This window comes from Streptacidiphilus sp. BW17 (assembly GCF_041262485.1).
Taxonomy (GTDB): domain Bacteria; phylum Actinomycetota; class Actinomycetes; order Streptomycetales; family Streptomycetaceae; genus Streptacidiphilus.
This window is the reverse complement of the sequence record NZ_JBGCCR010000006.1, coordinates 1-57,231: the sequence shown is the minus strand read 5'-3', so window position 1 is coordinate 57,231 and position 57,231 is coordinate 1. Positions and strand designations below refer to the sequence as shown.

Below are 57,231 nucleotides of genomic sequence, written 5' to 3'. Positions count from 1 at the left end.
CGCTGGTCGCTGTCGGTGCCGGAGCTGCAGACCCCCTACGTCCGCCCGCAGGAGAACGGCAACCGCTCCGCCGCCCGCTGGGCGGAGTTGACCGGCTCCGACGGCCACGGGCTGCGCCTCGAAGGCCTGCCGACCTTCGACTTCGCCGCCCGCCCCTGGAGCGACGCGGCGTTGGCCGCCGCACCCCACCCGCACGAACTCACCCCGGACGGCATCCTCCACCTGCACCTCGACCTCGCCCACGACGGCCTCGGCACCGCCTCCTGCGGCCCCGGCGCGCTGCCGGAGCACCGACTCCGGCCCAGCAAGGCGGAGTTCAGCCTGCTGTTCCGCCCTGTGGTCGTGACGGCTACGCCACAGGAGTGAGGAACGGCGGTCAGGAACGGCGGTCAGAACAGCCCCAGCTGCCGGGCCGCCGCCTGAACCGTCTGCTCCAGCAGGACCGCGATGGTCATCGGACCGACACCGCCTGGCACCGGAGTGATCAGACTCGCCCGGTGCCGGGCGCCGTCGAAGTCCACGTCCCCGACGTTGCCGGGGTTGTACCCGGCGTCCACCACCACGGCGCCGGGCTTGACGTCCTGCCCCCGGATGAACCGGGGCCTGCCGACGGCGGCGACCAGCACGTCCGCCTGCCGAACGATCGACGCCAGGCCGACCGTCCGCGAGTGGCAGTACGTCACCGTGGCGTCGCGGCCGAGGAGGAGCATGCCGACGGGCTTGCCGAGGATGGCGCTGCGGCCGACGACCACGGCGTGCTTGCCGGTGAGGTCGACCTCGTACGAGTCCAGCAGCCGCATGATCCCGCCCGGGGTGCAGGAGGCGAATCCGGCCAAGCCGAAGCCCATGGCGGCGAAGGAGTGCATGGTCACCCCGTCCACGTCCTTCTCCGGGGCGATCGCCTCGAACGCGGCGCGCTCGTCGATGTGCGGCCCCACGGGATGCTGGAGCAGGATCCCGTGCACAGCCGGGTCCTGGGACAGCCCGGTGATCGTCTCCACCACCGCGGAGGTGCTGGTGGACGCCGGCAGGGTCACGTGCCGCGACACGATCCCGGCCTTCGCGCACCTGGCCTGCTTCATCCGCACGTACGTCACCGACGCCGGGTCCTCGCCGACCAGCACCGTCGCCAGACAGGGCGAGGTCCCGGAACGGTGCAGGATGTCGGCCGCGGCGGCCGAGGTCTCACGGCTGATGCGCTCGGCGAGGGCGGTGCCGTCCATCAGCCGAGCGGTCTGCGTTTCCGACTGAGCCTGGGTCTCCACCATGCTGCACTCCTGAGCTCCACGAAGGTTCGCCCAGGCGCACGGCATTGACACATCGTCAGGCCGCTCCCCGGTGGTATGCCACCTCAGCGCCAGTCACGGCCCGCCTCCACCATAGTCAAGGGAGCCGGGTGGGCGCACCCCACCGCGCTCCTGCCGCGCTCCGCCCGCTCGCACCGCGCCGCACCCCTGCTCGCGCCGCGCCGCGCGTCTCACGCCCGCGGCGGAGCCGCCGTGCTGCCGCGCAGGATCAGCTCCGCGTCGAGCGGGATCCGGCGCGGGGCGTCCGCCGCAGGGTCGAGGAGCAACCGGAGGGCCGCCTCCCCCGCGGATTCCAGCGGCAGCCGGACCGTGCTCAGCGACGGACGGAGGTCGGCCGCGAACGGGACGTCGTCGAAGCCGACAACGGAGACCCGGTCCGGGACGGAGAGGCCGAGGTCGTCGCGGAGTCCGGCGAGCGCGCCCGCCGCCATCACGTCGTTGAGCACCAACACGCCAGTCAGGTCCGGCCGTTCGGTGAGCAGGCGGACAGCTGTCGCCCGGCCGCCCTCGCGGGTGAAGTCGCCGGTGCGCACGTCCGCCGGATCGAGCCCGGCGCCGAGAGAGTGCAGTGCATCCCGCGCACCGTCCAGACGTTGACGGACCGTCAGCAGTTCCTCCGGGCCGGAGACGACGCCGATGCGGCGGTGACCCAGCTCCCACAGTCCGCGCGCGGCAAGGCCACCGCCCGCATGGTTGGCCATTGCCACCGTGTCGACCTCGGGTCCGCGTTCGCCGATGCAGACGACCCGGCCGCCGTCGGCCTCGAACCCGGCGATCTCCTCCGCCAGGCGCGCGGTCGCCGCCGCGTCCGTGGTGCCGCTGCCCGCCAGGATCACGGCACGGGCGCGCTGGGCGCGCAGACCGCGCAGGTACTCCAGCTCCAGGCCGGGTTCGCGGAAGGTCGCGGCGATCATCACCATCAGCCGGTGCTCGCGGGCGGCCCGCATCGCGCCGGCCGCGATCGCGCCGAAGTACGGGTCGGCGACGTCGTGGACGATCAGGCCGACGACCGCGCTGGTCGAGCGGGCCAGCGCCTGGGCCGGGGCGTTGGAGATGTAGCGGAGCTCCTCGGCCGCGGACTCGACGCGGCGGCGCAGCTCCTCACCGACGGTCCGGGTGCCGCTGCCGTGCAGCACGCGGGAGGCCGTGGCCAGGGACACTCCCGCGTGCTCGGCCACCTGCTGCAGGGTCACACCGCTGCCGGTCCGTGCGGGTCGGGTCCTTGACCGTGGATTCGCCATGCTCGTAACGTACCTCTTGGAAAGCGCTTTCCCACGGCTCCTGGCATCCCGCGACGCCGAAGTCGGCCGGGGACCGCGCACGTCAACGCGCCGGGTCCGGTCCCGCACCGACCCGACTGCCCTGCACCCCCGTCTGCGCTCCGCCCAAGAGGCTCCCCACCAAGCGACTCACCACCAAGAGACTCCCCGCCAAGAGAAGCGAGACCTCCATGCCTCAGAGGACCATCGGCATCGTCATGAACGGCGTCACCGGCCGTATGGGATACCGCCAGCACCTCGTCCGCTCCGTCCTCGCGCTGCGCGAGCAGGGCGGGCTCGAACTGGCCGACGGCACCAGGGTGCTGCCCGAGCCCGTGCTGGTCGGCCGCAACGAGGAGAAGCTGCGGGCCATCGCCGACCGCCACGGCCTCACCCGCTGGACCACCGACCTCGACGCCGCGCTCGCCGATCCGGCGAACGAGATCTACTTCGACGCCCAGCTCACCCAGGTCCGCGAGAAGGCGCTGCGCGCCGCGATCGCCGCGGGCAAGCACATCTACACCGAGAAGCCGAGCGCCGACTCGGTCGACGCCGCGCTCTCGCTGGCCCGCGCGGCGCGCGACGCCGGGGTCAAGAACGGCGTGGTGCAGGACAAGCTGTTCCTGCCGGGCCTGCTCAAGCTTAAGCGCCTGGTCGACGGCGGCTTCTTCGGCCAGATCCTGTCCGTCCGGGGCGAGTTCGGCTACTGGGTGTTCGAGGGCGACTGGCAGTCGGCGCAGCGGCCGTCGTGGAACTACCGGGCCGAGGACGGCGGCGGAGTGGTGCTGGACATGTTCCCGCACTGGCACTACGTGCTGGAGCGGATCTTCGCGCCGGTCCGCTCCGTCTACGCGCAGGCCTGGACGCACATCCCGGAGCGCCGCGACGAACGCGGTCTCGCCTACCGGGCGACGGCCGACGACGCGGCCTACGGCGTCTTCGAGCTGGACGGCGGGGTGATCGCGCAGATCAACTCCTCCTGGGCCACCCGCGTGGACCGGGACGAGCTGGTCGAGTTCCACGTCGACGGGACCGAGGGCAGCGCGGTCGCCGGACTGCGCAACTGCCGGATCCAGCACCGGGGAGCGACGCCCAAGCCGGTGTGGAACCCGGACCTGCCGGCCACCGAGCCGTTCCGCGCGCAGTGGCAGCCGGTGCCGGACAACCAGGAGTTCGACAACGGCTTCAAGGTGCAGTGGGAGCAGTTCCTGACGCACGTCGTCGCGGACGAGCCCTTCCCCTACGACCTGCTCTCCGGCGCCAAGGGCGTGCAGTTGGCGGAGCTCGGGCTGCGCTCCTCGCGCGAGGGCCGTCGCCTGGACATCCCGGAACTAGCCCTCTGACGGCCACGACCAGCGTCCCCCTCGCCCCCCAGGAGCCCTGCCGTGCCCTCCTTGCCAGCCTCCCAAGCCTCCCCTGCCTCCTCGGCCGCCTCGGCCTCCCCCGCCTCCTCGACGTCCGGCTCGATCCTGCTTCCGCTCGACGGGATCGCCACCCGCTACCGGCTGCCCGACACCGCCGACCTACTGGCGCAACTCCCCTCGCGCAGCGAGCCCGCCCGCAGCCGGACGGTGTTCGCGGCGGCGCATGTCGTCGCCGACCCCCGGCAGCCCAACGGTCCCGGGCTGCCCGCCGGCGTGGACTGGGAGGCGACGCTCGCCTTTCGGCACCACCTGTGGTCCCTCGGCCTCGGCATCGCCGACGCGATGGACACGGCCCAGCGCGGGATGGGCCTGGACTGGCCCGCGACGCGCGAGTTGATCCGCCGCAGCGGCGCGGAGGCGCGTGCCGTCGGTGGCCGGCTCGCCTGCGGGGTCGGCACCGATCAGTTGGGCGCGACGTCGGTCGGAGACGGTCATTCGCTCACATCGATCACCGCTGCTTACGAAGAACAGTGGCAGGTGGTCGAGGAGGCGGGGGCGCAGGTGGTCCTGATGGCCAGTCGCGCGCTGGCCCGTACCGCGTCCGGACCGGACGACTACGCGGAGGTCTACGGCAGGCTGCTGGCCCAGTCCGCCGAGCCGGTGATCCTGCACTGGCTCGGCACGCCCTTCGACCCGGCGCTGGCCGGGTACTGGGGCGCAGGCGACCTCGACACCGCCGCCGAGCACGTGCTGGCGCTGATCCGCGACCACGCCGACAAGGTCGACGGCATCAAGGTCTCGCTGCTCGACGCCGACCGGGAGATCGCGCTGCGTCGGGCGCTGCCGGACGGGGTCCGCCTCTACACCGGTGACGACTTCCACTACCCCGAGCTCATTCTTGGAGACCAGCACAGCAGCGGCGGCGCGCAGGGCTTCAGCCACGCGCTGCTGGGCGTCTTCGACCCGCTCGCCCGGCACGCCGCAGCGGCGTTGGCCGCGCTGGACCGGGGTGACACCGACCGGTACCGCGCGGTCCTGGAGCCGACCGTGCCGCTGGCCAGGCACATCTTCGCCACGCCGACCCGCCACTACAAGACCGGTGTGGTCTTCCTGGCCCACCTGGCCGGTCATCAGGACCACTTCACCATGGTCGGCGGCGCGCAGGAGAACCGTGAGGTGGCGCATCTGGCCCGGCTCTTCGTCCTCGCCGCCGAGGCGGGTGCGTTGCCCGACCCGGAGCTGGCCGCCGCCCGCATGCGGACCTTCCTCGCCACGAAGGGATTCGACCAATGACACCCGAAGCGATGCGGTCAAGGACCCGGTCAAGGATGCAGTCAAGGGCCAACCCTGCCCCCGGGCTGGAGCGGCTCTCGCTCAACACCGCGACGACGAAGCAGTGGACACTGGCCGAGGCCGTCGCCGGCTGCACGGCGGCAGGCATCGCCGGGATCGGACTGTGGCGGGACCGGGTCGCCGAAGCGGGCCTGGACCAGGCCGCCCGGTTGGTCCGCGAGGCCGGACTGACCGTCACCAGTCTCTGCCGGGGCGGTTTCTTCACCGGCCCGGACTCCGCCGAGGACATCGCCGCAGACAATCGGCGCGCGGTCGACGAGGCCGCCGCGCTCGGCACCGACACCCTGGTCCTGGTCTGCGGCGGGCTGCCGTCCGGCAGCAAGGACCTGCCCGCCGCCCGACGTTCGGTCGCCGACGGCATCGCGGCGCTGGCTCCCTACGCCGAGGCGCACGGGGTGCGGCTGGCGATCGAGCCGCTGCACCCGATGTTCTGCGCGGACCGTGCGGTCGTCTCGACGCTCGGCCAGGCGGTCGACCTTGCCGAACAGGCCGGTCACGGCACCGGCGTGGTCGTCGACACCTACCACGTGTGGTGGGACCCGGAGGTCGAGCGGCAGATCGCGCGCGCCGGGACGGCCGGGATGATCCACGCGTTCCAGGTCTGCGACTGGCTGCTGCCGCTGCCCGCCGACGCACTGCTCGGACGCGGGCACGTCGGCGACGGTTCGATCGACATCCCGCGCCTCGCCCGGCTGGTGGCGGAGGCGGGCTACCAGGGGTGGACCGAGGTCGAGATCTTCAACCAGGAGGTCTGGGACACACCCGGCGAGGAGACACTCCGCACACTGACGGAGCGTCACCATACCTACCTCACCGGCACGCAGGAGCTGGAGCCGTCGCCGTGACACTGACCCTGACCGACTCGCGAACCGGCTTCCTGCGCAACGGCGTTCCGCACCAGATCGTCTCGGCTGCGGTGCACTACTTCCGGATCCGCCCGGAGCAGTGGCGCGACCGGCTGCTGCGGCTGCGCGCGATGGGTGTCAACACCGTTGAGACCTACGTCGCCTGGAACGTCCACGAACGCGAGCGCGGCCGCTTCGACTTCGACGGTGCGCAGGACGTGGTCGGGTTCGTCCGGCTGGCCGGGGAGCTCGGGCTGGACGTGATCGTCCGCCCCGGCCCCTACGTCTGCGCGGAATGGGAGTTCGGCGGGCTGCCCGCCTGGCTGCTCGCCGACCGGTCCCTGCGGCTGCGGCGCACCGACACCGCCTTCCTGGCCGCCGTCGACGCGTGGTTCGACGAGCTGCTGCCCCGGCTGACGCCGCTTCAGGACGACTGCAGCGGGCCGATCGTGGCCATGGGCGTCGAGAACGAGTACGGCAGCTACGGCAACGACACCGCGTACCTGACCCATCTGCACGAAGGCCTGCTCGCACGTGGGGTGACCTGTCTGCTGTTCACCGCCGACGGAGCGGAGGACGGATTCCAGCTCGGCGGCAGGCTGCCCGGCGTGCTGACCACGGGCACCTTCGGCTCCCGGCCGGAGCAGGCGTTGGCCTGCCTGCGTCGGCACCAGCCCCAAGGGCCGCTGGTCTGTGCGGAGTTCTGGATCGGCTGGTTCGACCACTGGGGCGAACGGCACCGGGTCCGCGACGCCGAGGACGCTGCGCAGGCGTTGGACGCGCTGCTGGCCGCAGGCGCGTCCGTCAACATCTACATGGGCCACGGCGGCACCAACTTCGGCTGGTGGAACGGCGCCAACCACGACGGAGCCGCCTACCTGCCGACGTCGACCAGCTACGACTACGACGCGCCGGTCGGCGAGGCGGGCGAGCTGACGGCCAAGTTCCACGCCTTCCGCGCGGTGATCGAGCGCCGGATCGGGCCCGTCCCGCACCCGCTGCCGGAGCTGCCGCCGCGTCTCGCACCGCAGTCGGTGCGCCCGCTGGGACGCGTCGCCCTGCGCGACTGTCTGGACATGCTCGCAGAGTCGAGCCACGGCAAGCCCAGCCAATGGCTGGAGCCGGAGCCGATGGAGACGGTCGGCCAGTCACTCGGCCTGATCCACTACCGCACTCGGCTGCGCGGCCCGCTGGCCCGGACCGAGCTGCGGATCGACGGACTGGCCGATCGTGCGCAGGTCTTCCTGGACGGTGAAGCGATCGGCGTGCTCGAACGCAACCACCCCGATCGTTCGATCACGTTGAGCGTTCCGGACGGCGGCGCGGAGCTGGAGCTGCTGGTGGAGAACCAGGGCCGGATCAACTACGGTCCGCGCTTTGCCGACCGCAAAGGCATCACCGGCGGTGTCCGGCTGGACGGCCAGTACCAGTTCGGCTGGGAGATCCGGCCGTTGCCGCTCGATCCGCTGCCGGATCTGCTGGAGCTGCCGTTCGCCGACGCCGACGCCGACGCCGACGCCGACGCCGACGCCGACAGGATGGTCGGACACCCGGCGTTCCACCGCTTCGAGTTGGACATCCACGAGGCTGCGGACGGGTTCCTCGCCCTACCCGGCTGGACCAAGGGCGTCGTCTGGCTCAACGGCTTCTGCCTCGGCCGCTACTGGGAGATCGGCCCGCAACGCACCCTCTACGCCCCGGCCCCGCTGTGGCGCACGGGCCGCAACGAGGTCGTGGTGCTGGAGCTGCACCAGCCGGGTGCCAAGCTGGAGCTGCGCGACGCGCCGGACCTCGGCCCTGCCGAGGCAGCCCGCTGCGATTTCTGACGTCACGCCAGAAGCCCAGTAGCCCTCAGGAATCGGCGCTCAGCGCCCCGACGTGCCCTCGAAAGGGAGCACGTCCGGGGAGAGCGCGCCCGCGCGGGCGGTCGCGGCGGTCATCCGCTTGCGGTGGTGGCGACGGCAGAGGACCTCGTAGCCGACCTGGTCCTCGGTGACGGCGACATCGCCGACGACCACCTGGGCGCCCTCGACGACCATCACGCCGCCGACGGTCCGGGCGTTGTGCGTGGCCCGCGAGCCGCACCAGCACAGCGCCTCGACCTGGAGCACCTCGACCCGGTCCGCCAGCTCGATCAGCCGGGCCGAGCCCGGGAAGAGCCGGGTGCGGAAGTCCGTGGTGATGCCGAAGGTGAAGACGTCGATGGCGAGGTCGTCCGCGATCCGGGCCAACTGGTCCACCTGCTCGGCGCGGAAGAACTGGGCCTCGTCGCAGATCAGGTAGTCGATCCGGGCGCCGGCGGAGAGCAGCCTCACCACGTGGGCGTGGAAGTCGAGCGCGTCGTCGACCTCGACGGCCTCGGTACTGAGGCCCAGTCGGCTGGAGAGGATCGCCGCGCCGGCGCGGTCGTTGCGGGTGAAGATTATCCCGCGACGGCCGCGCGCCTGGTGGTTGTGGTCCATCTGCAGCGCCAGCGTCGACTTGCCGCAGTCCATGGTCCCGCTGAAGAAGACCAGTTCAGCCACGACGCACCTCCAGCAGCGGCACCAACTGCTCCGCCGGGTGCATCGACCCGTGCAGACCGACCATCGCCGACTCGCCCGGCTCGCGGCGGGTCGCGATCACCGCGGTGTCGTCGGCCGCGACCGCGACCACGTCGCCGATCCGGCCCAGCACGCGCTCCTCGACCACCGGCCCGAACCAGCCCGCCGCCACGGCCTCCTCGCGGGTGGCGATCCAGAAGCGGTCGCCGAGCCGCTCCCGCCAGGCGGCGTGGACGTCGGCCTCCGCGCCCGGCTTGGCGTAGACGTGACGGGCCCGGCCCTCGCCGCCGAGCAGCAGCACGCCCGCGCGCAGGTCCTCCTGCTCGGGCGCGTCGAAGTCGATGCGCGCCTCGGGGGCGATGTCGACCATGCCGTGGTCGGCGGTGATGTAGAGCGCCGAGCGCGGCGGCAACTGCTCGGCGAGCCGCTGGGCGAGGCGGTCGACGGCCATCAGCTGTCCACGCCAGGCGTCGGAGTGGACACCGTGCCGGTGACCCATGCCGTCGAGCTCGCTGTAGTACGTGTAGACCAGAGCCCGGTCGGCGGCGGCGAGCCGCTCTGCGGCCAGGTCCATCCGCTCCTCGCCGGTCAGCCGCCCGAGGAACTGGCCGCCCGACAACGCCACCTCGGTCAGCGGGGTGAACTCGAACAACGGCGAGGAGACTTGGCAGGTCGAGACGCCCATGGCATGGGTGCGCCCGAAGACGGTGGGATACGGCTGCCAGGTGCGCGGCGTCTGATGCGGCATCCAGCGCAGCTGGTTCATCAGCCGCCGCTCACCCGGGATCCGCACCAGGTACCCGGCCAGTCCGTGCTCGCCCGGGGGGCGGCCGGTCCCGAAGGACGCCAGGCTGGTCGCGGTCGTCGAGGGGAACCCGGCGGTGAGCGGGCGTCCGCTGCCCGCCAGCGAGGTCGACAGCAGCGAGGTCAGGAACGGCGCATCGTCGGGGTGGCTGCGGATCAGCTCCCAGCCGAGGCCGTCGACCAGGAACACGCAGACCCGGTCGGCGGGCGGCAGCACCAGCCCGGTCGCGGGGACGCCGTCGGCGGCGGTCAGGCCGAGGCCCGCGGCGACGGCCGGGAGCACGTCGGAGAGCGACGCCGTGCCGTAGGCGGGGACGGGGGCGGCGGTGTGAGGGAGAGTCATCAGTCTTTTCTGTGCGTGCGCCGAGTGTTGCGTAGTGACCCTAACCGAGGCAGGCCGAAGGGAGACGCAGGCCTGCGCTCATCGCGCACCGGTCACGCACCGTCGGCCGTACGCACTCGGTCTCTGCCGCCGCATCCGCGCGCTGCCTGGTCGCATGGTGCCGCCGCGCGCCTGCCTCCGGGCGCTGCCTGCGGGCGCTGCCTGCGGGCGCTGCCTGCGCGCTGCGGAAACGCTTCCCGATCGCGATCCGGGGCCGGGCGTGGCCGGCGGCTACTCCGGCGTCCGGGCCGTCGTCTCGGACAGGGCCTGGGCGAAGGCCAGCGCCTGGGCCACCGTCTCCGGGCCGTCGCCCGCCTCGCTGACCCGGAGCGAGAGGTCGTCGGCGGTGGTGGAGCCGGTGTAGCCGTGGTCGGCGTCACAGTTCGGGTCGCCGCAGGCGGCGGGCTCCAGGTCGATCCGGGAGACGGCGCCCCATCCGATGGTCAGCACCACCTCGCGCGGCAGCTGCCCGCGCGTGTACTTCTCGGGGTTGGCCACGACCCGGCTGACCACGACCGACGAGATCCGGCCGATCTTCACGCTCTCCGTCGAGGTCGTCGCGTACGGCACGGGCGAGGTGTCGTCGGCGCCCTGCTCGTCGGTGTGGCTGACGATGAACCGGGTCCCGGTCAGCACCAGCACGGTGACGTGGCGGCGCACCTCGTTGGCGTCGAAGGTGGTCTCCTGGTGGACCAGGAAGGCGTCGACACTCTCGCTGCCCACCGCCGCCTCGACGGCCTCGGACACGAGGGTCGGGTAGTAGCCGCTGCGCTCGATCGCGGAGCGCAGCCCCTGGGTGGTGGTCGTTCCCGTCTTCGCCATAGCTACCATCCTGGCACGATCCGGGGCACTCTCACGCCAGCGCGCGCGGTCCCAGATCGGTCCGTGCGGGCAGCCGGGCCAGCCGGACCTCCGCCCCCAGCACCCGCAGGCCACGCGACGCGACGCTCACCGGGGCGAGGGTGAGGGAGGCCACCTCGGGCAGGTCGTCCACCAGCTGCGAGATCCTGAGCAGCAGTTCCTCCAGGGCGCCCGTGTCGACCGGCTCGGACCCGCGCCAGCCGAACAGCAACGGGGCCGCCTTGATCCCCCTGACCAGGGAGGCGACCTCGGCGTCGGTGGCCGGAATCAGGCGGTGGGCCACGTCGCCCAGCAGTTCGGAGGCGACCCCGGCCAGGCCGAAGGAGAGGATCGCGCCGACGGCCGGGTCGACGCTGGCGGAGATCGTCGTCTCGACCGCACCGTCCTCGGTGACGGGGTACTCCGGCCGATCGGCGGGGTGCGGGGCGGCCGGTGCGTCCAGGCGCACGCCGTAGCAGGCGAGCAGTTCGGCGGTGGTCGCGGCGTCGAGTCGGGCCTCGTGACGGTCGGCGAGTGCGCCGGCGACGATCTCCTCGGCGCGCTGCTCGGCCAGGTCCTCGAAGTCGGGGAAAGTCCGCGGGGCGGTGGCCTCGACGCGCCAGGCCGCGTAGAAGGTGGCGTGCGCGAAGGCGCGCACCGCCCGCTCCGGGCGCGCATAGCCGGGCACGCGCTGCAGATGCGGGAGCACGCCGGTCGCCGCGCCGCTCGCCTCGGCGTCGGCCGTCGGCGACGCCGTCGCCGACTCTTCCGCACCCGCACTTGCACCCGCCTGCGCGTGCGCCTGTGCCCGAACCTCCGCCTGTGCCTGTGCCTGTGCGCGGGCCTGTGCCTGAACCTCCGCCTCCGCCTCCCCTTGCGCCCGTGCCACGGTCAGCGCGTTGACCTCGTCGATCAGTTCCGGCATCGCCAGGTGGACGATCACCATCGGCTTGCCCGCCGCGCGGGCCAGCACGGCGGCGTCGGCGAGGGCGGCCGCGAAGGGGGCCGTGTCGAGCTCCAGGGCGGAACCGTCGCGGTGGCCGTTGGCGAGCAGGCCCGAGCCGGGGAAGCGGGGGAAGCCGCCCACGCCGATAGGCGGGATCACGACGGCGACCACCGCGTCGCTGTCCGGTCGGTCGACCGCCGCGCGCAGGCCGCGGCGGAAGTCGTCCGGCGTGGCGCTGGTGGTGAGGTCGTGCGGCAGCAGCGGTCGCAGCCCGGCGCTGAGCGCGGCGTCGTGGGTGAGCAGGCCGACGGAGTCCGAGTTGCCGACGATGGCGATCCGGTTGCCGGGCGGGATCGGCTGATGGGCCAGCAGATCGGCGGTGTCGTAGAGCTCGGTGATGGTGTCGACCCGGATCACGCCCGCCTGCTGGAAGAGCGTGTCGACGGTGCTGTCGGCCATGCGCGTGACCGCGCCCGCGTGTCCGGCAGGGATGCTGCGGGTGTCCCGGCCGCCCTTGACCACGACCAGCGGCTTGCGGGCGGCGACCCGCCGCGCCAGTCGGCTGAACTTGCGCGGATTGCCGAAGGACTCCAGGTAGAGCAGGGCCACGCCGGTCGCGTCGTCCTCCTCGAAGTACTGGAGCAGGTCGTTGCCCGAGATGTCCGCGCGGTTGCCGACGGAGGCGAAGGAGGAGATGCCGATTCCGCGCCGGTGAGCGGCCTCCAGCAGGGCCGCGCCGATCGCGCCGGACTGGGTGAAGATCCCCAGCGGACCGTGGTCGGGAAGCGCCGGGGCCAGCGAGGCGTCCAGCCGCACCGACGGATCCGTGTTGATCAGCCCGAACGCGTTGGGGCCGAGGACCCGCATACCGGCTGCGCGTGCCTGGCGCACCAGTTCGCGCTGCCGGGCGCGGCCGTCGACGCCGGTCTCCGCGTATCCCGCGGTGATCACCACCAGCCCGCGCACCCCGGCCGCGCCGCAGTCCGCGACGACGTCAGGCACCTGCTCGGCCGGGACCGCGATGACGGCGAGGTCGACGGGCTCGGGCACGTCGGCGATCGAGGCGTGCACGGGCACGCCGTCGAGTTCGATCACGCCGGGCGATCGATTGATCGCATCCAGCCGACCGGTGAAACCGGCGTCGATCAGGTTGCGAAGAACCGTGCGTCCGACGCCGACCGGGTTGCGTCCGGCGCCGATCACGGCGACCGATCGCGGCCTGAGCAGCCGCTGCATCGATCGTGCCTCGGCACGGTGCTCACGAGCGCGCATGACGGCGAGGGAGTCCTCCGTCGGCTCCAGGTCCAGCTTGTAGTGGAGCACTCCGTCGGTGAAGCTGCGGTGCTGGACGTACCCGGCCTCGGTGAAGACCTTCGCCATCTTCCGGTTCTCCGGCAGCACCTCCGCGATGAAGCGCCGGATGCCGCGTTCGCGTGCGGACGCGGCGATGTGCTCCAGCAGCGCGGACGCCACGCCGCGTCCCTGGTGGGCGTCCTGGACCAGGAAGGCGACCTCGGCGTCGGTACCGGAGCCGGAGGGCCGGCCCTGGGCGTCGATCCGGTCGTAGCGGACGGTGGCGATGAACTCGTCGCGCACCAGCGCGGCCAGGCCGACCCGGTCGACGAAGTCGTGGTGGGTGAAGTGCCGCACGTCCCGCGCGGAGAGGCGCGGATACGGGGCGAAGAAGCGGTAGTACTTCGACCGGTCGGAGACGTGCTGGTAGAAGGCGACCAGCCGGTCGGCGTCGGCGGGGACGATAGGCCTGATGCGCGCGGTGCCGCCGTCCCGCAGCACGATGTCGGCCTCCCAGTGGGCCGGGTAACCGGGTCGGTCCTCGGCCAGGGCCTGGTCGGCGTGGATGTCGTGGCCCGGTCCCGCAGCGGCGGGCGCGCTCTCGCTCACCAGGCCAGATTAGCCGTCCGCCGGGCACCCGGCCGGGCGTGCGTCGCACGGATTTCCGAACGTCGGCCCGGCGACGCACGTGGGAGCGTCCCGATGCCGTCGGAGGCCGTGCGAGAATGGTCTAGACAACGCAGGATCAACCCCGCTGAATATCCTGAATTGTCCAGAAAGATCCGCGCACTTCGCGAAAGGCACGCACCATGGCTGAGCGCCGCGTCCCCATCGGCTGGCCCGAGGGCCTGCACGCCCGTCCCGCCTCCGTCTTCGTCCGCGCCGCGGGCTCGGTCGGCGTGCCCGTCACCATCGCCAAGAACGGCGGCGACCCTGTCAACGCCGCGTCCATGCTGGCGCTGCTCGGTCTGGGCGCCCAGGCCGGCGAGGAGGTCGTGCTCGCCTCGGACGCCGACGGCGCCGACGCCGCGCTGGACCGCCTGGCGAAGCTGGTCTCCGAGGGACTGGACGAGCTTCCCCCCGCCTGATCGAACCGCAGTACTTCTCCCCCGGGGCCGCGCCGCTTCCTTCCCCCGAAGCGGCGCGGCCCCCGTGCGTCAGCCGGGCCCCTCCCCCGGCCGGATCCCGGGCCGCACGACCTCTCCGTCCCGGGCCGCGCCACCTCTCCGATCCCGGGCCGCGTCGCCTCTCTCCTCCCGGGCCGCGTCGCCTCCTTGACCAGCTTCAGGACGGCTGGAACGGTGTGGTCCGGACGGGGCACGACCCGTGGAACGTGGAACAACGTGGGGCCCCGGCGAACTGCGGTCCCACCCCGCGCCTTCGTCGTCGGCTGCACCGGATTCACCTTGGATCCCCTTGGAGGAGACCGCGATGGACCAGACAGGCACGCCCGAGAGCCCCGAGCGGGCCTACGCGGAGTTCCGCGCGGCGCGCGACCATCTGCTGCGGCACCGGGGCGACCTTGACGGCGCACGCCGCTTCCCGCGTCCGCAGGCCGAGTACTTCAACTGGGCGCTCGACTGGTTCGACCGTGAGGCCAGGCCCGAGGGCGGCGAGAACCGGTCCGTCGCGCTGCGCGTGGTCGACCTCGCCCCGGACGGCTCGACGGTCGCCGAGACTGCCCTGACGTTCGCTCAACTCAGCGACCGCTCCGACCAGGTGGCCGACTGGCTGCGGGGCCTGGGCGTCCGGCGCGGCGACCGGATCCTGCTGCTGCTCGGCAACCAGGTGGCGCTGTGGGAGGTGATGCTGGCGGCGATCAAGCTCGGCGCGGTCGTCATCCCGGCCAGCACGCTGCTCGCGCCCGAGGACCTCGCGGACCGCGTGGCGCGCGGCGACGTCCGCCATGTCATCGCCGAGTCCGGCCTCACCGGTGGCTTTGCGGGCATCGATGGCGACTGGACCCGGATCGCGGTGGGCGCGCAGGTGCCCGGCTGGCTCCGCTACGCCGAGTCGGCCGACCACCGGCTGCCCACCGAGGGTTTCGTCCCCGACGGCCCCACCCGGGCCGACGACCCGCTGCTGCTCTACTTCACCTCGGGCACCACCAGCCGCCCCAAGCTGGTCCAACACACCCACCGCTCCTACCCCGTGGGCCACCTGTCGACGATGTACTGGATCGGTCTGCGGCCCGGCGACGTCCACCTCAACGTCTCCTCGCCGGGTTGGGCCAAGCACGCCTGGAGCAACTTCTTCGCGCCCTGGAACGCCGGAGCGGAGATCCTGATTGTCAATCAGCCACGCTTCTCCGCGCGGCCGTTGCTGGACACCTTGGTCCGCTGCGAGGTGACCTCGTTCTGCGCCCCGCCGACGGTCTGGCGGATGCTGGTGCTGGAGAAGCTCTCCGACTGGCAGCCGTCACTGCGTGAACTCGTCGGCGCGGGCGAGCCGTTGAACCCGGAGATCATCGAACGGGTGCAGGAGGCCTGGGGGGTGACCCTGCGCGACGGCTTCGGGCAGACCGAGACCACGGCCCAGGTGGGCAACCCGCCGCAGTTCCCGGTCAAGCCCGGCTCGATGGGCGTGCCGCTCCCCGGCTACGAGGTGGCCCTGGTCGACGCCGTCAGCGGCGCGGTGGTCACCGAGCCCGGCGCGGAGGGAGAGCTCTGTCTGCCTCTGGACAGCTCCCCGCTGGGCCTGATGACGGGGTATCAGCAGGACCCCGAGCGCCAGGCGGAGGCGACCGCCGGCGGCTTCTACCACACCGGCGATGTGGCATTCCGGGACGCGGACGGCTACTTGACCTATGTGGGTCGCACGGACGACGTCTTCAAGTCTTCGGACTACCGGATCTCGCCGTTCGAGCTGGAGAGCGTGCTGATCGAGCACCCCAGCGTCGCGGAGGCGGCCGTGGTCCCCTCGCCGGACCCGGTCCGGCTGTCGGTTCCCAAGGCGTTCGTCGTGCTGGTTCCGGGCGCGACCGCGGACCGGGAGACGGCCGGCTCGGTGCTCGCCTTCGCGCGGGAGCGGCTCGCGCCCTACAAGCGGGTCCGCCGCCTGGAGTTCGCCGAACTGCCGAAGACCGTCTCGGGCAAGATCCGCCGCGTCGAACTGCGCGGCCGTGAGGCCGACCTGCACGGCGGCCCGGAGGCACCGGCGCGTGGCGAGCTGGAGTTCTGGGAGGAGGACTTCACGGGCTGAGCCTGCACCCCGACCACACCGCGTGTGCATGGACGCGCGGCTGCGACGGACGGCGCCCGAGCCGCTCCGCCTCAGTCGCGCGCACCTGCGAGCCGGCGCGTGATCGCCTCACGGTTGGCCGTCACATAAGCGGTGTTGAGGACGGCCACGACGGTGTAGACAACCGCGAAAGCGTGCGCCCCGACCGCGTAGGCCGCGACGGCCGACGCCACGAAGACCGTCAGCTTGGCGGCCGACGTCACGCCCACCGGCAAGGGGTGGCTCGCCCGGGGCGCCAGGAACATCCCCCACAGCCAGCCCGTGAGCACCGGCGCGCCGAGCCCGAGCAGCAGGTGCAGCGCCAGCCCGGTGCCGGTGTGGAAACCCCACCAGAGCAACGCCCCGAGCGCGACCAGCTCGACGGCGAAGGCCAGTGCCGCGTTCACCAGGTACAGAGGCTTGGCAAGCATCACGTGCTCCTCACGGACGGAATGTGCGACCTTCGCTCTCTTTCGAGAGCAGCGCTCTCTAACAAGAACAGTGTGCGCAGGCCTCAGGTGCGCCGTCAAGGGCAAGGGTTGTACGGCCGCTCCTCCGAACGCTTCCGGTAAGCGTGTAATGGTGTAATCCTGGATCCATGACAGGCTTCGGCAAGACCGGGGAGTCGGTCGCGGAGTGGTTCGCGGCCCATCTGCCCGAGGGACTGTTCGAGGAGACGCCGGTCGTGGTGGTCGACCGTGAGGAGATCACGGTCGTCGGCCCGATCCCGGCCGATGGCGGTGCCGTTGGAGACGGTGAGGACGGCGGGGACAGTGGGGACGACCTGTCCGACCCGATCAGCGACTACCGCGAGCGCACGCGCGGCGAGCGGATGCGGGTGGCCCGCGCGGCGGAGGAGCGCTTCGGCAAGAAGGTGTCCTGGGGCGCGCTGCACGAGGGCCGGCGGGTGATGTTCACCCACCTCGCCGTCCCCGCGATGACCCGGCTGCGGCAGCCGGAACGGCAGGTGCTGGACACGCTCGTGGCCGGCGGCGTCGCCCGCAGCCGCAGCGAGGCGCTGGCCTGGTGCGTCCGCCAGGTCGGCGAGAACACCGAGACCTGGTTGACGGACCTGCGCGACGCGCTGCGCCACGTCCAGGAGGTCCGCCGCCAGGGACCCGACGAGAAGAAGTAGCGCCAGGCGGACGGGCGTTCAGCCGAGCAGCGCGTAGACGGCGGTGGCCTGGGCTGCCGGACTGTCTGAGGGGGCCCCGTCTGCGGCCATCACGATGTCCGCAAAGGCAAGGGAGCGGCCGAGCTTGGTGATCCGAGCGTGCACGAGCACGTCCGCGCCGACGACCGCGCGCTGGAACGAGGTCGACAACTGGACGGTCGTCATCGGCACGAAGCCGCCGCGCGCCGCCGCGACGGCGACGACCGTGGCGGTGTCGGCGGCAGCCATCAAGGCCTGCCCCGACATCCCACCGCCTTCCCGCGCGAGCCGGTCCGACCACGGCAGTCGCAGCACCGCCTCGCGCCCACCGACGCTCTCCACGCGCAGGCCCAGATCCAGCACCCACGGCGCGAAGTTGTCGGCGAGCAGTTTCTCGGCGAGGTCGAGGGAGAGCGATGCGGACGGCTGAGGCTCGGACGGATGCTGCTTGGACAGCTGAGGCTCGGACGACTGCTGCTCAGACGACTGTGACGTGATCGACATGGCATCAGGATGCCGTCGACGCACCCCTGCCGGAAGGACTCGAGGCCGCCAGCGCCAGTGCGTCGGCTGTGGCCAGGCCCGCGGCGAAGGCGTGCCCCTCCTGGACCGGGCGGCATCGGCCCAACTCCGGGACGAACTCGGTCATCACCACACCCGCGTGGTCGGTCTCGGTCTCGGCGTAGGCGACCGGCCAGGCGTGCCGCTCCAACGCGGCATGGAACGCACGTGCGTTGCGAACGCCCACGACGGGGTCCGCGCGTCCGTGGACGAGGTGGACCGGTAGTGCGGGCTGCGTGGTGGTCTCCAGATCCTCGACGGCGGGCGGGCCCATCCGGGGGTCGTGCGAGGTCAGGTAGTTGCCGGCGATCCCGACGACGGCGGCGGGACGCCACCCGTCAAAGGCGTCGGCGGGCCGAAGGACGGTCGCCATCGCGGCGCGGGCGCCCAGCGACCAACCCGCCAGTACCGCGTGCTCCGGATCGCCGCCCCACTCGCCCGCCCGCTGCCGCAGGAAAGCGGCCGACGCGCGCAGGTCGGACCAGCCCGCGTCCTCCGCGTCCGGACGCCAGTCCGGTACCAGGACCAGCAGCCCGCGCGCGGCGGCCTGCTGGGCCAACGCTCCGAGCACGTCGCGCTCCTGTGCACCGCTCCCGTGCCAGAGCAGCACGGTCCCGGTCGGCGCCGCGTTCGGCCGGTGGACGTCGAGCAGCAGATCCCCAGCCCCGTACGGCAGAGCCTTCAGTACCTCTGGCATCACTTACCTGCTCATCTCAGTCGCTCAGTCGATCCCACTGATCAGCATGCTAACGACGGCTCACGCCAGCGGCGGGCGTTCCCCTGAGCCGCGGGGGATGAGGCGGGTGAGCAGGACGACCGAGCGTGGTGCGGAGCGGTCCCCCTCGATGCGGGCGAAGAGCAGGGCCGCGCCCGTGCCGCCGATCGCGGCGGGGTCCTGGTTGACCACGGTGAGCGGTTGATCGAGTCGATCAGCAAACGGAAGGTCGTCGAAGCCGACGATCGCCGGGTCGTCACCTGCGCCCGGAGCGCCGTCGCCTGCGCTCCCGCCTGCGCCTGCGCCCGCTCCAGCTCCCGCGCGGACGGCGTCCAGCGCGCCCGCGCTGATCAGACCGTTTGTTGCGAAGATCGCCGTCGGCGGACCGTCCGCCGCGAGCATCGCCGCCACCGCCGACGCCGCCTCCGTGCGGGAGCGCAGGCCGTGGCGGAGGAGTTCGGGGACGGCCGCGACGCCGCGTGCGGCCAGCGCCTCGCGGTAGCCGAGATGGCGCTCCCGCTGGGTCCAGATGTCAAGGCGGTCGCCGAGGTAGGCGATCCGGCGGTGACCGTGGTCGAGCAGGTGCTCCACCGCGCCGCGGGCGCCCGCGCGGTTGTCCACCGTCACGGTGTCCACGTCGAGCCCGCGCGCGGGCCGGTCGAGGCAGACCACCCGGGTGCCGGTCTCGGTCCAGGGCCGGAGGAAGCCGTGGCTGCCGCAGGTGGGGACCAGGATCAGGCCGTCCACCTGGCGGGAGCAGAAGGCGGCGATCACCTCGCGCTCCCGCCTGCGGTCGTCGTTGGTGCTGCCGACCAGCACCACATAACCCTGCCGGTAGGCCGCGTCCTCGACCGAACGGGCCATCAACGCGTAGAAGGGGTTGGCCAGATCGTCGACGACCAGCCCGATGGTGCGGCTGCCCGCGCCCTTGCGGCGCAGCATCCGGGCGAGGTCGTTACGGCGGTAACCGAGCCGCCGCACCGCCCGCTCCACGCTTGCCGCCTTCTCGGCCGAGACGCCCGGCTCGGCCGAGAGGACCCGGGAGACGGTCATCGGGCTGACGCCCGCCTCCCGGGCGACGTCCCGCATCGTCGGGCGCCGCCCGGGTGCCTGCGTCATGGATGTCCCTCTCCTTCAGGGCCGACGACATCCGGTGAGCGAACGAGCAAGTGAGCGGGAAAAGCGAGCGGGAAGCGCCCGTCAGCATGCCGACTTGTAGAAGTACTTGCTGGACGAAGGATCGTTCATGGTGGCTCGGGTGATCGCCACCATGGTCGTGGCGATCGACGACTGGACCGGCTTTCCTTCGATCGCCGCCAGCGCCTGGTCGACGCCCTGGGTGCCGATCTGTGCCGGGTTCTGCGCGACCAGTACGTCGAGTGTGCCGTTCTTCAGCGCGGTGACCTCGTCCGGCTCGGCGTCGAAGGCGGCGACCTTGACCTTCCCCTGCTTGCCCGCGGCCTGGAGACCAGTGGAGATCCCCTGCGCGGTGTTGGTGTTCCCGGCGAAGACGCCGCCGAGGTCCGGGTGGGCCGCGAGCGTCGACTGGATCTGCGAGGCCGCGGTGGCCGGCAGGTCGTTGTCGTAGAGCACCGGAAGCAGCGTGATCTGCGGGTGCTTGGCCTGCATCTCCTCGGTGAAGCCCTTGATCCGGGCATCGGTGGTGGAGACGCCCGGCTTGACGCTGATCACGATCGCCGATCCCTTGTTCCCCATCAACTGGGCCAGCGCGTCGGCGGCCTGACGCCCGCCCGCCTCGTTGTCGGAGGAGATCCGGGAGACGCCGACGGACGGGTCGGTCACCGAGGTGTCGACCAGCACCACCTTGGTGCCCGAGCCCTGGATCTGCTGCAGGGACGGGGTCAGCGCGGTGCTGTCGACCGGCGAGATCAGCAGGCCGTCGGGGTGGGTCGCGGCGACGGAGTCCAGGATCGGCCGCTGGACCGAGACGTCCCACTGGGCGGAGCCGTCCACGGTCAGCTTCACGCCGAGCCTGGTGGCCTCCTGCTGGGCGGCACAGGACATGGTGATGTAGAAGGGGTCGCTCTTGACCCCGGTGATCAGCTCCATGGTCTTTCCCGCGCCGGAGTTGGCACCGGTGCCACCCGAACTCCCTCCGGACGACGAGCCGGACGACGACCCGGAGCTGCTGCAGGCGGCGGTCGCGGTGACCAGAGCCAGCACGGCACCACAGCCGATCAGTTTCGCGGACGGTCTGCGCATGAGGAACCTCCCGTGGGCGTTTCTCTTTCACTCGCCGGTGTTGAGGGTGATGGTGGTTGTGGTCGAGCGTCCGATCAGTCGAGTGGCCGAGTGATCAAGTGATCGATCAGGTGTGTTCGCGTCGACGACGGCGCAGCTGGTCCAGATAGACGGCCAGGACCAGCACCGCGCCGATGGTGACGTCCTGCCAGTACTGCTGCACGCCGATGATGATCAGCCCGGTGGTGAGCACCGCCGGGATGAAGACGCCGATCACCGTGCCCAGCACGGAGCCGCGCCCGCCGAAGAGGCTGGCGCCGCCCAGCACGACCGCCGTGATCACGGTGAGGTTGTCGGTCGCGTGCCCGGCGATGCTGGTGGTGCCGAAGTAGGCCAGCCACATCACCGCGCCCAGACCGCAGAGCAGACCTGTGAGCGCGTAGACCGTGATCAGCTGCCGGTCGACGGCGACACCGGCCCGCCGCGCCGCTTCAGGGTTCGAGCCGATGGCGTAGGTGTGCAGCCCGAACCGGGTCCGGGCCAGGATCAGGGCGAACACCAGCGTGGTGACGAAGGCGATCACGACCAGCCAGGGGATCTGCCCGAAGAGCTTGCCGAAGCCGATCGACTCCTGGAGCTTGGACGAGACCGCGCCGGTCGGGTCCTCCCCCTTGGTGACGATCTCGGCGATGCCGAGCGCCGCACCGAACCCGCCGAGCGTGACGATGAGCGGCGGCACCTTCGCCTTGGCGACCAGCCAGCCTTGGAGCGCTCCCCAGAGCAGTCCGGTCACCAGCGCGATCAGCGAGCTGATCGCGACCGCGCCCCAACCGGAGTTCGCTCCGCCGTGGTGGACCGTGTACTCGGCGGAGAGCACTGCGGAGAGCACGAGTATCGAGCCGACGGAGAGGTCGATGCCCGCCGTGATGATGACGAAGGTCATGCCGACGCCGAGGACCAGGTAGATGGCGGCGTTGGTGGCGATCTGGGTCAGGTCGTAGGTGGTGAGGAACTTACCCGGTGCCGCCAGGGTGAAGTAGAGGACCAGGACGGCCAGGATCAGGAAGGTCCAGGTCTCGTTGAAGGCCCCGAGCCGGGACAGGCCGGTCCTACGGGCCACCGTCGTCAACGGCTCCCGTAACCGCCGCAGTTGCAGCCAGAGGTTCACGATCCGTCCTCCCCCGTCTCCCCCGGCGTCGGCCTCATGGGCTTCCTCAGGTCGGTCGGCCCTGTCGGCCCCACGTCCGTCGACCCCACCGCCGTCGACCCCACGTCCGTGGAGTCCGGTCTGAGTTCCAACGCGCCGGTCATCGCGCCGACGAGTTCCTCGACGGACGTGCCCGCGGCGTCGAAACGTGCCACGCGCCTGCCGAGGCGCAGCACCTCGATCCGGTCGGAGACGCTGAGCACCTCCGGCATGTTGTGGCTGATCAGCACGACGGTGATGCCCCGGTCCCTGACCCGGCGGATGGTGTCCAGCACGCGCCCGCGCTGCACCACGCCGAGCGCTGCGGTCGGCTCGTCCATGAAGATGATCCGGTGGGCGAACGCCACCGCCCGCGCCACCGCGACGGACTGCCGTTGGCCGCCGGAGAGCGTGGCGACGGACACCGACACGTCCGGCAGCTCCACGCCCAGCTCGGCGAAGGCGGTGACGGCCGCCCGCCGCATCGCGGCCCGGTCGAGCACGCCGAGCCGACCCAGCAGACCGCCGCGTCGCAGTTCCCGGCCGAGGTGCAGGTTGACCGACGCGTCCAGGTCCGGGGCGAGGGCCAGGTCCTGATAGACCGTCTCGATGCCGACACGGCGCGCGTCCTGGGGCGAGTGGAGCTGCACCTCCCGGCCGTCGACCACGATCGACCCGCCGTCCGGGCGCATTGCGCCGGACAGGGTCTTCACCAGGCTGCTCTTGCCGGCGCCGTTGTCGCCGATCAAGGCGACGACCTCACCGGGGTACGCGGTGAAGTCCGCTCCGTCCAGGGCCTGCACCTGCCCGAAGCGCTTGGTCACACCGCGCGCCTCCAGCAGCGGCACGGTTTCCGTCATGACTGACCTCCCGGGATGGGGGGGGTTGTCGAGCCTGTCGGTTGCTGATCACTGATCTGATCGTTGAGCACGGATGGCTGATCGACTGATCACTTGTCGATGATCACTGGTGGCGCTTGGTAACGTTCCCAGCGACTGTGCGAGTGTGGATCTGTCCCTGACATGTCGTCAAGACCTGCTGCGGAAACAATCGGACCGCCCACCCATGCCGGGTCGGCGGCACGCGTTTTGGTACCGATCCCGTGAAGTCGCGGTTCCACGACAACGGGTTGTTTCCGGACCGTTGGCCGGAAACACCTCCGCCCGTGACGCAGGACACGACACCGGGCTCAACGTGCCGTGTCTGAACGTTCCGTGAACGCAGTGTCACCCGCCGCGTCATGTGATGGGGTGTGAGGCGAAGATACGTTGGGCAGTCAATTCGGGTGAGAGTTCGACGACGTCCGGCATTTGTCCGTGCCCCTGGGGAGGAACGTTGAGCGTGTGCGTGATAGGCGCGGGTCTGTCAGGACTGGCAGCCGCACACGCGCTCAGACGGAGGGGCGTCGACTTCGTCTGCGTGGAGAAGGCGGCGGACGTCGGCGGCATCTGGCGCATGCCGGGAGCCGGTGAGCCGGGTCCGGGGTACCAGGCGCTGCACCTCAACACCGCCAAGCAGCTCACCTGCTACGCCGACTTCCCGATGGCGGACGAGCTGCCGCACTATCCCCGGCACCACGAAGTCGCCGCCTACCTGCGGTCCTTCGCCGACTGGGCCGGTCTGACGCCCCATGTCGAGCTGCGCACCGAGGTGGTCGCCGTCGAGCAGGAGCCCGACGGGCGATGGACGGTCACGAGTCGGAACGCCGAAGGGGTGGAAACACGGCGGAGCTTCGACCATGTGGTCGTCGCCTCCGGACACCACTCGCTGCCCGCGCTGCCGAACCCGTTACCCCCGGGCGCCGAGTCGTTTGCAGGAACAATTCTCCACTCCATGGACTACATGGACGGCCAGGACTTCGCCGGAAAGCGGGTCGTGGTGGTGGGCCTGGGCGCGTCCGCGGTGGACATCGCCGCCGACCTCTCCCGACACACCGAGCAGACGGTGCTCTCCGTGCGCCGGGCCCTGCACATCGTGCCCAAACAGCTCTACGGCACACCCGTGGACCTCATCGCCGACGCGCCCCTGTTCACCGACATGTCCCTCGCCGAGCAGGTCCACTTCATCGAGCAGTCGCTGCTGGTGGCGCGCGGCAAACTGTCCGACTACGGGCTGCCCGAGCCCGACCACCCGATCTTCTCCTCGGCCATCACGATCTCGGACGAGATCCTCAGCCGGATCCGCCACGGCGCGGTGACGCCGAAGCCCGCCATCGCGTCGCTGGACGGCGACCGGGTCGTCTTCACCGACGGCACCTCGGTGGCGGCGGACGCGATCGTCTACTGCACCGGCTTCCGCATGGACTTCCCGTTCCTGCCCGACAACTGCCCGTTGAGCCCGGAGGGGCCGGTCCGGCTCTACCGCCGGATCGCCTCGCCGGACCTGCCCGGGCTGCTCTTCGTGGGCCTGATCCGCCCCGTGGGCTCGATCACCCGCCTCGTGGAGGCCCAGGCCGAGTGGGTGGCCGGAATCGTCGAGGGCGAGTTCGAGCTTCCTCCGGCGGAGGAGATGCGCCGGGAGATCGACGCGTACCTGGGCAGCATCGCGGAGCGCTACGGGCTCTCCGAAGGCAGCTCGGTCCAGGTCGACTTCGGTGGGTACCTGGCCCAACTCGGCGCAGCGGCCAGGACCAGTCCGACGAGCGAACTGAGCGCCCTGCGTGCGCTGAGCGAACTGGTCGAACTGACGCAGCTGCAGAACGTCTGAGCCCAGGACGGGCGCAGCCCACCCGGCGGCCCGGAGAAGCACCGAGCCCCCGCGGATCACCAGGATCCGCGGGGGTTTCTCTACTCTCGGCTTTCTGCCCTCGACTCACTGCCCTCGACTCGCTGCTCGCTGCTTTCTGCCCTCCGCAGATCAGCAGCGCCGGAGGCGGGTCACCCCTTCAGCCAGCCGAGGAACTGGCTCCAACGACCGCCCTTTTCGCCCTTGCCGGCCTCCGGCACGCTCCGCCCGACCCGGGCCGACGGCTCCGAACGCTGCGTCTGCGCGCCGGGCCGATGAGTGATCTCGGCTGGGGTGAACCGTGCAGGCAGGGAGTTCAGCCCGCGACTGAAGCTGCCGGGACGCCATGTCAGGCCCCGCTCAGGGACGGCGAGTTCGAGGTCCGGGAGCTGGTTGAGCAGGTTCTCGACGGCCGTCACCGTGATCTGACGGGCCGGTTCCTTGGACGGGCAGGCGTGCGGGCCTGCGCTCCAGGCCAGGTGGGCCCGGCTGTTGGCCGCGCGCGCCGCGGAGAGCTCCGGGCTGGTGTTGGCGGCGGCGAGGCTGACCAGCATCAGCTCCCCGGCCCGCACCAGCTGGCCGGCGAACTCCATGTCGGTCACCGGATAGTGCGCCGCGAAGTTCGCCATGGGCGGGTTCTCCCACAGCGTGTCGTCCAGCGCGTCGTCGATCGGCCCGCCCTTGTGCGCGTAGCCGTCGTCGGTGAGCACCCGGTGCAGCACGTTTCCGACGAGGTTGCGCAGCGGCTCCACGCCGGCGCCCAGCAGCAGCGCCAGCTGGTGGAGCAGCTCCTCGTCGTTCAGCTGCGAGTGATGCTGCATCAGCCACGAGGCGACGTCGTCGCCGGGCCGACTGCGCTTGAGCGCGACCAGTTCCCCGACTGCGCCGAAGAGCACACCGGCCGCCTGCTCGGCGTTGATGCCGTCGAATATCCCGGTGATGCCGAACATCACGCGGTCGCCGATGTCGGCGGGGCAACCGAAGAGCTCGTTGAAGACGAAGAGCGGCAGCTGCTTGGCGTAGTCGCCGAGCAGGTCGACCGAACCCCGGTTGCTGAACTGGGAGATGAGGTAGTTGGAGGCCTGCTCGGTGATGCGGGTCACGCGTCGCTGCTCGACCCGGGCCATGCTGTCGGTCACCGCCTGACGGAGCCTCAAATGCTCGGCGCCGTCGGTGAACATGCAGTTGGACCGGTACGCGAGCAGCGGCAGCACCGGGCTGTCTGCCGGAACCGTGCCCTCGTTCAACTCCCGCCAGCGGCGTGAGTCCTTGCGGAAGGACGCCGAGTCCTGCAGCAGACGCAACGCGGCCTGGTAGTCGGTGACCAGGGTGGCCTCGACACCCGGGGCGAGCTCGACCGGGGCGGTCGGCCCGTAACCGCGCAGGTAGGAGTAGTACGCCTGCGGGTCGGCCGCGAACTCCGGCCCGTACAGCGGCACTCGGCCGCCCACGGCGTGCGCCGGGCACCCGGGCGGGGGAACCGGGGTGGAAGAGCGAGCGTCCATGTCTGCGTGTGGCTCCTAGCCCGCGCGGGCCAGCAAATAGCTGACGAGGGTGGTCAGTGCGGCGGCCGACGACTGCTCGTCGCGCGCGTCGCAGGTGACGACGGGGGTGTCGTCGAGGAGGTCCAGCGCCTCCCGCAGCGAGGCTTCGGCGCGCTCCGGATTGCCGTCGAAGTGGTTGACGGCGATCGCGTAGTCGAGTCCGTACTGCTCGATCAGGTCGATCACGGCGAACGAGTCGGCGAGCCGCTCCGGGTCGACGAGGACCAGCGCGCCGAGAGCGCCCCGGGCCATGTCCTCCCACATCTGCACGAACCGCATCTGGCCGGGCGTGCCGAAGAGGTAGAGCACCACGCGTTCGCTGATGGTGAGTCGGCCGAAGTCCATGGCGACCGTGGTGGTCGTCTTCCCCCGGACTCCCTTGAGGTCGTCGATGGCCTCGGCTGCCCGGGTCATCGTCTCCTCGGTGGACAAAGGCTCGATCTCGGAGATCGACCCGATGAACGTGGTCTTGCCCACCGCGAAGTGCCCGACGACGAGGATCTTCACCGCCGTCTGGGTGGCCCCGGCGGAGACGTAGTCGCCCTCGCCCAGGTTCCGGCGTGCGTCAAGACGCGGGCGTTCATCCAAACTTGGCTCGGAGGCCATTGAGCACCTCCTCCAGGAGCTCCTTGTCGGCAAGACGGGCGCGGGCCACCGGCGGGCGGGTGAGCACGTAGCCACCGTCCTTGAGGGCCGCCAGCACGATCCGGACCACGCCCAACGGCAGCCGGGTGTGCCCCGCTATCTCGGCCACCGAGAGGTAGCCGGCGGAGCAGAGGTCCAGCAGCCGCAGCTCCTCCGGCGACAGCCGGGTGGGCCGCTGCCCCTGGTCGGGAGCCGCCGTGACCAGCGTGATCAGGGAGAGATCGCCGTCGTCCGGCAGACCGCGTCCCTTGGTGATGACGTACGGCCGAACTAAGGCGGCGGACTCCGGCTCCCACTCCTCGGGGCGGGTCATGAATGCGCCCCGAGGTTCTCGCGCGGCGGAGCGGCGAGGAACTTGCCCAGCTGGCCGACGAGTTGCTGCATGCGGAAGGTGATGTCCTGCATGTCGACCTCCGGCGTGGCGGAGACGGCGAGGTAGGCGCCCTCACCGGCGGAGATCAGGAACACCCAGCCGCCGTCGAACTCGACCAGGGTCTGCCGCCACTGCTGACTCGAGTCCTCACAGAAGAACCCGAGCGATCGACTGAGCGACTGCACACCGCTCATGGCGGCGGCGACCCGGTCCGCGTTGTCCTTGTGGAAGTCCTGCGTCCGGGCCATCAGCAGACCGTCGGCGGAGATCAGGACCGCGTGCAGGGCCCCGGGAATCTCCAGGGCGCTGTCGAGCATCCAAGACAGATCGTTGTTCACGAGAAGTCATGCCCTTCACTGCTTGCACCACGCAGGGTGCTCGTCTGGTCCGCACCGTCCGGTTGCACAGCCCGGCCCGACCGGGTGCCCCGCTGGAAGGCGCCCATGATCGCGGCGGTCTGCGCGCCGGAACGCGGCGCGGAAGCCGGGCCCTGCTCGCCCGTGGGCACGATCGCCATCGGCCGCTTGCGCCGACGCATCGGCAGGCCGTCCGCGGTCGCACCGACCGGCAGACCGGGCTCGGGGAGCATGGCAGGCGGCGGGACCGGGGCCGCGGCGGGCGCGGCCGGGGCGGGTGTCTTCTTCTCGGGCATGCTGGTCAGCAGTTCGTGCGGCAGCAGGACCACCGCCCGCACGCCTCCGTAGGGGGACGAGGAGTCGACCGACACCTCGAAGCCGAAGCGCTCGCAGAGCACTCCGATGACCGCCAGGCCGAACTGCGGCGGATTGCCGAGACCCGCGACACCCGAGACCCGATCGGTGTTGAGCAGTCGGTCGGCGCGGGCCCGCTCCTCGTCGTTCATGCCGACACCGGCGTCGTCCACGACGATGACCACGCCCTTGGGCACGGTGCGGATGTTGATCTCGACGACGGTGTCCGGGCTGGAGTAGCTGGTCGAGTTGTCGAGCAGCTCGGCCAGGGCGAGCGCCACCGGCTCGACGGCCCGGCTGGAGATGCCGAAGTCCACCTGGGAGAGGATCTCCACCCGGCGGAAGTGACGCACCCGGCCCTGGGCGCTGCGGACCACGTCGTAGACCGAGGCCACGTCGCGGTGACGCCCCAACCAGCCGTCGCAGAGCACCGCGATGGACTGCGCGCGCCGGGCGAACTGGGAGTTGGTGTGGTCGATCTCCATCAGGTCCTGGAGGATGACCGACTCGCCGTACTTGCTCTGCAGCCGGGAGAGGATCAACTGCTGCTCGGCGGCGAGGCCCTGCAGGGTCCGCATGGCGGACTTGAGTACGGTCTTCGTCGCTTCCTCGGCCTGCTCCTGGGCCGCGGCGACGGACTGCGCGTAGTGGTGCTCCAGATCGGAGTAGTGCTCTCTGAGCCCGTGGATCTGCTGCCGCAACGCGTCGGCCGACGTGCGTTGGCGGACGACGAGCACGACCGCGACGAGCAGGGCGACGACGAGAGCCCAGAGCACCGGGTTCTCCAAGTAATCCGTCATAAGACTCTCTTCAGGCAACTGACGGCCGGCTGCCGAATCCCCCGCACCCGCAGGGTGGACCCGTCCGCTCCGCAAAGCGAGGTGATCGTATCATCGGCTCGGCATGCACCCGACGAAACGTCCCGCGCCCTTGAGGATCCGTCTCATTCAGTTCACACAGCCGTAATTGACGGTCCGACGGACTGCGGATGTGTGCGGCGGAAACCCTTGGCAGCGCGGCCCTGGCCACTGCGGCGCGGCGCCTCCGTCGACGCATCCGGACCACCTGGCTCCAGCTGTATGTGTCCGGGGAAGTCGTGCCCCCCCACACACGGGATCTGCACATGCGGACGGTCCTGGTTCACCCGTCCCCCTGTCGACGGATGAACCAGGACCGCTGGCGAGCGATCAGCGGAGCCCACCTCGTCGCCCCGGTCCGTTCCGGCGCGAGGTTCGAGAACGGCATCCGGGGTGAGCGCGGCAAAGTGACGGCATGACTTGTACTCATCCCGACTCCGCATTCGCCCACCGCCTGGCCGATGCCGCCGACGCGATCGCACTGCGGAGCTTCCGCTCTGGCGGCACCGCGTGGCGCGCCAAGAGCGATGGGAGCCCCGTCAGCGTCGCCGACGAGCAGATCGAACACACCCTGCGCAACTTGATCCAGCGAGAACGCCCCGGCGATGCCGTGCTCGGCGAGGAATTCGGCGCCGCAGGGTGCGGGCAACGTCGCTGGGTCATCGACGCCATCGACGGCACCGCCAGCTTCCTGGCCGGCGAGCCGGAATGGAGCACCCTGATCGCACTCGAAGAAGACGGCACCGTTGTGCTGGGGTTGGTCACCGCACCGGCCCTGCGCCGCCGCTGGTGGGCAGCTCGAGGAACCGGCGCATGGACACAAGCCACGGATCCCGCCGCCTCCGCACCCGTTGAGCGTGTGACCATCACCGGCGCGAGCAACCTCGGCGACGCTGCCATCGGCATCTGGCCCCCGCCCGCGCGCTTGAGTCCAGCCGATCTGACCGTCGCCGCCCGCATCGCCGCCGCCGTCCGTAGCACCAGACCAGAGGCGGACTGGACCGACCCCACACGTTCATCCGGCCCGATCCGCAAGCCCTCCACCGGAACCGGAACCTGCCACGGCGCCCTGCTGGTCGCCACGGGACAACTCGACGCGTTCCTCCTGCTCGGAGCCGGCCCCTGGGACATCGCAGCGCTCGTCCCCATCGTCGAGGAAGCGGGCGGCACCTACGCCGGACTCACCGACGCCCCGTCCACCGACACCACTGCATCCGCTCTGTTCACCAACCCCAGCCTCCGCCAGGAGATCATCAACATTGCAAACCACACGTTTTGACAATTGCTCAGCCCAGCCCCACAGCCAAGATGCCGTTCCCGGCCGCCCTCGGGTTCGTCATCTTGCTCAGACGGCGCCCTCACAGCTTGAGGAATTGCCATCCCTCAAGGCGTGGATGACATATCAGCGGCTACGCCTCCGAGTGAGAGCGGATCTGGCGGTGTTCCGGACCCGTCGGGTGCGGCCGGTCTCAGCCAGGACGGCGAGAGCATCGGAGGAGTCCAGGCTCTCGGCGATCTTGCGCTGCAGCCAGTCCGACGAGTCGGTCAGCGCACTAGGAATCCACGGCTGCGCCAGCGCAACAGCCCTGAACAGCGACCACTCGTGAAGCCGCTGGACCAGGAAGGGGCGCGGTTCGACGATCCCGGCCATGGCCTGTGCCCAGGATGCGTACTCCGGGCTTTCCAGCAGGGCGCTTGCCCGCCTGTCGAGGTGCCGGACGATCGCGGACTGCGCCATCACCAGGTCCGGGTCCGTGAGAACCGTGGTCACCAGGCCGGGCTCGTCCTCGTCCCGCACCTCTGCAAGTGCTCGCAGGTGGTCGGCGAAATCGGAGGTGCTCGGGCGGCTCCTCCTCGCCGATGACCCGGGTGCCCATGCCTCCTGGTCCTGACGCCGACCAGGAGGATGCGGACGCGAACCTTCACGGCTCGCGCCCGCACCCGTACTCGTGCCACCCATCAGCCCTTGACGCAGACGACCTGCTTCAACTCGGCCACGACCTCGACCAGGTCGGTCTGTTGGGCCATGACCTTCTCGATCGACTTGTACGCGCCCGGGATCTCGTCGACCACGCCGGAGTCCTTGCGGCACTCCACCCCCCGGGTCTGCTCCTCCAGGTCGCGGACGCCGAAGCGCTTCTTCGCCGCCGTCCGGGACATCTTCCGACCCGCGCCGTGCGAGGCCGAGTTGAACGCGTCCGCGTTTCCCAGGCCACGCACGATGTAGGAGCCGGTGCCCATCGAGCCCGGGATGATGCCGTGGTCTCCCGCGCCCGCGCGGATCGCGCCCTTGCGGGTGACGAGCAGGTCCTCGCCGTCATAGCGCTCCTCCGCCACGTAGTTGTGGTGGCAGCTGATCACTTCTTCGAATCCGACCCTGGCCTTGGGGAACTCGCTCCGGACGGCGTCCTGGAACAGCGCCATCATCACTGCGCGGTTGCGCTGCGCGTACTCCTGCGCCCAGAACAGGTCGGACCGGTAGGCCTCCATCTGCGGCGTGGCCGCGATGAAGACCGCCAGGTCGCGGTCGACCAGGCCCTGGTTGTGCGAGAGCGAGCGGGCGACGCCCATGTGGTGCTCGGCGAGCTCCTTGCCGATGTTGCGGGAACCGGAGTGCAGCATCAGCCACACCGAGCCGGACTTGTCGAGGCAGACCTCGACGAAGTGGTTGCCCGAGCCGAGTGACCCCATCTGCTGCAGGGCACGCTCACGCCGCGCCTTGACCGCCGGGGTCAACTCGTCGAACCGGGACCAGAAGTCGTCCCAGCCGCCCGAGGTGAAGCCGTGGATCCGGGTCGGGTCGACCGGGTCGGAGTGCAGACCACGACCGACCGGGATGACCCGCTCGATGCGCGAACGCAGCCGGGAGAGGTTGTCGGGCAGGTCGCGGGCGGTGAGCGTGGTCTTCACCGCGCTCATCCCGCAGCCGATGTCGACGCCGACCGCGGCTGGGCAGACGGCGCCCTTCATGGCGATCACGGAACCGACCGTGGCGCCCTTGCCCAGATGGACGTCGGGCATGACCGCGAGACCGTGGATCCACGGCAGCGAGGAGATGTTGCGCAGCTGCTGCAGCGCCTGACCCTCGACCGTCGCGGGGTCGGTCCACATGCGGATGGGCACGTTGATGCCCGGGAACTCGGTGTACGACATGGAAGTGTTCTCCTGGGAACAGGCTACAAGTCTGAGGACGGCAGGGCCCGTTCCCGCAGATCCCGTTCGTGGGGTGCGGTAGGAACGGCCGGTGCCGTGGAACCGGGCGCGTCAGCCCGGCAAGCCGCAGGCGGTGGAGGAGGGGCGTCGCCGCAGGGAGGCGGCGGCGCTGATGTGGCGCCTGCGTCGCAACTCGACCCGCATCGGGACTGCCTCCTCTCCACCACCTCGGGGACCGGCCTGTCACGTCCGGTCGCTGTGCCTATCAAGCCATGTTCCGACCATGGTCCGCAACGGAAATACGCGGGCGGCGGAGGAGATCCGGGGCGCACAACGGCCCCTGCACGCCACCGAAGTGGTGTGCAGGGGCCGTGGTCGTCCGTACGCCGCCGGGGACGGGGTCGGGTCAGTGCATGACCACCGGGACCGCGTCGGCGCCCTCCTCGGCACCCGCGCCGCCGCCGGCGACCGCGTGGGTGGCCGGGCGACCGGCGTTGACCAGGACGAAGACCAGGGCCGAGGCGACGAGCATGAGGCCCACCGCCCACCAGATCGCCACCGTGTAGCCGTGCACCTGCGCGAGCGGGTTGCGCGGGTCGGCGACATGGTGGGCGACCAGCCAGCTGGTGGTGGCGCTGGCGGCGATGGTGTTCAGCAGCGCGGTGCCGATCGAACCGCCGACCTGCTGCGAGGTGTTGATCATCGCCGAGGCCACGCCCGCGTCCTGCGGCCGGATGCCGAGGGTCGACAGGCTCATGGCCGGCATGAACGAGGTACCCATGCCCAGTCCGAGCAGGAACTCGGCGGGGAGGATCAGCGTCCAGTAGTTGCTGTCCACCTTCATCTGAGTGAGCATCAGCATGCCCAGCGAGGCGACCAGCAGACCCGGACCCATCAGCCAGCGGGCGGGGATGCGGGTCATCAGCCGGGTGCCGATCTGGGTCGAGCCGGTGATCATGCCGACCACCATCGGCAGGAACGCCACGCCGGTCATGACCGGCGAGTACTGCTTGATGCCCTGCAGGTAGTAGGTCATGAAGAGGAACAGACCGAACATCCCGATGATCGCCAGGCCCAGGCCCAGGTAGGCGCCACCGCGGTTGCGGTCGAGCACCACGCGCAGCGGCAGCAGCGGTGCCTTGGTCCGCGACTCGACCAGGACGAACAGGGCCAGCAGCACCACGGAGGCCACGAAGAGACCGATGGTGGTGGCCGAACCCCAGCCGGACTCCTCCGCCTTGGTGAAGCCGTAGACCAGGGCGACCAGGCCGGACGTGGCCAGCAGCACGCCGGGGATGTCCAGACGGCTGCGGTTGCGCTGGTCGTCGCGCTCCTCGATGAAGACCGTCGCGCCGATCACGGCGATGATGGCGAAGATGATGTTGACGTAGAGCGCCCAGCGCCAGTTGAAGTACTCGGTCAGCGCACCGCCGAGCAGCAGGCCGACGGCGCCGCCGGCACCGGCGATCGCGCCGAAGATGCCGAAGGCGGTGGCTCGCTCCTTGGCCTCGGTGAAGGTCACCGCCAGCAGCGAGAGCGCGGCGGGCGCGAGCAGGGCGCCGAAGACACCCTGGAGGGCGCGAGCGCCGAGCAGCATGGTGGCGTTGACCGCGGCGCCGCCGAGGGCGGAGGCGAGCGCGAAGCCGATCAGGCCGACGATGAAGGCCTTCCTACGCCCCCAGAGGTCCGCCACGCGACCGCCGAAGAGCAGCAGACCGCCGAAGGCCAGGCTGTAGGCGGTGATCACCCATTGCCGGTTGGCGTCGGAGATGTGCAGACTCTGCTGCGCGTGCGGCAGCGCGATGTTCACGACAGTGGCGTCCAGCACCACCATCAGCTGGGCGATGGCGATGAAGACCAGGGCCTTCCATCGCTTTGGGTCGAGGTGTGGCGTCGCCTGAGCGGCTGACGTGGATACTGCGGATTCAGACATGAGGGTATCCCCGGAGAAGGTGCGGCGGACGGTGCCGCCCTCGTCGCATTGCGGGCGCATGCGGGCATAAGAGGGCGTGCAAAGGTTGGGTGCTGACGGACCATGACGGTCGGTCAAGTGAAATGTCGCGAGATTTCGCGGTATCAGATCGTTCGGTCGATCAGCCGATCACTCGGTCATTCAGTCGGTCGATTCGAGGCGGAGAAGCCGCCGCGCAGGTCTGGCGTCATTGCCGACCACCGCGCTGCGAGGCCGAGAGAATGCACTCCCGACGCACGTCCTCCAAGGTCAGGGGGCTGCCTGGCAGCGGCGTGTGCGCCGGGGCGCGCAGGCCGTCGAGCAGCAACTGCAGGTGGCGGTGGACGAAGGGCTGCAGGCTGTTGTAGCCCGCGCCCGGGAACGGCCGGGCCAGCTGGGCCACGGCCATCATCACGTCCGGACTTGTCACGTCGTCACGCAGGGTGCCGGCCGCCTGAGCCGCGTCGAGGATGCGCTGGACTGCCGCGTCCAGCCGCTCCTTCGTCGCGAAGATCGCGGCCTCCTCCAGGTCCGTCCACTCGGAGAGCATCGGACACAGGGCGCCGATCTTCCAGTTGACGGAGTCGTGGACGAGGCGGCTCAACGCGTCGAACGCGTCCGCCTCCTCGGCGAAGGCCTGTTCCGCGACGGCGATCGCCCGTTCCATCACTTCCAGCACCACGCCGTGCACGAGGCTGCGGCGGTCCGGGAAGTGGCGGTAGATGGTGGCGTTGCCGACGCCCGCCCGACGGGCGATCTCGTCGAGCGGCACGTCCGCGCCGAACTCGACGAAGGCGTCCTGCGCCGCGTCCAGGATCCGGGCCCGGTTCCGCGCCGCGTCAGCGCGGCGCCGGAGGCCCACGGCAGGCTTGACGCCACTCGACGGGCCACCGATGGGCGGGTCGCTGAGCTTGACCATGAGCGCTCCTTCCAGGTCTCGAGAAACGGGGACGCGTTCCCCGGTTCCAATGTCACCCAGCTAAACGGGGACTCGCTCCCCGGAAATCCCGTATTCGAGTGTGACCTGGGTCACAATTCTCTGCGTGAGGAAGACGCACGCGGAGTAGGCGCGGCGTAAGCGTGCAGGCGCGCGGGGTGCAGCGGGGTGCAGCGGGGTGCAGCGGGGTGCAGCGGGCGGCACAACTCCGCAGCCCCCGCCGGGCCGGAGCTCGACGGGGGCTGGAGGAGCCGCGAAGGAGCGGCTGTACCGCAGAACCGCGAAGGGGGCCTCAGGCCGGAATGACGGTGACCTCGCCGATCCCCAGGTCCTTCAGCGGGCCGGCGATCGTCGCAGCGTCGCCCACCAGCACGGTGACCAGCCGCTCCGGCGGGAAGCCGGCGACGACCGCGGCCGTCGCCGCCGCCGTCGTCGTCTCCGCGAGGCGGCGGTAGACCTCGGCCTGGTAGGCGTCGGGCAGCTCCTGCTCCACCTGGTCGGCCAGGGTGGCGCAGACCGCCGACGCGGTCTCGTAGCGGAGCGGTGCGACCCCGACCAGGTTCTGCACGGCGATGTCGCGCTCCTCGTCGGTCAGCCCCTCCGCGACCAGGGTGCGCAGGATCTGCCAGGTGTCGGCGAGCGCAGGGGCCGTGGACTCGGTGTCGACCGAGCCGGAGATGGCCAGCAGCGCCCGGCCCTCCCCGTCCGCGCCGGAGCGCAGCGGCTGGGCGAAGGCCCGCACGCCGTAGGTGTAGCCCTTCTCCTCGCGCAGCACCTTGTCCAGACGGGAGGTCAGCGTGCCGCCCAGGCAGTAGGTGCCGAGGATCTGCGCCGCCCAGCTGTCGTCGTGGCGGTCGGGGCCGATCCGCCCGATCAGCAGCTGCGTCTGCACCGAGCCGGGACGGTCGACCACGACCACGCGGCCCGCGTCGTCGCCGCGCACCGGCGCGGGGCGACGACGCTCACCGGGCTCCCCGGTCCACTGCCCGACGGTCTCGGCCAGCACCGCGTCCAGGTCCACGCCGGAGAAGTCGCCTACGACGACGAGCGTGGCGGTCGACGGGCGAACATGCTCGGCGTAGAACGAAGAAACGGCCGATCGATCGATCGTCTTGACCGTTTCCGCCGTGCCCGAGCGCGGACGCGACAGTCGGTCGCTCGCGTCGAACATCTCGCCGTAGAAGGCGATCGCGGCGCGGCGGGCCGGGTTGGCCAGCTCGTGGACGATCTCGTCGAGGCGGTTGGCGACCAGCCGCTCGATCTCGTGCTCGGGGAAGGCCGGCACCCGGACCGCGTCCGCGAGCAGGCCGAGCCCGCGGTCCAGCCGGGAGGCCGGGACCTCGAGCGAGACCCGCAGCACCGTGTGGTCGGCGTGGGCGTCCAACGTCGCACCCGCGCGCTCCAGTTCGGCGGCGAACTGCTCCGCGGTGAGGGACTCGGTGCCCTCGGAGAAGGCGCGCGCCAGGATGGTCGACACGCCCTCCTGCGTCTTCGGCTCGGCGTCCAGCGGCACGTCGAGGACCAGTTCGGCCGCGACCAGCGCCTGGCCGGGACGGTCGCAGCGCAGCACGGTCAGGCCGTTGGGCAGCGTGAACCGGGTCGGGGCCGGGAAGTTCCACGGCGTCGGCTGCCCCGGCTCGGGACGCGGGTGGAACGTCATGGTGGAGGCGATGGTCATGCCTGCACCTCCTCGTCATCGGCGGAGTCGGCGTCGGCCTCGTCGGTCCCGGAGACCGGCTCGTAGGTCAGCACCGCGCGGTTGTCGGGCGTCAGGTACTTCTGCGCGACGGCCTGGACCTCGGCCGCGGTCACGTCCAACACCCGTGCCAGCGCGGTGTCCAGCAACTTCGGATCGCCGAACAGGACGGAGTAGCGGCACAGTTCGTCGGCACGCCCGCTGACCGTGTCCAGCCGATCCAGCCACTCGCGCTCGATCTGCGCCTGCGCGCGCTCCAGCTCCTCCGCCGTCGGGCCCTCGGCCGCGAAACGGGCCAACTCGTCGTCGATCGCGGCCTCGACGGCCTCGACCGTCGCCTCGCCGGAGGTCTTGGCGTCCAGCCAGCCCAGCGAGGGCGCGCCGGAGAGCCGCAGCAGGCCGAAGCCCGCGGTCACGGCCGACCGGTCGTGCCGGACCAGCCGGTTGTAGAGGCGGCTGGACTCGCCCGAGCCCAGCACCGTCAGCGCGAGGTCGGCCACGTCGGCCTCACGGGTGCCGTCGAGCGGCAGCAGGTACGCCTGCATGACCGCGCGTGAGGGGACTTCGGCGACGACGTGGTCGCGCAGCGGCACGGAGCCGTCGCGGACCACGGTGGTGCCGTCCCGCGGCGGGCGCTTGCCGTCGTGCGCCGGGATGGAGCCGAAGTACTTCTCCACCCAGGCCAGCGTCTGCTCCAGGTCGATGTCGCCGACCACCGACAGCACCGCGTTGTTGGGCGCGTAGTAGGTGCGGAAGAAGTCCTGGGCGTCCGTCAGGGTGGCGGCGTCCAGGTCCTCCATCGAACCGATGGGGGTGTGGTGGTACGGGTGGCCGTCCGGGAACGCCATCGCGGTCAGCCGCTCGAAGGCGGTGCCGTAGGGGACGTTGTCGTAGCGCTGACGGCGCTCGTTCTTGACCACGGCACGCTGGTTGTCCAGGCTCTCCTGGTCGAGCGCGGCGAGCAGGCTGCCCATCCGGTCGGCCTCCAGCCAGAGTGCCAGCTCCAACTGGTGGGCGGGCATGGTCTCGAAGTAGTTGGTGCGCTCGAAGCTGGTGGTGCCGTTGAGCGAACCGCCCGCGCCCTGGACCAGCTCGAAGTGGCCGTTGCCGGGGACCTGCGCCGAGCCCTGGAACATCAGGTGCTCGAAGAGGTGTGCCAGACCCGTACGTCCGGGCACCTCGTGACGAGAACCCACGTCGTACCAGAGGCACACGGCGGCGACCGGTGTCAGGTGGTCCTCGGAGAGCACCACCCGCAGGCCGTTGGCCAACGTGTGCTCGCTGATGGTGAATCCTTGGGCCATCCGCGTCGTTCCTTCCGGTTGCTGCGCTGTTGCGGAACTGGTTGCGGCACTGCTGCCGCACAGTCGGTCTGCTGCACTACTGTCCGTCGGGCCGGGGCCTGCCGTCCGTGCGGAAAACACCGCACCAAAACACCGCACAGGTCCCGGGAAACCCCATTGTGCTGCACCGGCAGGGGACGCGGTGGCCGGGTTTGTCAGCAGCCTGGTCCAGAATGGTCCCGACCGTGCCAGCCCCATGCCACCCCCGGGAACCTCCAGGGGGCCCGCATGCCGTCCGAGGGAGCGCCGCCGCGATGGCCCGCCGCAGTTCGCCGACCCCACCACCCGAGGATTTCGAGGAGCGCATCCTCGACATCGACGTGGTGGACGAGATGCAGAGCTCCTACCTGGAGTACGCCTACTCGGTCATCTACTCCCGGGCGATCCCCGACGCGCGGGACGGCCTCAAGCCGGTGCACCGGCGCGTCCTCTACCAGGCCAACGAAATGGGCCTGCGTCCCGAACGCGCCCACGTCAAGAGCGCCCGCATCGTCGGCGAGGTGATGGGCCGGCTGCACCCGCACGGTGACAGCGCCATCTACGACACGCTGGTGCGCATGGCGCAGCCGTTCTCCATGCGGCTGCCGCTGATCGACGGCCACGGCAACTTCGGTTCGCTCGGCAACGACGACCCGCCGGCCGCCATGCGTTACACCGAGGCCCGGCTCACCAGCGCCGCGATGTCGATGGTCGAGTCCATCGACGAGGACACCGTCGACTTCGCGCCCAACTACGACGGCAGCGAGCAGGAGCCGCAGGTCCTGCCGGCGGCCTTCCCGAACCTGCTGGTCAACGGCGTCTCCGGGATCGCGGTCGGCATGGCCACCAACATGCCGCCGCACAACCTGGGCGAGGTCGTGGCCGCCGCGCGCCACCTGATCCGGCATCCGGGCGCCGATCTCGACGCGCTGATGCGCTTCATCCCCGGCCCCGACCTGCCGACCGGCGGCCTGGTGGTCGGCCTCGGCGGCATCCGCGACGCCTACGAGACGGGACGCGGCACCTTCAAGATCCGCGCCAGGGTCTCGGTCGAGGACGTCACCCCGCGCCGCAAGGGCCTGGTCGTCACCGAGCTGCCGTTCACGGTCGGCCCGGAGAAGGTCATCGCCAAGATCAAGGACCTGGTCAACGCCAAGAAGATCCAGGGCATCGCCGACGTCAAGGACCTGACGGACCGCAACCACGGCCTGCGCCTGGTCATCGAGGTCAAGAACGGCTTCGTGCCGGAGGCGCTGCTGGAGCAGCTCTACAAGCTGACGCCGATGGAGGAGACCTTCGGCATCAACAACGTCGCCCTGGTCGACGGCCAGCCGCTGACGCTGGGTCTGAAGGAGCTGCTCGAGGTCTACGTCGACCACCGCTTCGAGGTGGTCCGGCGACGCTCCGACTTCCGTCGCCGCAAGCGGCAGGACCGGCTGCACCTGGTCGAGGGTCTGCTGATCGCGCTGATCGACATCGACGAGGTCATCGCGATCATTCGATCGAGCGACAACGCCACACAGGCGAAGGATCGACTGATCGAGCGTTTCGGTCTGAGCGACACGCAGACCGCGTACATCCTCGACACCCCGCTGCGCCGCCTCACCCGCTTCGACCGCGTCGAGCTGGAGGCCGAGCAGGACAAGCTGCACGCCGAGATCGCCGAGCTGACCGAGATCCTGGAGTCGGACTCGGTGCTGCGCAAGCTCGTCTCCGACGAACTGGCCGCAGTGGCCAAGAAGTTCGGCACCGAGCGCCGGACGGTGCTGCTGGAGGCCGGGTCGGTCGCCTCCGTCGCCGTCCCGCTGGAGGTCGCGGACGACCCGTGCCGGGTGCTGCTCTCCTCGACGGGCCTGCTGGCCCGCACGGCCGACACCGGCGCGGACGCAGCCTCACCCGAACCCGAACCGGCCGCGGACGACGGCGGCAAGCGCGCCCGTCACGACGTGATCGTCTCCGCCGTCCCGGCCACGGCGCGTGGCCACATCGGCGTGGTCACCAGCGCGGGCCGGGTGCTGCGGCTGCCCGTCATCGACCTGCCGCAACTGCCGCCGAGCGCCCACGCGCCGGTCCTGGCGGGCGGCGCCAAGGCCGGCGAGTTCCTCAAGCTCGACGCGGGCGAGCTCGTCCTGGCGCTGACCACGCTGGACGAGTCCTCCCCCGGCATCGCCCTCGGCACCGAGCAGGGCGTGGTCAAGCGCGTCGTGCCGGACTGGCCGGAGAACAAGGACGAGTTCGAGGTCGTCGCGCTCAAGGACGGCGACCGCGTCGTCGGAGCCGTCGAGCTGCGCACCGGCGAGGAGGACCTGGTCTTCATCACCACCGACGCGCAACTGCTCCGCTACCCGGCCTCCCAGGTCCGTCCGCAGGGCCGCCCGGCGGGCGGCATGGCCGGCGTCAAGCTCGCCGACGGCGTGAAGGTCCTCTCCTTCACGGCGGTCGACCCGGCCGCCGACGCCCTCGTGGTCACGGTCTCGGGCGCGTCGGACGCGCTCGACGGCCTGGGCCAGGGCACCGCCAAGGCCACGCCGTTCGAGCAGTACCCGCGCAAGGGACGCGCCACCGGCGGCGTGCGCTGCCAGCGCTTCCTCAAGGGCGAGGACCGCCTCGTCTTCGCCTGGGCCGGTCCGACGCCCGCGCGCGCCGCGACCGCCAACGGCTCCCCGGCCGAACTCCCGGGCCGCGACCCGCGGCGCGACGGTTCGGGCGTGCCGCTGGCCAAGGAGATCGCCGCGGTGGCCGGTCCAGTGTGACCGGCTGAGGAGTGACCCGGCTGAGGAATGACCCGGTGGGGTGTCGACGGCGGACTGCCGACGGCACCCCCACCGGCGTCCCATGCCTCAGCGCAGGTCAGCTCAGCAGCACAGCTCAGCTCAGCTCAGCGCAGGTCATGGGCTTCGGTCGGCAGCGACAGGTAGAGGCGGGTCCCCTGCGGCCGGAACCCCACCCGCTCGTAGACGCGCCGGGAGCCCTCGCCGGAGAACTCCAGCCAGGCCGACGCGGCGCCCCGCGCGAAGGCGGCCCGCGCCAAGGCTTCGGTCACGGCCTGCGCGATCCCCCGACCCCGGAAAGCGGGTCGCGTACCCACACCCGCCAGTTCGGCGGTCCCCACGGCCGGGGCGGAGCAGAGCGCGCCACCGGCGCAACTGCCGTCCGGGGCACGGACGAAGCGGACCGCACCGCCGTTCTCCTGGGTGCGGCGGAGCCGGGCCGCGCCTTCCGGCGACGGCTCGAACTCCCTGCCGAACGCCTCGGCGAGGGCGGAGTCGAGGGCGGCGAAGTCCGTGTCCGAGACGGGCGTCTCGACCGCCGGTCGGGGGCTCTCCGACGCCAGCAGGGTCCCCGGCGTGCAGACCAGGTAGACGTGTTCCTGCTCGGTGGTGAACCCGACAGCGCGCAGCGCAGGCTCGACGGCGGGCGCCGCATCCGGGGCGAACTCCAGGCGCGGCAGCAGCCCGCGCTCGCGGAACGCGGCGACCAGCTGTCGCACATCCGCGCCCGTCGGATCGGAACCGGGCAGCGGGGTGGCGTAGTTGACGTAGGGACTGGTGGTGGCCGGGTCGATCCCGATCACGAACCCGCCCGTCTCCACGACTTCGGGACGGCGGCGGAGATGGGCGACGGCAAAGCTCTGGACATCGATGTCCATGGGTGATGACGACCTCACGTGAATACGCGCACGACCGCGCGACACAGGGCATGGTGTGGTGTCGTGGAACCGCAGGACGGGGCAGGTCGCACGGGCGCGCGGAAGGTGCACGGGTGCTCAGCCCCGACGGCGGCCGCTGCGGGTCGCCGGGATCATTGGCGTCAGTCCTCTGTCGTCGCTCTGCTGTGCCCTGCACAGGCGGCGTCACTCTGGCATCCACCTGCACCGTCGTGCAAGGCATTTCGGTTCCGGTGCTACCGCCCGGGCCGGGCAAGCGGGTTGGGCAGCGGGATGTAGGTGGAGTCGCCGCCGTCCGCGTCGAGCCAGCGCAGCAGCAGGTTGGTCTTGGCCGGGATGTGCGGGACCGCGACGAGGTCTTCGTACTCGGACAGGAGCTGACGGGCCGTCGGCCACAGCTCGGGGGCGAGCTGCGGGTGGCGCGAGGCGATCGCTCCGGCCATCTCCGTCAGGTTGTTGACGACCAGGCAGTACAGCAGCCGGTCCCTGCCGTACTCGGGGCTCACCCCCGGGTCGGGGACCTCGGGACCGAAGCGGGTCAGCCGGGAGGCGTGGCGGTCGGTGGTGAGCTTGACGCCTTCATGGTCCCGGAACAGCACCTGTCCAGGGAGCCCGGCCGCGTCGACGGCGACCAGGACGTTCTGCAGATGGCACTCCAGCACGACGCCATGGTCACGCAGCGCGTCCAGCGCGGGCGGGGCCAGGAGTTCGACGTAGCGGCACCACCAGGCGAGCGCCTGGTCGGCGGGGAGCCGGTCGAGCGGGTTGCCGTCGAAGCCCTCGCTCACGCCCGCCGCGAGCAGCGGCGTCAGTCCGGGTGCGACGCGGCGCGCGAAGCCCTCTCGTTGCAGGACCGCGTAGGCCTCCCAGCCCTCCTCGCCGTGCCCGGCGAGGGTGCGGTAGCCCTGGTCGGCGAAGACCAGCGAGGAGAGAGCGGGCGGCAGCGCCGCCAACACCTCCTCCACAGGCTGCAACCAGCGCAGGTCGCGCAGCCAGAGGCGGCGGATGTCGTTGGTGATCCGCACCTCCAGGCTGAACTTCAGCGACAGGTCGGCGTCGGGCAGGTAGACCGTGCGGAGCGAGGAGGTCGCCCAGGCCTTCTCCTCGGTCCGGCCAAGGTCGCGGATTCGGCCGTCGGCAAGGGCGGTGAGCGTCTCCGGGGCCAGCGTCGGGTGGCTGCACAGGAGTTCGAGCTGCCACGGATGGGCGGGCAGCACCCGGTAGCCGGGGGGTGCGGCGTCGCCCCAGAGCGCGTCGATCGCGCCGGTCGCGCCCTCTCCGCCGAGAAGGTCCTCGCGCACCCCGAGCAGGGTCAGCGGGTACCGGGCGCCCGCCTCGGCCGCGTACGGCAGCCAGCTCTCCGGCACCGCGCCGCCGCGCGTCTTGGGCGCGGGGTGGTAGCGGTGCCCGGCCAACAGCGCCTGCTCGGAGCGGAGGTAGAGATCGGCGACGACCTTCTCGTCCCTGGCGGCGGCCTCCGCGCGGGCAGCGAGCAGCGCCGCGACGACGTCCCGGCTGTCGCGCATCTCCGCGCCGAGGGTGGCGTTGTCCACGCCGGTCCGGGCGCGCGCCTCCTCCTCGGCCAGCTCGACCAGGGCGTCGAACCCGTCGAGGGTCAGTCCGTCCACGGCGAGCGGCGGCTGCGGCCAACGTCCGGCGCCCGTGGTGAGGGTGCGACCGGTCCCGGTCAGGCGGTAGCCGGACGCGGCACCGGGGCGGGGCTCGGTCAGCTCCCTGACGAGGCAGTTGAGCAGCGCCGTGGCCGCCGTCGCCTCCTCCGGGCGCCAACCCGCCCAGCCGTCGCCGCCGTGGTCACCGGCGTCGACACTCTGGCCGGCCGCGTCGCGTCGGTGCTGCACGACCGCTTCCGTCCCGGAGATCCCGTCCATGCCCGCCTCCGCACCCGTACCCCGCCCGTTGGGACGGTTTGTCCCATCGGTGACGGCAGAGAATGATCTGTCCAGACGCATCCTCTCCCAGTCCGGGGTACCTCAACGTCATGCGCGCAACAGACAGTCCGGGGCCGCGTCCCGCGGAGGCCGCGTTCGCGGCCGAGCTGCACCGGGTCCGCCCGGAGTTGGACGCGGGCTTCGCCGCCGAGCTCCCGGGTGCCCGCGCGGCCGTGCTCGCCCGGCTGTGGCGGGCGCTGCATCTGGAACCGCTGCCGCTCTCCCCCGTCGACCGGCCACGGCTGTCCGGTCCCGACCGCCGCGCGTACGACATCGGCGCGCCGGATCCCGGCTACGCGGTCCGTCTGGGCACCACCGCGTACACGCACCCGGCTGCCCTGCTGGAGGCAGTACGGCTGCCCGGGGCGGACGCGCTTCTCGGCGAGATCGAGCACAGCGTGGTCTCGCTGGCGCTCTCCCGCGCAGGCGCGCGGGCGCACAGCGAACGAAAGCCGATCAGTTCGACCAATTCGATCGGACCGATCGGACCGATCGGACCGATCGATTCCGCGGGCGCCGGACTGATCGCTGCCGAGCGTTCGATCGTCGACGGTCATCCGTACCATCCGTGCTGCCGCAGCAGGCCCGGCTTCTCCGTCGCGGACCAGCTCGCCTACGCGCCGGAGCACGGTGCCGACGTCGAGTTGGAGCTGATCGCTGTGCCGGAGCAGGACGCTCTGCTGGTCGGGGCCTGGCCCGAAGCCCTGCGCGATCGCCCCTCCGGCACGCTGCTGCTTCCGGCCCACCCGTGGCAGGCCAGGACGGTGCTGCACCCGCTCGGCTTCGCCCCGAGCGGTCGCCGCCTGACCGCCGCGCCGCTGATGTCGGTGCGCACCCTCGCGCCGCTCGCCGCAGGCCCGCACCTCAAGACCTCGCTGTCACTGCGCATGACCTCCTCGATCCGCGACATCTCCGGCGGGTCGGTACGCAACGCGCTCGCCGTGTCCGGTCTGCTCGACGCCGTGGTCGGCCGACTCGGCGGCAGCCTGCGGATCACCCGCAACCTGGCGTCCTGCGCCGCTCTGCTGGACGCCGAGCCCGCCCCCGAGCTGGCGGTGATCGTCCGTCAGTCCCCGGCTGAAGGCCTGCGCGACGGCGAGCGGGTGCTGCCGCTGGCCGCGTTGGCGGAGCGTCCGCCGGCGGACGTCGATCCGGCCGAGTGGCTGGCCGCCTTCGCCCGGCTCACCTGGCCCGCGCTGCTCCGCCTGCTGGACTGGGGCGTCGCCCTTGAGGCGCACGGCCAGAACCTGCTCGTGGTGCTGGACCGGTCCGACCGGCCACGGCGTCTGGTCTACCGGGACCTCGCCGACATCCGGGTCAGCCCGGCCCGCCTCGCCCGCGCCGGGATCGACCACCCGCCCGTCACCGGGCACGTGGTCAGCGACGATCCGGTGGAGCTGCGGCGCAAGCTGTTCGGCTCACTGGTCGGCGGGGCCTTCGGCGGCCTGGTGTCCGGCTTCGGGGGCGGAGACCGGTCGGTGGAGGCCCGGCTCTGGCACACGGTCGCCGCCGAGGCACGGGCAGCCGCGACGCAGGTACTGCACGACCCCGCCGACCGCCGCGCCCTGCTGCACGAGCCACTGCCGCTCAAGGCACTCACGCTGATGCGGCTCGACGGGGCGACCCCGGGCGACCGATGGACCACCGCGGACAACCCGCTCGCCCCCTCCGGTGGACAGCCGCAGAGCTGGTAAGGCTACCCTTGCCTCCGTGAGCATGTGTACGACCGCGTCCAGGGAGCTGACTGAGCCCCTCGCCGGCACCGCGCCCCGGGCCACCACCTGGCTGCTGATCGAGCAGTCGGGCCCGTGGGGACCCCGCGCGCTCACCGAGAGCCACTTCCACCCGGAGCTCGGCCACGAGCTGCTGCAGTTGACGAAGGGCACCGGCGTCGAGATCGCCCTGATCCGCCGCCCGGGACGCCACGCGGACTGCCCGCCGTCCAAGGCCCACACGGTTTTCCTCGCCCACACCGCCCCCGGTGGCTCCTGGGTCCGCGAGGCGAACCTGGACGACCCGCACGTGCTGCGCGCGCTCGACTTCGCCGCGGTGGGCGCGGGCGAGCACGGCGGTTTCGGCACCGCGTACGAGGGCGACCCGCTCGCTCTCGTCTGCACCAACGGCCGCCGTGACCGCTGCTGCGCCCTCCTCGGCCGCCCGCTCGCGGCGGAGCTGGCCGCCTCCGGCCACGCGCAGGTCTGGGAGGTCACCCACCTGGGCGGCCACCGCTTCTCCCCCACCATGCTGGTGCTGCCCTACGGCTACACCTACGGCCGCCTCTCCACTCACACCGCCAAGGAGGTGCTGGAGGCGACCCGCTCCGGCTCGGTCGTCGCGGAGTGGTGCCGCGGCCGTTCCTTCTGGGAACGCCCGGGCCAGGCAGCGGAGCTGACTGTTCGTCAGAACTACGGCGTGGAGGACGCGGACGCGCTGACGGTCGTTCAGCAGCCGGTCTCCGACGGCACGACGAAGGACGCAGACCTGGACGCCTGGACCGTCCGCGTCAGCCACACCGACGGCCGCGCCTGGGACGCTCTCGTCCACCGCGTGGCCTCCGAGCCGGCCCGGCCGGAGAGCTGCCTGAAGGCCCCGACGAACCCCGACCGCTACGACGTGGTCAACCTCACACCTGTGCGCTGACCGGTAGTTGCACCTTCAGGGGCGCGAGGCTCTGCTTGATCAACTGCGCGCGCGAACAACCATCGTGCGCGAATGGCCCTGGACGCTCGGTGCTCTACCTGCGTGGGTGGCTCGGCGCGCCCAGGCGGCGGAGCCGCGCATCAGCAGAGCCCCGCGCCCCCCAGGTAGTGCAACCGACTCCCTCGTGGAACAGCCTCACGCCGTCGCGCGGTAGCGGTGTTCCGGGCGGCCCGTCGTGCCGTAGCGCAGCTCCAGGCGGGCCTGGCCCTCCTTGACCAGGTACGACAGGTACCGCTGCGCCGTCGCCCGGGACACCCCGGTCAGCTCCGCGACCTCCGCCGCGGAAAGGTCGCGGCGCGCGGTCCGCATCGCGTCGCGGACCAGCGCGAGGGTCGGCGCGGAATGGCCCTTGGCCGGGACCGAAGGGAGCGGTGCCGAACGGCCGACGCTGAAGAGGGCGTCCACGTCCGCCTGGTCCGTCTCACCGGCGTCGCCCAGCGCGGCCATCCGCTGCCGCAGCTCGGCATACGCCCCCAGCCGCTGCTCGAGCGCGGCGAAGCCGAACGGCTTGACCAGGTAGCCGACCGCGCCGAGCTGCATTGCCTCACGCACCGAGCTGACGTCGCGAGCCGCCGTGATCATGATCGCGTCCGGACGCCCGTACCCCGCGTCCGCCTCAGCCCCCTCCGCCCCGAGGTCCCCGAGGTCCCCCGTGCGCGCCATGCCCGCGGCGCCCCCGACGCCCGCCACGCCCGCGACACCCGCCGCCGCAGCAGGAGCCGCCGTCGCCGCCAGGCGGCGCAGCACGTCGAGACCGGTGCCGTCCGGCAGGTAGACGTCGAGCAGCAGCAGGTCCGGGCGCAGGCCGCGGACCGCGTCCAGCGCCGCCGCGACCGTGGCGACCTGGCCGACCACCTCGAAGCCCGGCACCTTGGCGACATATGCGGCGTGGATGCCGCTCACCCGGAAGTCGTCGTCAACGACGAGGGTTCTGATCACCAGCGCTTCCCTCCTCCGTCGAGCGGGTCGAACGCGAGCACCGGCGGTGCCGCGGTGAAGACGGCCCCGAGTGGGGCCGGGTCGTTGTCGGGCAACGGCAGCACGACGGTGAAGACCGCGCCCGGACCGTGGCTCACGTCGATCGTCCCACCATGCCGGGTGACCAGGCGATGCACCATCGCCAGGCCGAGGCCGCGTCGGGCGGTGCCCCGGTCGGGGCGGGTCGAGAAGCCGTCCTCGAAGATGTGCGCCACGGCCTCCTCCGGCACACCGGGACCGGAGTCGGCGACCCGGACCTTGATCGCCTTCTCCGTCTCCGCGATCAGCAGCCGGACCTCTGCCGGGTGGCTGGCAGCCGTCGCGTCGACCGCGTTGTCGAGCAGGTTGCCGACGACCGTCAGCAGTCGGCGCAGATGGCCGGGCTCGGCGCCCAGCTTGGAGGCCGGGTCGAGGACGATCTCGACGCCGCGTTCGGCGGCGACCGTGCACTTGGCCACGAGCAGGCCGACCATCAGCGAGTTGCCGATCCGCTCGCGCACCTCCTCGGCCCGGGAGCGGTCGGCCGAGGCCAGCTCGACGGCGTAGTCGAGCGCCTCCTGCTGCTCGCCGAGCTCCAGCAGCCCGGCGAGGGTGTGCATCCGGTTGGCGAACTCGTGCTGCTGGGCGCGGAGCGCGTCGGTCAGGCCGCGGACCGAGTCGAGCTCGCGCAGCATGCCGACTAGCTCCGTGCGGTCCCGGACCGTCACCACCGCGCCGAGCGCGCGGCCGTGCAGCACCACCGGCATCCGATTGACGGCCAGGCAGTGGCTGTCGGTGAGGACGTGGATCTCGTCCGGCCCGAGGTCCCCGGCCAGCGCCCGGCGCAGTCTGCCGTCGGGCAGCAGGTCCTCCAGCCGCGAACCCAGGGCGGTGCCGAGGCCCAGCAGCCGTCGGGCCTCGTCGTTGACGACGCTGACCCGCCCGCTCGGGTCGAAGGCGAGCACGCCCTCGCGGATGCCGTGCAGCATCGCCTCCCGGTCCTGGAGCAGCCCGGCGATCTCCTCCAGCTCCAGCCCGAAGGTGCTGCGCTTGAGTCGCCAGGCCAGGACGTAGGAGGCCAGCACGCCGACGCCCAGCGCGGCACCGATGTAGAGGGCGAAGATCGAGAGCTCACCGATCAGCTGCTTGACGACCTGGTTGTCGGCGATGCCGACGGAGACCTCGCCGATGATGTGGCGGCCGGTGCTGTCCTTGAGGGGCACGCGCGCGTTGGCGGACCGGCCGGTGGAACCGGGGTCGATCCGGAAGTGGGTCTGCCCGTCCAGAGCGACGATGGGCTCGGTGACCCGCTGCCCGATCAGCGACGGGAACGGGTGCGAGTGGCGCACGCCCCTGCTGTCGATCACGACGACGAAGCTGGCGCCGGAGGCGAGCGCGATCCGCTGGGCGACCTGCTGGACCACACCGCCCGGTCCCCCGTGCGGGTCGCCCGCGGTCATCGCCGCCACGATCTGCGGATCCGTGGCTGCGATGTCGGCGATCGACGCGGCCCGATGCTCGCTCAGTGAGTCGATCTCGTCACGCTGCGCGAAGCCCAGCAGCACGAAACCGATCACGCTGGTCACGGCCAGGATCAGCAACGAGCCCACCAGGATGCGGGTGGAGAGCCTGCGTCGTGAGAACAAGTCGGCCTCCACCGGGTGATCCAGGGGCGAAAGCCCCGTTGCCACGCCCGCGTCCCGGCGATTGTGCCTGGTGAGGACGGCTTTGCCTACCCCTGTCTCGCTGCGCAGAATGAGCAGAACGCCAAGAAATGCGGGAAATGGCGAAGAACCCTCCCACGCCCCGCCCGAGGACTACGCTGGTAATCAGCCCCCGGGCGCGCCTCCCCCGTCGCGCCCGGGGGTCCTGTGTTTTCTCACCCGGGCCACCCCCGCTACGCCGCTCCCGCGCCGGTGAGCGCGCGCACCTCCAGCTCGGCGTAGGCGTCGGGGTCGGCATGCCTCCGCGAGGTGACCGTGCCGAGCCAGCCGAAGAGGAAGCCGCACGGCACCGAGACCAGGCCGGGGTTCTGCAGCGGGAACCAGTCGAAGTGCGCGGTGGGGAAGATCGCCGCCGCGTTACCCGAGACCACCGGCGAGATGACCACCAGCGCCAGGCACGGGATCAGCCCGCCGTAGATCGCCCAGGTCGCGCCGCGCGTGGTGAACCGGTGCCAGAAGAGGTTGAAGATCAGCGCCGGCAGGTTGGCCGAGGCGGCGACCGCGAAGGCGATGCCGACCAGCACCGCCACGTTCAGCTTCTGTGCGTACAGGCTGAGGACGATGGCGAGCGCGCCGATCACGACGGCGGCGATCCGGGCGACGACGACCTCCTGGTGCTCGCTCGGCTGTGGCTCCCCGGGGTGACGGAAGGCGCGCGCCCACAGGTCATGGGCGAAGGACGTCGAGGACGCCAGGGTCAGCCCGGCGACCACCGCGAGGATCGTCGCGAAGGCGACGGCCGAGGTCAGCGCGAGGAGAACCGTTCCTCCCATGGCGCCGGCCAGCTGCGGCACCGCCGTGTTCCCGGCGGCGTTCGCGGCGCGCAGCGCGGGACCACCGATCACCGCGGCAGCGCCGAGGCCGAGCACGATGGTCATCAGGTAGAAGCTGCCGACCAGGCCGATCGCCCAGATCGCCGAGCGCCTGGCGGCGCGTGCCGTCGGGACCGTGTAGAACCGGGCCAGGATGTGCGGCAGCCCGCCCGTGCCCAGGACCAGGGCCAGGCCGAGACTGATGAAGTCGAGCTGGTCGGTGAGGCTGTGCCCGAAGTGCAGCCCCGGCAGGAGGTACGCGCTGCCCTGGCCGCTGTCGTGCGCGGCGGAGCGCATCAGCGTACCGAGGTCGCCGTGGAAGCGGACCAGCACCAGCACCGTCAGCAGAAGCGTTCCGCCAAGCAGCAGCACACACTTGACGATCTGGATCCAGGTGGTGGCCTTCATCCCGCCGACGGTCACGTAGACCACCATCAGGACCCCGATCCCGACGATCGACCAGTCCCGGGACGCCGCGGAGTGCAGGTGCAGCAGCAGCGCGACCAGGCTGCCCGCCCCGACCATCTGTCCGAGCAGGTAGAAGAGCGAGACCACGATCGACGAGATCCCCGCCGCCGCCCGGACCGGCCGCTGCCGCATCCGCAGCGAGAGCACGTCCGCCAGCGTGTACCGGCCGCAGTTCCGGACCAGCTCGGCCACCAGCATCAGCACCAGGAGCCAGCCGACCAGGAACCCGATCGTGTAGAGCAGGCCGTCGTAGCCGTAGAGCGCGATCAGGCCGGTCACGCCGAGGAAGGAGGCCGCCGACATGTAGTCACCGCTGATGGCGAAACCGTTCTGCAGAGGGCTGAACTCCCGTCCCCCGGCGTAGAAGTCCTCCGCGGCGCGGCTGCGGCGACCGGCCCAGAGGGTGATGCCCAACGTCACCAGGACGACGAGCACGAAGAGGCTTGCGGCCATGGTCAATCCCCCTTCGGAGGACGCGCGCACGCCGTGGGGGCGGTAGACCCGGTGGGCGGCGTCACCGGAGTCGGTCCTGGGTCTCCCAGCGGAGGCCGAGCGCGGCACGATCACGGTGGTTGCGGGCGTGCCGGGCGTAGAGCCAGGTGAGCAGGAAGGTGCTGACGAACTGGAGCAGGCCCAGCAACCAGGCGGTGTTGAGCGGCCCGGCGATCGGACGCGCCATCAGCTGCGGTGCGGTGACGGCCAGCACGACGTAGAGCAGGTACCAGAGCAGGAACGCGAGCGTCGCGGGGAAGACGAAGCGGCGGTACCGGGTGCGGATCGCCCGGAACTCGGCGCTGTCGTGGGCCGCGCGGTAGACGGCGGCGGCCTCGGCCCGGCCCGGAACGTCCCCCTCGGCAGGCTCGGCGAGGGCGACGGGCTCGACGGGTTCGACGGGTTCGGCCCAGGCAGCACGTTCGGCGCGGGCGTCGTGCGCCTGCCGCGCCTGCTGCTTCCCCCGGGCCTCGGGCGTCGCCGCCCACCAGTCGAAACCTCCCCCGCGGTGCTCCGGCTCGGACTCGTCCGGCGGCTCCTCGGGAGGGACGGGCTCCTCGGGAGGGGCGGGCTCCTGCGCGAGGTCAGGCGGGACGCGCTCGGCGTCATCAGTGGAGGCAGCCGGATCGGCGCGATCGGCTTGTGCGGCCGACTCACGTTCGGCCAGTTCTTGAGGACTCACGCCACAAGAATGGGCAGCCGAACGCGGTTGCGTGGTCCGGTGTACGGACGTTCACCCCATCAGGTGATGAAGCCCGTGTTCGTATGCGTAACCCACCGCCTGGGCCCGGTCGCGCACGCCGGTCTTGGCGAAGAGGTTGTTGATATGGGTCTTCACCGTCGCCATGCTGACGAACAGTCGGGCCGCGATCTCGGCGTTGGAGAGCCCGGCCGCGATCAGTCCCAGGACCTCCGCCTCACGCGCCGTCAGCCCGTCGGGGAGCGAGGCCGGTTGGGTGCCGCGCTGAGTCTGCGGCTGTGTTGACGCTGCGTCAGGAGCGGACGCCGGGCCCGTCGTCGACGAACCCGTCGTCGGCGAACCCGTCGTCGGCGGGCCCATGGGGGCGGCAGTCGCAGCGTCGTCCGGTGTGGAGAGCCGCTCCAGCAGCCGCGCCTGGATCTGCGGCGAGAGACCCGCCGCCCCCGAGCGGACGTCCTTGATCGCGCGGGCGATCTCCTCGCTGCCCGCGTCCTTCGTCAGATAGCCCCGCGCACCCGCCTGGAGAGCCGGGAAGAGCGAGTCGTCGTCCGCGTACGTGGTCAGCACGATCACCGCGGTCTGCGGGTGCTCGGCCCGGATCCGGCGGGTGGCCTCGACCCCGTCCATCCGCGGCATCCGCAGGTCCATCAGCACGACCTCGGGGGTGTGCTCCGCCACCAGGGCGACCGCCTCCTCGCCGTCGGCCGCCGCTGCCACGACGTCGATCCCGGGCAGCAACCCCAGCAGCATGACGATGCCCTCGCGCACGACCTGTTGGTCGTCCGCGACCACGACCCTGACCGGCTGACTCTCCATCTGCCCCATCGTAAACGGACCGTGTGAACGAATCGCGTGAACAGCCGCTGAAGGCAGCGGTCAGCACGGAACCCGCAGCAGGACCCGGAACCCGCCCGGAACAGGCCCTGCCTCCAGCTCCCCGCCCAGCAGTTCCGCGCGTTCGCGCATGCCCAGCAGCCCCAGCCCGCTGCCGGACCCCGCCAGCTCCGACGCAAGCTCGGAGCTCATCACCCCGTCGACCGTCCCACCGGCCGCGAACTCCCCGCGCCCCGGACGGCGCAGGTTCACCACCTCGAGTTCGACCATATCCTCCAGGTACGACAACCGGACCGAGCAGCGTGAACCGGGCGCGTGCTTCCGCACGTTGGTCAGCGCCTCCTGCGCGGTGCGCCGCACGGCGACGCCGGCCTCGGCGGTGAGCGGTCGCGGCGTGCCGACCACCTCCAGCTGGGCGGACTCCTCCTTGGTCAGCTTGGCCAGGAACTCGCCCACGGGGGTGAACTCACCGCGCAGCGCGGAGAGCGAGGCCCGGGTCTCCAGCAGGCCGTCCTGGGCCATCCGCCGTGCGGCGACGATCCGTTCACGCACCTGGTCGCGCTCCGCGCCGCTGTCCAGCATCAGCCGTGCCGCCTCCAGGTGCACCAGCTGGGCTGAGAGACTGTGTGCCAGCACGTCGTGGATCTCGCGGGCGATCCTGCTCCGTTCGGCCAGTGCCGCCGACTCCGCCTCGACGGTGCGCAGCGCGCGCTCCTGGGCGAGCGTGCGCTGGGTCTGCGCCCGGGCCTCCCAGTCCTGCCGGGTGACGTAACCGAGCACGCCGAGGCCGAAGACGGTGATCAGGTTGCCCCAGCTCGAGTACCCGAGAGGGGCGACCACGACGAAGATCGACCCGCCCAGGATCACGATCGGCGCGGCGAAGATCAACGGCAGCTGCTGCACCGACCGGATCGCGATGATGCACATCGTCACCAGCCCCAGAACGGGCGCCCCGTCGACGGAGAGGACGATCGCCTGTGCCAAGGTGACGGCGAGACAGATCAGCGTCCCCGCCGCGTTCCTGCGCTTGGCGAACTGGACCGCGCCCCAGAAGCCCAGGCCACCGGCCAGTATCACCAGGACGATGGTGACGACCCTGGCGGCCGTCATCGGCTCGACCGGGTTCCGGAAGGTGAACCAGAGCGCGAACCCGAAACCCAGGAGGCGCGCGCCGACCCCCACTGTGCGGCGACCCGTGGCGAGGCCCTCGCGGGAGATCGCCTCCCGTGAGGGCCAGTCGGTCCAGCTTTCCACGTCAGGTGTCCTGTTCTCCGTGGCGTCGGCGGTCCGGGCTCGGGGAGTCCGGGCCTCGACGGTCCGGCCGTCGGCGGTCCGGGCGTCGAGGGGCCGGGCCTTGGACGTCCGGACTGCGGACGCCCACCGGGATCCCCAGGCCCGTGCCGCGACCGGGGCGGTCACAGCGCCGCGACGGGGCTACCGTACGCCGCGCCGAACTCCCGGGACCGCCAGGTCACCACCATGCCACGGACCAGCAGCAGCGCAGCCAGCGACAGCAGGATCCCGGCCTGTCCCTGCGAGACGCCGAACGCGGCGGCCCCGGCGAAGAGGGCGATCCGGACGACCACCATGCCGATCCAGGCGAAGAAGCTGGCCTTGGTGCCCTTGGCCCAGATCGACCCGTCGGCGTCGCGCCAGATCCGGGTGGTGAAGCCCCAGGCGGCGCCCATACCGATCTCCAGCACCACGCCGACGATCAGGAAGCCCGCCGACAGCGCCCGGTGGTGGGGGTCGAGCAGGTGCGGGTCCCGCAGGGCCATGTAGGCCAGGACGGCCGGGATGATCAGCAGCTTGCGCGGGTTGCTGTTCACCAGCCGGGGCTGGAACTGGCGGAACAGCACGAAGCCGACCACCGCGATGATCACGACAACGTTCGCAAGGGCGGGCATCTCACGTCTCCTGTCCGGCGGCTGCGGGTGGGTCCCGCTGACACCTCCGAAACTACGGATCACCGGCCCGTCGGACCTCGGCGCAGGGATGGAGACGGGGGTGGAGAAGCGGCGTCGGCCGCCTCTCCACCCCCGGGTGGACGTGGGATCGCGTCCCCACCCGCTCCTGCTCAGACGTCGATGCGGGAGCGGTCCAGCAGCGCGGCGGAGTCGACGATGAACTCCTTGCGGGGCGCGACGTCGTTGCCCATGAGCAGGTCGAAGGTCTTCTCCGCCGCGTCCAGGTCGCCGAGGTTGATCCGGCGCAGGATGCGGTGGCGCGGGTCCATGGTCGTCTCGGCCAGCTGGTCGGCGTCCATCTCGCCCAGACCCTTGTAGCGCTGGATCGGCTCCTTCCAGCGCTGACCCTTGCGCTGCAGCTCCAGCGAGGTGTTCCGCAGCTCGTTGTCGGAGTACGTGTAGACGTACTTCTCCTGGCCCTTGCGCGGGTTGATCAGTTCGAGCCGGTGCAGCGGCGGCACCGCCGCGAACACCCGCCCGGCCTCGACCATCGGCCGCATGTAACGGTGCATCAGGGTGAGCAGCAGCGTGCGGATGTGCGAGCCGTCGACGTCGGCGTCGGCCATCATGATGACCTTGCCGTAGCGCGCCTGGTCGATGTCGAAGGTGCGGCCCGAGCCGGCCCCTATGACCTGGATGATCGCCGCACACTCGGCGTTCTTGAGCATGTCGGAGACGGACGCCTTCTGCACGTTCAGGATCTTGCCGCGGATCGGCAGCAGCGCCTGGAACTCCGAGTTCCGGGCGACCTTCGCGGTGCCGAGCGCCGAGTCCCCCTCGACGATGAACAGCTCGCTGCGGTCCACGTCGTCGCTGCGGCAGTCCGCCAGCTTGGCGGGCAGCGACGAGGTCTCCAGCGCCGTCTTCCGGCGCTGCGCGTCCTTGTGCTGACGCGCCGCCACACGCGTCCGCGCTGCGGCAACGACCTTCTCCATCACCGTGCGGGCCTGGGCCTTGGCGTCCCGCTTGGTGGAGGTCAGGAACTCCTTCAGCTCCTTGGCCACCACGGCGGCGACGATCCGCTGCGCGGCAGAGGTGCCGAGCACCTCCTTGGTCTGCCCCTCGAACTGCGGCTCCGCCAGCCGCACGGTGACCACGGTGGTCAGGCCCTCGAGGACGTCGTCCTTGACGACGTCGTCCTCGGCGACACGCAGCAGCTTGGCGGCCCGGAGCGCCTCGTTGAACGTCTTGGTGATCGACCGCTCGAACCCGGCCACGTGGGTGCCGCCCTTGGGGGTGGCGATGATGTTCACGAACGAGCGCATGGTGGTGTCGTAACCCGTGCCCCAGCGCAGCGCGATCTCGACGCCGAGCTCGCGCACGACCTCCGTCGGGGTCATGTGGCCCAGGTCGTCCAGGACCGGCACGGTCTCCTTGAACGTACCGTGACCACTCAGCCGCAGCGTGTCACAGACCGGCTTGTCCGGAGCCAGGAACTCGCAGAACTCCGTGATGCCGCCCTCGAAGTGGAACACCTGCTCGTCGACCGGCGCACCGTCGACCGCCCGGTCGTCCCGGACCACGATGGTCAGCCCGGGCACCAGGAAGGCCGTCTGCCGCGCCCGGCTGTACAGGTTCTCCAGCGAGAGCTTGGCGTCCTTGAGGAAGATCTGCCGGTCCGCCCAGTAGCGGATCCGCGTGCCGGTGCGACCGCGCGGCACCTTCTTGGCCTTGGTCAGACCGTTGGCCGGGGTGAAGTCGACGTCGGGGCCGTCGCCCTTGAACTCGCCCGGGGTGCCCCGCCGGAAGCTGATCGCATGGGTGTGGCCACCGCGGTCCACCTCGACGTCCAGGCGCGCCGACAGCGCGTTCACCACGGAGGCGCCGACGCCGTGCAGACCACCGGAGGCGGCGTACGAGCCGCCGCCGAACTTGCCGCCGGCATGCAGCTTGGTCATCACGACCTCGACGCCGGACAGCCCCGTCTTGGGCTCGATGTCGACCGGGATGCCTCGACCATTGTCACGGACCTCGACCGAACCGTCGGCGTGCAGCAGCACCTCGATCCGGTCACAGACACCGGCCAGCGCCTCGTCGACCGAGTTGTCGATGATCTCCCACAGGCAGTGCATCAGGCCCCGGCTGTCGGTCGACCCGATGTACATGCCGGGGCGCTTCCGGACCGCCTCCAGGCCCTCGAGAACGAGGAGGTGCCGCGCGGTGTAGTTGGACCCGTCCTTCTGAGCGCTGGCGGGCAAGGTGGGTTCGGCGGTCACGCGCGTGGTGCTCCTCTACTCTGCGTCTTCTTTTTTCGACTTCTGCTGGCTGCGAACAAAGACACATTCCCTGGCTTCCACCGGGTGTGCCAAGGCACCATGGCAACAATGCTGCCGGAGTGCAGGCTACCGGTGCGTGGGCTGGGGCTATTGCGTCCCACTCGTCGTGGCTTATGCTACGCGCACCTCGCACGAGCGTTCGATAACACGTTCGAGTGAAGCAAAGGTCACTGACGGCGGCAGGCATGAACCGTTCGCGCTCCGGGCACGTCCTCCACTACAACAACGCAACACGAGACAGCATCACCACCGACGACCGCCGTCTCCACCCGCCAAGCCCCGGAACCACCGCTCGCGAAAAAGAAAGACCGAGCGGGAACGAATCCAGACTGGTTGGATGTTGACCCTGGTAAGACAGCTCGTCGAGCTAGAGAAGAGGCGACGTGACTACTAACGTTCTCACCCCCGTGACCCCGCTGACCGCTGCCGACCGCTGCGACCGCTGCGGCGCCCAGGCGTACCTCCGGGTCGTGCTGGCATCCGGCGGCGAGCTGCTCTTCTGCGCTCACCACGGCCGTAAGTTCGAGCCGGAGCTGAAGAAGATCGCCGCTGAGATACAGGACGAGAGCGGTCGCCTCACGTCCACCCCGGCGACTGCAGGAGCCGACGAGCACTGAGGTGATCCCGGTCACCTGACGACGAGCTGAACAGAGCTGTCCGAAACAGTGGGGGGGGGGGCCCCCGCCCCCCCCCCCCCGGGGGGGGGCCCCCCCCCCCCCCGCCCCCCCCCCCCCCCCCGGGCGGGCCCGACCCCCCCCACCCCCACCGACGACCCCGGGGGCGGGTTGGGAACGCGCGCCG

48 protein-coding genes and 1 riboswitch (1 of these 49 only partly in view) are annotated in these 57,231 nt (G+C 71.2%); of the genes, 14 read left to right on the top strand and 34 right to left on the bottom strand.

Annotated elements, in window-relative coordinates; translation table 11 throughout:
• Positions 1–366, top strand: the 3' portion of a protein-coding gene (locus tag ABH940_RS09550; protein WP_370105049.1) for a glycoside hydrolase family 2 TIM barrel-domain containing protein. It extends 2,580 nt beyond the left edge of the window; 366 of the gene's 2,946 nt are visible here — the last part of the coding sequence; the start codon falls outside the window, past its left edge; its stop codon occupies positions 364–366.
• 23 nt (positions 367–389) lie between these two features.
• Here the strand turns inward: ABH940_RS09550 and ABH940_RS09545 are convergent, their stop codons facing one another.
• Together ABH940_RS09545 and ABH940_RS09540 are read right to left on the bottom strand one after the other, a co-directional pair.
• Positions 390–1,268 carry a bifunctional 5,10-methylenetetrahydrofolate dehydrogenase/5,10-methenyltetrahydrofolate cyclohydrolase gene (locus tag ABH940_RS09545; protein ID WP_370068436.1) on the bottom strand — a complete coding sequence of 293 codons (879 nt, stop codon included), beginning with the start codon at positions 1,266–1,268 and terminating at the stop codon, positions 390–392.
• 21 nt (positions 1,269–1,289) lie between these two features.
• Positions 1,290–1,375: riboswitch (ZMP/ZTP riboswitch) on the bottom strand.
• A 102-nt stretch (positions 1,376–1,477) separates the two neighbouring features.
• A complete protein-coding gene (locus ABH940_RS09540; RefSeq protein WP_370068434.1) occupies positions 1,478–2,500 on the bottom strand; it encodes a LacI family DNA-binding transcriptional regulator in 1,023 nt (340 codons plus the stop codon).
• A gap of 257 nt (positions 2,501–2,757) precedes the next feature.
• On the opposite strand from ABH940_RS09540, the gene ABH940_RS09535 reads away from it, so the two are divergent.
• From ABH940_RS09535 to ABH940_RS09520, 4 genes are all read left to right on the top strand, one after another.
• Positions 2,758–3,909 carry a Gfo/Idh/MocA family protein gene (locus ABH940_RS09535; RefSeq protein WP_370105048.1) on the top strand — a complete coding sequence of 384 codons (1,152 nt, stop codon included), beginning with the start codon at positions 2,758–2,760 and terminating at the stop codon, positions 3,907–3,909.
• A gap of 144 nt (positions 3,910–4,053) precedes the next feature.
• Entirely contained in the window at positions 4,054–5,223 is a 1,170-nt protein-coding gene (locus ABH940_RS09530) for a dihydrodipicolinate synthase family protein (protein ID WP_370068671.1), read from the top strand.
• A 35-nt stretch (positions 5,224–5,258) separates the two neighbouring features.
• Positions 5,259–6,128: a sugar phosphate isomerase/epimerase family protein gene (locus tag ABH940_RS09525; protein ID WP_370105046.1), complete on the top strand. Its 870-nt coding sequence runs from the start codon at positions 5,259–5,261 to the stop codon at positions 6,126–6,128.
• On the top strand, positions 6,125–7,954 hold the full coding sequence (locus ABH940_RS09520; RefSeq protein ID WP_370105045.1) for a beta-galactosidase family protein: 1,830 nt from the start codon (positions 6,125–6,127) through the stop codon (positions 7,952–7,954). The genes ABH940_RS09525 and ABH940_RS09520 overlap by 4 nt, the downstream gene beginning before the upstream one ends.
• Before the next feature lie 39 nt (positions 7,955–7,993).
• Here ABH940_RS09520 and ABH940_RS09515 read toward each other — a convergent pair whose 3' ends face one another.
• The 4 genes from ABH940_RS09515 to ABH940_RS09500 form a co-directional block, all read right to left on the bottom strand.
• Complete coding sequence (locus tag ABH940_RS09515; RefSeq protein ID WP_370068426.1) at positions 7,994–8,653, bottom strand: thymidine kinase; 660 nt, start codon at positions 8,651–8,653, stop codon at positions 7,994–7,996.
• Complete coding sequence (locus ABH940_RS09510) at positions 8,646–9,818, bottom strand: alkaline phosphatase family protein (RefSeq protein ID WP_370068424.1); 1,173 nt, start codon at positions 9,816–9,818, stop codon at positions 8,646–8,648. Before ABH940_RS09510 ends, ABH940_RS09515 begins: the two co-directional genes overlap by 8 nt.
• A 270-nt stretch (positions 9,819–10,088) precedes the next feature.
• Entirely contained in the window at positions 10,089–10,688 is a 600-nt protein-coding gene (locus ABH940_RS09505) for a DUF5998 family protein (protein ID WP_370068422.1), read from the bottom strand.
• Between the two features lie 22 nt (positions 10,689–10,710).
• A complete protein-coding gene (locus ABH940_RS09500) occupies positions 10,711–13,485 on the bottom strand; it encodes a GNAT family N-acetyltransferase (RefSeq protein WP_370068669.1) in 2,775 nt (924 codons plus the stop codon).
• A gap of 260 nt (positions 13,486–13,745) precedes the next feature.
• Between ABH940_RS09500 and ABH940_RS09495 the strand changes: the two genes are divergently transcribed.
• Positions 13,746–14,024 (top strand): HPr family phosphocarrier protein, encoded by a 279-nt coding sequence (locus tag ABH940_RS09495; RefSeq protein WP_370068420.1) that lies wholly within the window; start codon positions 13,746–13,748, stop codon positions 14,022–14,024.
• Between the two features lie 343 nt (positions 14,025–14,367).
• A complete protein-coding gene (locus ABH940_RS09490) occupies positions 14,368–16,137 on the top strand; it encodes an AMP-binding protein (RefSeq protein ID WP_370105044.1) in 1,770 nt (589 codons plus the stop codon).
• Positions 16,138–16,208: 71 nt separating this feature from the next.
• Here ABH940_RS09490 and ABH940_RS09485 read toward each other — a convergent pair whose 3' ends face one another.
• Positions 16,209–16,586 (bottom strand): YrdB family protein, encoded by a 378-nt coding sequence (locus tag ABH940_RS09485; RefSeq protein WP_370105043.1) that lies wholly within the window; start codon positions 16,584–16,586, stop codon positions 16,209–16,211.
• Between the two features lie 167 nt (positions 16,587–16,753).
• Here ABH940_RS09485 and ABH940_RS09480 point away from each other — a divergent pair, with 167 nt between their 5' ends.
• Positions 16,754–17,290, top strand: a complete 537-nt coding sequence (locus ABH940_RS09480; protein WP_370068414.1) for a hypothetical protein — start codon at positions 16,754–16,756, stop codon at positions 17,288–17,290.
• 18 nt (positions 17,291–17,308) lie between these two features.
• Here ABH940_RS09480 and ABH940_RS09475 read toward each other — a convergent pair whose 3' ends face one another.
• The 6 genes from ABH940_RS09475 to ABH940_RS09450 all read right to left on the bottom strand — a co-directional run bounded on the left by ABH940_RS09475 (position 17,309) and on the right by ABH940_RS09450 (position 22,832).
• A complete protein-coding gene (locus ABH940_RS09475) occupies positions 17,309–17,806 on the bottom strand; it encodes a PaaI family thioesterase (RefSeq protein ID WP_370068667.1) in 498 nt (165 codons plus the stop codon).
• Positions 17,807–17,816: 10 nt separating this feature from the next.
• Positions 17,817–18,566: an alpha/beta hydrolase gene (locus tag ABH940_RS09470; RefSeq protein ID WP_370068412.1), complete on the bottom strand. Its 750-nt coding sequence runs from the start codon at positions 18,564–18,566 to the stop codon at positions 17,817–17,819.
• Between the two features lie 60 nt (positions 18,567–18,626).
• Positions 18,627–19,703, bottom strand: a complete 1,077-nt coding sequence (locus ABH940_RS09465; protein WP_370105042.1) for a LacI family DNA-binding transcriptional regulator — start codon at positions 19,701–19,703, stop codon at positions 18,627–18,629.
• Between the two features lie 81 nt (positions 19,704–19,784).
• Positions 19,785–20,807 (bottom strand): ABC transporter substrate-binding protein, encoded by a 1,023-nt coding sequence (locus ABH940_RS09460; RefSeq protein ID WP_370068408.1) that lies wholly within the window; start codon positions 20,805–20,807, stop codon positions 19,785–19,787.
• Positions 20,808–20,913: 106 nt separating this feature from the next.
• Positions 20,914–21,954: an ABC transporter permease gene (locus tag ABH940_RS09455; protein ID WP_370068406.1), complete on the bottom strand. Its 1,041-nt coding sequence runs from the start codon at positions 21,952–21,954 to the stop codon at positions 20,914–20,916.
• Positions 21,951–22,832, bottom strand: coding sequence for an ATP-binding cassette domain-containing protein (locus ABH940_RS09450; RefSeq protein ID WP_370068404.1), 882 nt, complete (start codon positions 22,830–22,832; stop codon positions 21,951–21,953). Before ABH940_RS09450 ends, ABH940_RS09455 begins: the two co-directional genes overlap by 4 nt.
• A 475-nt stretch (positions 22,833–23,307) precedes the next feature.
• Here ABH940_RS09450 and ABH940_RS09445 point away from each other — a divergent pair, with 475 nt between their 5' ends.
• A complete protein-coding gene (locus ABH940_RS09445; RefSeq protein ID WP_370068402.1) occupies positions 23,308–24,678 on the top strand; it encodes a flavin-containing monooxygenase in 1,371 nt (456 codons plus the stop codon).
• A gap of 170 nt (positions 24,679–24,848) precedes the next feature.
• Here the strand turns inward: ABH940_RS09445 and ABH940_RS09440 are convergent, their stop codons facing one another.
• Genes ABH940_RS09440 through ABH940_RS09420 form a run of 5 tightly spaced genes read right to left on the bottom strand, consistent with a single transcriptional unit; the run spans position 24,849 to position 28,768 of the window.
• Positions 24,849–26,201, bottom strand: coding sequence for a cytochrome P450 (locus tag ABH940_RS09440; protein WP_370105041.1), 1,353 nt, complete (start codon positions 26,199–26,201; stop codon positions 24,849–24,851).
• A 15-nt stretch (positions 26,202–26,216) separates the two neighbouring features.
• Positions 26,217–26,846 (bottom strand): ATP/GTP-binding protein, encoded by a 630-nt coding sequence (locus ABH940_RS09435; RefSeq protein WP_370068398.1) that lies wholly within the window; start codon positions 26,844–26,846, stop codon positions 26,217–26,219.
• Positions 26,821–27,198: a DUF742 domain-containing protein gene (locus ABH940_RS09430; protein WP_370068396.1), complete on the bottom strand. Its 378-nt coding sequence runs from the start codon at positions 27,196–27,198 to the stop codon at positions 26,821–26,823. Before ABH940_RS09430 ends, ABH940_RS09435 begins: the two co-directional genes overlap by 26 nt.
• Positions 27,195–27,596: a roadblock/LC7 domain-containing protein gene (locus ABH940_RS09425; RefSeq protein WP_370068394.1), complete on the bottom strand. Its 402-nt coding sequence runs from the start codon at positions 27,594–27,596 to the stop codon at positions 27,195–27,197. The genes ABH940_RS09430 and ABH940_RS09425 overlap by 4 nt, the downstream gene beginning before the upstream one ends.
• On the bottom strand, positions 27,593–28,768 hold the full coding sequence (locus tag ABH940_RS09420) for an ATP-binding protein (protein ID WP_370068392.1): 1,176 nt from the start codon (positions 28,766–28,768) through the stop codon (positions 27,593–27,595). The genes ABH940_RS09425 and ABH940_RS09420 overlap by 4 nt, the downstream gene beginning before the upstream one ends.
• 472 nt (positions 28,769–29,240) lie before the next feature.
• Between ABH940_RS09420 and ABH940_RS09415 the strand changes: the two genes are divergently transcribed.
• Positions 29,241–30,104 (top strand): inositol monophosphatase, encoded by an 864-nt coding sequence (locus ABH940_RS09415; protein ID WP_370068390.1) that lies wholly within the window; start codon positions 29,241–29,243, stop codon positions 30,102–30,104.
• A 123-nt stretch (positions 30,105–30,227) separates the two neighbouring features.
• On the opposite strand, the gene ABH940_RS09410 is transcribed toward ABH940_RS09415, so the two are convergent.
• The 6 genes from ABH940_RS09410 to ABH940_RS09385 all read right to left on the bottom strand — a co-directional run bounded on the left by ABH940_RS09410 (position 30,228) and on the right by ABH940_RS09385 (position 37,866).
• Entirely contained in the window at positions 30,228–30,596 is a 369-nt protein-coding gene (locus ABH940_RS09410) for a hypothetical protein (protein WP_370105040.1), read from the bottom strand.
• A 188-nt stretch (positions 30,597–30,784) separates the two neighbouring features.
• The gene (locus ABH940_RS09405; RefSeq protein ID WP_370105039.1) at positions 30,785–31,978 is read right to left on the bottom strand and encodes an RtcB family protein; all 1,194 of its coding nucleotides are present in this window, start codon (positions 31,976–31,978) and stop codon (positions 30,785–30,787) included.
• A 406-nt stretch (positions 31,979–32,384) separates the two neighbouring features.
• On the bottom strand, positions 32,385–33,911 hold the full coding sequence (locus tag ABH940_RS09400; RefSeq protein WP_370105038.1) for an MFS transporter: 1,527 nt from the start codon (positions 33,909–33,911) through the stop codon (positions 32,385–32,387).
• A 226-nt stretch (positions 33,912–34,137) separates the two neighbouring features.
• Entirely contained in the window at positions 34,138–34,848 is a 711-nt protein-coding gene (locus ABH940_RS09395) for a TetR/AcrR family transcriptional regulator (RefSeq protein WP_370068382.1), read from the bottom strand.
• A gap of 310 nt (positions 34,849–35,158) precedes the next feature.
• The gene (locus ABH940_RS09390; RefSeq protein WP_370105037.1) at positions 35,159–36,544 is read right to left on the bottom strand and encodes a M16 family metallopeptidase; all 1,386 of its coding nucleotides are present in this window, start codon (positions 36,542–36,544) and stop codon (positions 35,159–35,161) included.
• On the bottom strand, positions 36,541–37,866 hold the full coding sequence (locus ABH940_RS09385) for a M16 family metallopeptidase (protein WP_370105036.1): 1,326 nt from the start codon (positions 37,864–37,866) through the stop codon (positions 36,541–36,543). The genes ABH940_RS09390 and ABH940_RS09385 overlap by 4 nt, the downstream gene beginning before the upstream one ends.
• A 293-nt stretch (positions 37,867–38,159) precedes the next feature.
• Between ABH940_RS09385 and ABH940_RS09380 the strand changes: the two genes are divergently transcribed.
• Positions 38,160–40,637 (top strand): DNA topoisomerase (ATP-hydrolyzing) subunit A, encoded by a 2,478-nt coding sequence (locus ABH940_RS09380; protein WP_370068376.1) that lies wholly within the window; start codon positions 38,160–38,162, stop codon positions 40,635–40,637.
• Positions 40,638–40,762: 125 nt separating this feature from the next.
• On the opposite strand, the gene ABH940_RS09375 is transcribed toward ABH940_RS09380, so the two are convergent.
• Complete coding sequence (locus ABH940_RS09375; protein WP_370068374.1) at positions 40,763–41,533, bottom strand: GNAT family N-acetyltransferase; 771 nt, start codon at positions 41,531–41,533, stop codon at positions 40,763–40,765.
• Positions 41,534–41,787: 254 nt separating this feature from the next.
• Entirely contained in the window at positions 41,788–43,440 is a 1,653-nt protein-coding gene (locus ABH940_RS09370; RefSeq protein WP_370068372.1) for an IucA/IucC family protein, read from the bottom strand.
• A 110-nt stretch (positions 43,441–43,550) separates the two neighbouring features.
• Between ABH940_RS09370 and ABH940_RS09365 the strand changes: the two genes are divergently transcribed.
• Both ABH940_RS09365 and ABH940_RS09360 read left to right on the top strand, forming a co-directional pair.
• Complete coding sequence (locus ABH940_RS09365) at positions 43,551–45,194, top strand: IucA/IucC family protein (protein ID WP_370068370.1); 1,644 nt, start codon at positions 43,551–43,553, stop codon at positions 45,192–45,194.
• 16 nt (positions 45,195–45,210) lie between these two features.
• Positions 45,211–46,140: a sucrase ferredoxin gene (locus tag ABH940_RS09360; RefSeq protein WP_370068368.1), complete on the top strand. Its 930-nt coding sequence runs from the start codon at positions 45,211–45,213 to the stop codon at positions 46,138–46,140.
• A gap of 195 nt (positions 46,141–46,335) precedes the next feature.
• Here ABH940_RS09360 and ABH940_RS09355 read toward each other — a convergent pair whose 3' ends face one another.
• From ABH940_RS09355 to ABH940_RS09320, 8 genes are all read right to left on the bottom strand, one after another.
• Positions 46,336–47,139: a response regulator gene (locus ABH940_RS09355; protein ID WP_370068366.1), complete on the bottom strand. Its 804-nt coding sequence runs from the start codon at positions 47,137–47,139 to the stop codon at positions 46,336–46,338.
• Entirely contained in the window at positions 47,136–48,815 is a 1,680-nt protein-coding gene (locus ABH940_RS09350) for an ATP-binding protein (RefSeq protein WP_370068364.1), read from the bottom strand. The genes ABH940_RS09355 and ABH940_RS09350 overlap by 4 nt, the downstream gene beginning before the upstream one ends.
• A 239-nt stretch (positions 48,816–49,054) precedes the next feature.
• A complete protein-coding gene (locus tag ABH940_RS09345) occupies positions 49,055–50,614 on the bottom strand; it encodes a cation acetate symporter (protein ID WP_370105035.1) in 1,560 nt (519 codons plus the stop codon).
• Between the two features lie 61 nt (positions 50,615–50,675).
• Entirely contained in the window at positions 50,676–51,335 is a 660-nt protein-coding gene (locus ABH940_RS09340; RefSeq protein WP_370068360.1) for a DUF485 domain-containing protein, read from the bottom strand.
• 51 nt (positions 51,336–51,386) lie between these two features.
• Positions 51,387–52,169 carry a response regulator gene (locus ABH940_RS09335; RefSeq protein WP_370105034.1) on the bottom strand — a complete coding sequence of 261 codons (783 nt, stop codon included), beginning with the start codon at positions 52,167–52,169 and terminating at the stop codon, positions 51,387–51,389.
• 60 nt (positions 52,170–52,229) lie between these two features.
• On the bottom strand, positions 52,230–53,441 hold the full coding sequence (locus ABH940_RS09330) for a sensor histidine kinase (protein WP_370068356.1): 1,212 nt from the start codon (positions 53,439–53,441) through the stop codon (positions 52,230–52,232).
• Between the two features lie 161 nt (positions 53,442–53,602).
• Positions 53,603–54,094, bottom strand: coding sequence for a DUF1453 domain-containing protein (locus tag ABH940_RS09325; RefSeq protein WP_370068354.1), 492 nt, complete (start codon positions 54,092–54,094; stop codon positions 53,603–53,605).
• Between the two features lie 170 nt (positions 54,095–54,264).
• A complete protein-coding gene (locus tag ABH940_RS09320) occupies positions 54,265–56,370 on the bottom strand; it encodes a type IIA DNA topoisomerase subunit B (protein ID WP_370105033.1) in 2,106 nt (701 codons plus the stop codon).
• Positions 56,371–56,813: 443 nt separating this feature from the next.
• Between ABH940_RS09320 and ABH940_RS09315 the strand changes: the two genes are divergently transcribed.
• Complete coding sequence (locus ABH940_RS09315) at positions 56,814–57,047, top strand: hypothetical protein (RefSeq protein WP_370068350.1); 234 nt, start codon at positions 56,814–56,816, stop codon at positions 57,045–57,047.
• The last annotated feature ends 184 nt before the right edge of the window (positions 57,048–57,231 follow it).

What these genes read in the sequence shown, in the direction of transcription:
- ABH940_RS09545 (WP_370068436.1), bottom strand. Translation starts at nt 1,268, where the DNA reads ATGGTGGAGACCCAGGCTCAGTCGGAAACGCAGACCGCTCGGCTGATG.
- ABH940_RS09535 (WP_370105048.1), top strand. Translation starts at nt 2,758, where the DNA reads ATGCCTCAGAGGACCATCGGCATCGTCATGAACGGCGTCACCGGCCGT.
- ABH940_RS09525 (WP_370105046.1), top strand. Translation starts at nt 5,259, where the DNA reads ATGCAGTCAAGGGCCAACCCTGCCCCCGGGCTGGAGCGGCTCTCGCTC.
- ABH940_RS09510 (WP_370068424.1), bottom strand. Translation starts at nt 9,818, where the DNA reads ATGACTCTCCCTCACACCGCCGCCCCCGTCCCCGCCTACGGCACGGCG.
- ABH940_RS09505 (WP_370068422.1), bottom strand. Translation starts at nt 10,688, where the DNA reads ATGGTAGCTATGGCGAAGACGGGAACGACCACCACCCAGGGGCTGCGC.
- ABH940_RS09495 (WP_370068420.1), top strand. Translation starts at nt 13,746, where the DNA reads ATGGCTGAGCGCCGCGTCCCCATCGGCTGGCCCGAGGGCCTGCACGCC.
- ABH940_RS09490 (WP_370105044.1), top strand. Translation starts at nt 14,368, where the DNA reads ATGGACCAGACAGGCACGCCCGAGAGCCCCGAGCGGGCCTACGCGGAG.
- ABH940_RS09485 (WP_370105043.1), bottom strand. Translation starts at nt 16,586, where the DNA reads ATGCTTGCCAAGCCTCTGTACCTGGTGAACGCGGCACTGGCCTTCGCC.
- ABH940_RS09480 (WP_370068414.1), top strand. Translation starts at nt 16,754, where the DNA reads ATGACAGGCTTCGGCAAGACCGGGGAGTCGGTCGCGGAGTGGTTCGCG.
- ABH940_RS09470 (WP_370068412.1), bottom strand. Translation starts at nt 18,566, where the DNA reads ATGCCAGAGGTACTGAAGGCTCTGCCGTACGGGGCTGGGGATCTGCTG.
- ABH940_RS09465 (WP_370105042.1), bottom strand. Translation starts at nt 19,703, where the DNA reads ATGACGCAGGCACCCGGGCGGCGCCCGACGATGCGGGACGTCGCCCGG.
- ABH940_RS09460 (WP_370068408.1), bottom strand. Translation starts at nt 20,807, where the DNA reads ATGCGCAGACCGTCCGCGAAACTGATCGGCTGTGGTGCCGTGCTGGCT.
- ABH940_RS09450 (WP_370068404.1), bottom strand. Translation starts at nt 22,832, where the DNA reads ATGACGGAAACCGTGCCGCTGCTGGAGGCGCGCGGTGTGACCAAGCGC.
- ABH940_RS09440 (WP_370105041.1), bottom strand. Translation starts at nt 26,201, where the DNA reads ATGGACGCTCGCTCTTCCACCCCGGTTCCCCCGCCCGGGTGCCCGGCG.
- ABH940_RS09435 (WP_370068398.1), bottom strand. Translation starts at nt 26,846, where the DNA reads ATGGCCTCCGAGCCAAGTTTGGATGAACGCCCGCGTCTTGACGCACGC.
- ABH940_RS09430 (WP_370068396.1), bottom strand. Translation starts at nt 27,198, where the DNA reads ATGACCCGCCCCGAGGAGTGGGAGCCGGAGTCCGCCGCCTTAGTTCGG.
- ABH940_RS09420 (WP_370068392.1), bottom strand. Translation starts at nt 28,768, where the DNA reads ATGACGGATTACTTGGAGAACCCGGTGCTCTGGGCTCTCGTCGTCGCC.
- ABH940_RS09415 (WP_370068390.1), top strand. Translation starts at nt 29,241, where the DNA reads ATGACTTGTACTCATCCCGACTCCGCATTCGCCCACCGCCTGGCCGAT.
- ABH940_RS09405 (WP_370105039.1), bottom strand. Translation starts at nt 31,978, where the DNA reads ATGTCGTACACCGAGTTCCCGGGCATCAACGTGCCCATCCGCATGTGG.
- ABH940_RS09400 (WP_370105038.1), bottom strand. Translation starts at nt 33,911, where the DNA reads ATGTCTGAATCCGCAGTATCCACGTCAGCCGCTCAGGCGACGCCACAC.
- ABH940_RS09395 (WP_370068382.1), bottom strand. Translation starts at nt 34,848, where the DNA reads ATGGTCAAGCTCAGCGACCCGCCCATCGGTGGCCCGTCGAGTGGCGTC.
- ABH940_RS09390 (WP_370105037.1), bottom strand. Translation starts at nt 36,544, where the DNA reads ATGACCATCGCCTCCACCATGACGTTCCACCCGCGTCCCGAGCCGGGG.
- ABH940_RS09385 (WP_370105036.1), bottom strand. Translation starts at nt 37,866, where the DNA reads ATGGCCCAAGGATTCACCATCAGCGAGCACACGTTGGCCAACGGCCTG.
- ABH940_RS09380 (WP_370068376.1), top strand. Translation starts at nt 38,160, where the DNA reads ATGGCCCGCCGCAGTTCGCCGACCCCACCACCCGAGGATTTCGAGGAG.
- ABH940_RS09375 (WP_370068374.1), bottom strand. Translation starts at nt 41,533, where the DNA reads ATGGACATCGATGTCCAGAGCTTTGCCGTCGCCCATCTCCGCCGCCGT.
- ABH940_RS09370 (WP_370068372.1), bottom strand. Translation starts at nt 43,440, where the DNA reads ATGGACGGGATCTCCGGGACGGAAGCGGTCGTGCAGCACCGACGCGAC.
- ABH940_RS09365 (WP_370068370.1), top strand. Translation starts at nt 43,551, where the DNA reads ATGCGCGCAACAGACAGTCCGGGGCCGCGTCCCGCGGAGGCCGCGTTC.
- ABH940_RS09345 (WP_370105035.1), bottom strand. Translation starts at nt 50,614, where the DNA reads ATGGCCGCAAGCCTCTTCGTGCTCGTCGTCCTGGTGACGTTGGGCATC.
- ABH940_RS09335 (WP_370105034.1), bottom strand. Translation starts at nt 52,169, where the DNA reads ATGGAGAGTCAGCCGGTCAGGGTCGTGGTCGCGGACGACCAACAGGTC.
- ABH940_RS09325 (WP_370068354.1), bottom strand. Translation starts at nt 54,094, where the DNA reads ATGCCCGCCCTTGCGAACGTTGTCGTGATCATCGCGGTGGTCGGCTTC.